General features: G+C 59.5%; 52 protein-coding genes and 2 riboswitches (2 of these 54 cut by a window edge). Of the genes, 19 read left to right on the top strand and 33 right to left on the bottom strand.

Features of this window, described 5'->3' with window-relative positions; translation table 11 throughout:
- Both ACESMK_RS13145 and ACESMK_RS13140 read right to left on the bottom strand, forming a co-directional pair.
- Nucleotides 1–526, bottom strand: partial view of a class II fumarate hydratase gene (locus tag ACESMK_RS13145; RefSeq protein ID WP_372999405.1) — the beginning only. It extends 851 nt beyond the left edge of the window; the window shows 526 of its 1377 coding nt (coding positions 1–526); its start codon is at nucleotides 524–526; its stop codon lies off the left edge, out of view.
- Nucleotides 527–590: 64 nt separating this feature from the next.
- Nucleotides 591–875 carry a hypothetical protein gene (locus ACESMK_RS13140; RefSeq protein WP_372999402.1) on the bottom strand — a complete coding sequence of 95 codons (285 nt, stop codon included), beginning with the start codon at nucleotides 873–875 and terminating at the stop codon, nucleotides 591–593.
- A 195-nt stretch (nucleotides 876–1070) separates the two neighbouring features.
- Between ACESMK_RS13140 and ACESMK_RS13135 the strand changes: the two genes are divergently transcribed.
- The 3 genes from ACESMK_RS13135 to ACESMK_RS13125 are packed head-to-tail and all read left to right on the top strand — an operon-like array spanning nucleotide 1071 to nucleotide 4572.
- The gene (locus tag ACESMK_RS13135; protein ID WP_372999398.1) at nucleotides 1071–2561 is read left to right on the top strand and encodes a response regulator; all 1491 of its coding nucleotides are present in this window, start codon (nucleotides 1071–1073) and stop codon (nucleotides 2559–2561) included.
- The gene (locus tag ACESMK_RS13130; protein ID WP_372999395.1) at nucleotides 2561–3202 is read left to right on the top strand and encodes a LuxR C-terminal-related transcriptional regulator; all 642 of its coding nucleotides are present in this window, start codon (nucleotides 2561–2563) and stop codon (nucleotides 3200–3202) included. Before ACESMK_RS13135 ends, ACESMK_RS13130 begins: the two co-directional genes overlap by 1 nt.
- Entirely contained in the window at nucleotides 3199–4572 is a 1374-nt protein-coding gene (locus ACESMK_RS13125) for a sensor histidine kinase (RefSeq protein WP_372999392.1), read from the top strand. The genes ACESMK_RS13130 and ACESMK_RS13125 overlap by 4 nt, the downstream gene beginning before the upstream one ends.
- Here the strand turns inward: ACESMK_RS13125 and ACESMK_RS13120 are convergent.
- The 13 genes from ACESMK_RS13120 to ACESMK_RS13060 form a co-directional block, all read right to left on the bottom strand.
- On the bottom strand, nucleotides 4544–5668 hold the full coding sequence (locus ACESMK_RS13120) for an OprO/OprP family phosphate-selective porin (RefSeq protein WP_372999389.1): 1125 nt from the start codon (nucleotides 5666–5668) through the stop codon (nucleotides 4544–4546). The genes ACESMK_RS13125 and ACESMK_RS13120 overlap by 29 nt on opposite strands.
- Nucleotides 5658–6242: a DUF4956 domain-containing protein gene (locus ACESMK_RS13115; RefSeq protein WP_372999386.1), complete on the bottom strand. Its 585-nt coding sequence runs from the start codon at nucleotides 6240–6242 to the stop codon at nucleotides 5658–5660. The genes ACESMK_RS13120 and ACESMK_RS13115 overlap by 11 nt, the downstream gene beginning before the upstream one ends.
- Complete coding sequence (locus ACESMK_RS13110; protein ID WP_372999383.1) at nucleotides 6226–6984, bottom strand: polyphosphate polymerase domain-containing protein; 759 nt, start codon at nucleotides 6982–6984, stop codon at nucleotides 6226–6228. The genes ACESMK_RS13115 and ACESMK_RS13110 overlap by 17 nt, the downstream gene beginning before the upstream one ends.
- A complete protein-coding gene (locus ACESMK_RS13105; RefSeq protein WP_372999380.1) occupies nucleotides 6981–8768 on the bottom strand; it encodes a CotH kinase family protein in 1788 nt (595 codons plus the stop codon). Before ACESMK_RS13105 ends, ACESMK_RS13110 begins: the two co-directional genes overlap by 4 nt.
- Nucleotides 8769–8881: 113 nt before the next feature.
- A complete protein-coding gene (locus ACESMK_RS13100) occupies nucleotides 8882–10648 on the bottom strand; it encodes a NahK/ErcS family hybrid sensor histidine kinase/response regulator (protein WP_372999377.1) in 1767 nt (588 codons plus the stop codon).
- Nucleotides 10632–11795 carry an alcohol dehydrogenase-like regulatory protein ErcA gene (ercA, locus tag ACESMK_RS13095; RefSeq protein WP_372999374.1) on the bottom strand — a complete coding sequence of 388 codons (1164 nt, stop codon included), beginning with the start codon at nucleotides 11793–11795 and terminating at the stop codon, nucleotides 10632–10634. Before ercA ends, ACESMK_RS13100 begins: the two co-directional genes overlap by 17 nt.
- Nucleotides 11796–11839: 44 nt before the next feature.
- Complete coding sequence (locus ACESMK_RS13090; protein WP_372999371.1) at nucleotides 11840–13780, bottom strand: prolyl oligopeptidase family serine peptidase; 1941 nt, start codon at nucleotides 13778–13780, stop codon at nucleotides 11840–11842.
- Nucleotides 13746–14882, bottom strand: coding sequence for a pyrroloquinoline quinone biosynthesis protein PqqE (gene pqqE, locus ACESMK_RS13085; RefSeq protein ID WP_372999368.1), 1137 nt, complete (start codon nucleotides 14880–14882; stop codon nucleotides 13746–13748). The genes ACESMK_RS13090 and pqqE overlap by 35 nt, the downstream gene beginning before the upstream one ends.
- The gene (pqqD, locus tag ACESMK_RS13080) at nucleotides 14879–15154 is read right to left on the bottom strand and encodes a pyrroloquinoline quinone biosynthesis peptide chaperone PqqD (protein ID WP_372999365.1); all 276 of its coding nucleotides are present in this window, start codon (nucleotides 15152–15154) and stop codon (nucleotides 14879–14881) included. Before pqqD ends, pqqE begins: the two co-directional genes overlap by 4 nt.
- Nucleotides 15154–15909: a pyrroloquinoline-quinone synthase PqqC gene (gene pqqC / locus ACESMK_RS13075; RefSeq protein WP_372999362.1), complete on the bottom strand. Its 756-nt coding sequence runs from the start codon at nucleotides 15907–15909 to the stop codon at nucleotides 15154–15156. Before pqqC ends, pqqD begins: the two co-directional genes overlap by 1 nt.
- A complete protein-coding gene (pqqB, locus tag ACESMK_RS13070) occupies nucleotides 15906–16835 on the bottom strand; it encodes a pyrroloquinoline quinone biosynthesis protein PqqB (protein ID WP_372999359.1) in 930 nt (309 codons plus the stop codon). The genes pqqC and pqqB overlap by 4 nt, the downstream gene beginning before the upstream one ends.
- 53 nt (nucleotides 16836–16888) lie before the next feature.
- A complete protein-coding gene (gene pqqA / locus ACESMK_RS13065; RefSeq protein ID WP_007153157.1) occupies nucleotides 16889–16960 on the bottom strand; it encodes a pyrroloquinoline quinone precursor peptide PqqA in 72 nt (23 codons plus the stop codon).
- A 335-nt stretch (nucleotides 16961–17295) separates the two neighbouring features.
- Complete coding sequence (locus ACESMK_RS13060) at nucleotides 17296–18816, bottom strand: aldehyde dehydrogenase family protein (RefSeq protein WP_372999357.1); 1521 nt, start codon at nucleotides 18814–18816, stop codon at nucleotides 17296–17298.
- Between the two features lie 375 nt (nucleotides 18817–19191).
- Nucleotides 19192–19298: riboswitch (guanidine-I (ykkC/yxkD leader) on the top strand.
- A 56-nt stretch (nucleotides 19299–19354) separates the two neighbouring features.
- Here ACESMK_RS13060 and ACESMK_RS13055 point away from each other — a divergent pair.
- The 5 genes from ACESMK_RS13055 (at nucleotide 19355) to ACESMK_RS13035 (ending at nucleotide 26338) form a co-directional block, all read left to right on the top strand.
- A complete protein-coding gene (locus ACESMK_RS13055; protein ID WP_372999354.1) occupies nucleotides 19355–20080 on the top strand; it encodes an urea amidolyase associated protein UAAP1 in 726 nt (241 codons plus the stop codon).
- Nucleotides 20081–20092: 12 nt separating this feature from the next.
- Entirely contained in the window at nucleotides 20093–20731 is a 639-nt protein-coding gene (locus ACESMK_RS13050) for an urea amidolyase associated protein UAAP2 (protein WP_372999351.1), read from the top strand.
- Complete coding sequence (gene uca, locus ACESMK_RS13045; RefSeq protein ID WP_372999348.1) at nucleotides 20722–24357, top strand: urea carboxylase; 3636 nt, start codon at nucleotides 20722–20724, stop codon at nucleotides 24355–24357. Before ACESMK_RS13050 ends, uca begins: the two co-directional genes overlap by 10 nt.
- A 78-nt stretch (nucleotides 24358–24435) precedes the next feature.
- Nucleotides 24436–25503 carry a putative urea ABC transporter substrate-binding protein gene (locus ACESMK_RS13040; RefSeq protein WP_372999345.1) on the top strand — a complete coding sequence of 356 codons (1068 nt, stop codon included), beginning with the start codon at nucleotides 24436–24438 and terminating at the stop codon, nucleotides 25501–25503.
- A 223-nt stretch (nucleotides 25504–25726) separates the two neighbouring features.
- On the top strand, nucleotides 25727–26338 hold the full coding sequence (locus ACESMK_RS13035) for a TetR family transcriptional regulator (RefSeq protein WP_372999342.1): 612 nt from the start codon (nucleotides 25727–25729) through the stop codon (nucleotides 26336–26338).
- Here the strand turns inward: ACESMK_RS13035 and ACESMK_RS13030 are convergent.
- Nucleotides 26321–26854: a methylated-DNA--[protein]-cysteine S-methyltransferase gene (locus tag ACESMK_RS13030; RefSeq protein WP_372999340.1), complete on the bottom strand. Its 534-nt coding sequence runs from the start codon at nucleotides 26852–26854 to the stop codon at nucleotides 26321–26323. The genes ACESMK_RS13035 and ACESMK_RS13030 overlap by 18 nt on opposite strands.
- A 138-nt stretch (nucleotides 26855–26992) precedes the next feature.
- Between ACESMK_RS13030 and ACESMK_RS13025 the strand changes: the two genes are divergently transcribed.
- Nucleotides 26993–27763, top strand: coding sequence for a class II aldolase/adducin family protein (locus tag ACESMK_RS13025; protein ID WP_372999337.1), 771 nt, complete (start codon nucleotides 26993–26995; stop codon nucleotides 27761–27763).
- A gap of 18 nt (nucleotides 27764–27781) precedes the next feature.
- Here ACESMK_RS13025 and glnT read toward each other — a convergent pair whose 3' ends face one another.
- Nucleotides 27782–29140: a type III glutamate--ammonia ligase gene (gene glnT, locus ACESMK_RS13020; RefSeq protein ID WP_372999334.1), complete on the bottom strand. Its 1359-nt coding sequence runs from the start codon at nucleotides 29138–29140 to the stop codon at nucleotides 27782–27784.
- A gap of 159 nt (nucleotides 29141–29299) precedes the next feature.
- Between glnT and ACESMK_RS13015 the strand changes: the two genes are divergently transcribed.
- The 3 genes from ACESMK_RS13015 (at nucleotide 29300) to ACESMK_RS13005 (ending at nucleotide 32299) form a co-directional block, all read left to right on the top strand.
- The gene (locus ACESMK_RS13015; protein WP_372999331.1) at nucleotides 29300–30331 is read left to right on the top strand and encodes an alpha/beta fold hydrolase; all 1032 of its coding nucleotides are present in this window, start codon (nucleotides 29300–29302) and stop codon (nucleotides 30329–30331) included.
- Nucleotides 30332–30524: 193 nt separating this feature from the next.
- A riboswitch (guanidine-I (ykkC/yxkD leader) is annotated at nucleotides 30525–30632 on the top strand.
- 66 nt (nucleotides 30633–30698) lie between these two features.
- Entirely contained in the window at nucleotides 30699–31514 is an 816-nt protein-coding gene (locus ACESMK_RS13010; protein ID WP_372999328.1) for an ABC transporter permease, read from the top strand.
- Nucleotides 31514–32299 (top strand): ABC transporter ATP-binding protein, encoded by a 786-nt coding sequence (locus ACESMK_RS13005; protein WP_372999325.1) that lies wholly within the window; start codon nucleotides 31514–31516, stop codon nucleotides 32297–32299. The genes ACESMK_RS13010 and ACESMK_RS13005 overlap by 1 nt, the downstream gene beginning before the upstream one ends.
- Before the next feature lie 66 nt (nucleotides 32300–32365).
- Here the strand turns inward: ACESMK_RS13005 and ACESMK_RS13000 are convergent, their stop codons facing one another.
- The 3 genes from ACESMK_RS13000 to pedF form a co-directional block, all read right to left on the bottom strand.
- Nucleotides 32366–34141: a PQQ-dependent methanol/ethanol family dehydrogenase gene (locus ACESMK_RS13000; protein ID WP_372999322.1), complete on the bottom strand. Its 1776-nt coding sequence runs from the start codon at nucleotides 34139–34141 to the stop codon at nucleotides 32366–32368.
- Nucleotides 34142–34320: 179 nt separating this feature from the next.
- Nucleotides 34321–35277, bottom strand: a complete 957-nt coding sequence (locus ACESMK_RS12995) for a transporter substrate-binding domain-containing protein (protein WP_372999319.1) — start codon at nucleotides 35275–35277, stop codon at nucleotides 34321–34323.
- A gap of 76 nt (nucleotides 35278–35353) precedes the next feature.
- On the bottom strand, nucleotides 35354–35782 hold the full coding sequence (gene pedF / locus ACESMK_RS12990) for a cytochrome c-550 PedF (protein ID WP_372999317.1): 429 nt from the start codon (nucleotides 35780–35782) through the stop codon (nucleotides 35354–35356).
- A gap of 367 nt (nucleotides 35783–36149) precedes the next feature.
- Between pedF and ACESMK_RS12985 the strand changes: the two genes are divergently transcribed.
- Together ACESMK_RS12985 and ACESMK_RS12980 are read left to right on the top strand one after the other, a co-directional pair.
- Nucleotides 36150–38003, top strand: coding sequence for a methanol/ethanol family PQQ-dependent dehydrogenase (locus ACESMK_RS12985; protein WP_372999314.1), 1854 nt, complete (start codon nucleotides 36150–36152; stop codon nucleotides 38001–38003).
- Between the two features lie 68 nt (nucleotides 38004–38071).
- Nucleotides 38072–38647: a pentapeptide repeat-containing protein gene (locus tag ACESMK_RS12980; RefSeq protein WP_372999312.1), complete on the top strand. Its 576-nt coding sequence runs from the start codon at nucleotides 38072–38074 to the stop codon at nucleotides 38645–38647.
- Nucleotides 38648–38736: 89 nt separating this feature from the next.
- Here the strand turns inward: ACESMK_RS12980 and ACESMK_RS12975 are convergent, their stop codons facing one another.
- A complete protein-coding gene (locus tag ACESMK_RS12975) occupies nucleotides 38737–39393 on the bottom strand; it encodes a response regulator (RefSeq protein WP_372999309.1) in 657 nt (218 codons plus the stop codon).
- Nucleotides 39390–40613 (bottom strand): ATP-binding protein, encoded by a 1224-nt coding sequence (locus ACESMK_RS12970; protein WP_372999307.1) that lies wholly within the window; start codon nucleotides 40611–40613, stop codon nucleotides 39390–39392. Before ACESMK_RS12970 ends, ACESMK_RS12975 begins: the two co-directional genes overlap by 4 nt.
- Nucleotides 40614–40776: 163 nt before the next feature.
- On the opposite strand from ACESMK_RS12970, the gene ACESMK_RS12965 reads away from it, so the two are divergent.
- From ACESMK_RS12965 to ACESMK_RS12950, 4 genes are read left to right on the top strand one after another with little or no spacing between them, the layout of a single operon-like run.
- Complete coding sequence (locus tag ACESMK_RS12965; protein ID WP_372999304.1) at nucleotides 40777–41949, top strand: ABC transporter substrate-binding protein; 1173 nt, start codon at nucleotides 40777–40779, stop codon at nucleotides 41947–41949.
- A gap of 42 nt (nucleotides 41950–41991) precedes the next feature.
- Entirely contained in the window at nucleotides 41992–42966 is a 975-nt protein-coding gene (locus ACESMK_RS12960; protein WP_372999301.1) for a YVTN family beta-propeller repeat protein, read from the top strand.
- On the top strand, nucleotides 42963–43685 hold the full coding sequence (locus ACESMK_RS12955) for an ABC transporter ATP-binding protein (protein WP_372999298.1): 723 nt from the start codon (nucleotides 42963–42965) through the stop codon (nucleotides 43683–43685). Before ACESMK_RS12960 ends, ACESMK_RS12955 begins: the two co-directional genes overlap by 4 nt.
- Before the next feature lies 1 nt (nucleotide 43686).
- On the top strand, nucleotides 43687–44490 hold the full coding sequence (locus tag ACESMK_RS12950; RefSeq protein WP_372999295.1) for an ABC transporter permease: 804 nt from the start codon (nucleotides 43687–43689) through the stop codon (nucleotides 44488–44490).
- On the opposite strand, the gene ACESMK_RS12945 is transcribed toward ACESMK_RS12950, so the two are convergent.
- The 8 genes from ACESMK_RS12945 to ACESMK_RS12910 all read right to left on the bottom strand — a co-directional run bounded on the left by ACESMK_RS12945 (nucleotide 44428) and on the right by ACESMK_RS12910 (nucleotide 51850).
- Nucleotides 44428–45216: an ABC transporter gene (locus ACESMK_RS12945; RefSeq protein WP_372999292.1), complete on the bottom strand. Its 789-nt coding sequence runs from the start codon at nucleotides 45214–45216 to the stop codon at nucleotides 44428–44430. The genes ACESMK_RS12950 and ACESMK_RS12945 overlap by 63 nt on opposite strands.
- The gene (locus ACESMK_RS12940; protein ID WP_372999289.1) at nucleotides 45203–46123 is read right to left on the bottom strand and encodes a metal ABC transporter solute-binding protein, Zn/Mn family; all 921 of its coding nucleotides are present in this window, start codon (nucleotides 46121–46123) and stop codon (nucleotides 45203–45205) included. Before ACESMK_RS12940 ends, ACESMK_RS12945 begins: the two co-directional genes overlap by 14 nt.
- Before the next feature lies 1 nt (nucleotide 46124).
- Nucleotides 46125–47246 (bottom strand): hypothetical protein, encoded by a 1122-nt coding sequence (locus tag ACESMK_RS12935; protein WP_372999286.1) that lies wholly within the window; start codon nucleotides 47244–47246, stop codon nucleotides 46125–46127.
- A gap of 70 nt (nucleotides 47247–47316) precedes the next feature.
- The gene (locus tag ACESMK_RS12930) at nucleotides 47317–48624 is read right to left on the bottom strand and encodes a hypothetical protein (protein WP_372999283.1); all 1308 of its coding nucleotides are present in this window, start codon (nucleotides 48622–48624) and stop codon (nucleotides 47317–47319) included.
- A gap of 42 nt (nucleotides 48625–48666) precedes the next feature.
- Nucleotides 48667–49302 carry a DUF1826 domain-containing protein gene (locus tag ACESMK_RS12925; protein WP_372999280.1) on the bottom strand — a complete coding sequence of 212 codons (636 nt, stop codon included), beginning with the start codon at nucleotides 49300–49302 and terminating at the stop codon, nucleotides 48667–48669.
- 157 nt (nucleotides 49303–49459) lie between these two features.
- A complete protein-coding gene (locus tag ACESMK_RS12920; protein ID WP_372999277.1) occupies nucleotides 49460–50131 on the bottom strand; it encodes an ABC transporter ATP-binding protein in 672 nt (223 codons plus the stop codon).
- Nucleotides 50124–50825: an ABC transporter permease gene (locus tag ACESMK_RS12915; RefSeq protein ID WP_372999441.1), complete on the bottom strand. Its 702-nt coding sequence runs from the start codon at nucleotides 50823–50825 to the stop codon at nucleotides 50124–50126. Before ACESMK_RS12915 ends, ACESMK_RS12920 begins: the two co-directional genes overlap by 8 nt.
- 71 nt (nucleotides 50826–50896) lie before the next feature.
- A complete protein-coding gene (locus ACESMK_RS12910; RefSeq protein WP_372999274.1) occupies nucleotides 50897–51850 on the bottom strand; it encodes an ABC transporter substrate-binding protein in 954 nt (317 codons plus the stop codon).
- Nucleotides 51851–52220: 370 nt separating this feature from the next.
- On the opposite strand from ACESMK_RS12910, the gene ACESMK_RS12905 reads away from it, so the two are divergent.
- Complete coding sequence (locus ACESMK_RS12905; RefSeq protein ID WP_372999438.1) at nucleotides 52221–52898, top strand: response regulator; 678 nt, start codon at nucleotides 52221–52223, stop codon at nucleotides 52896–52898.
- Between the two features lie 111 nt (nucleotides 52899–53009).
- Here the strand turns inward: ACESMK_RS12905 and ACESMK_RS12900 are convergent, their stop codons facing one another.
- From ACESMK_RS12900 to ACESMK_RS12890, 3 genes are all read right to left on the bottom strand, one after another.
- The gene (locus ACESMK_RS12900; protein WP_372999435.1) at nucleotides 53010–55271 is read right to left on the bottom strand and encodes a NahK/ErcS family hybrid sensor histidine kinase/response regulator; all 2262 of its coding nucleotides are present in this window, start codon (nucleotides 55269–55271) and stop codon (nucleotides 53010–53012) included.
- Nucleotides 55249–56418, bottom strand: coding sequence for a nitric oxide-sensing protein NosP (gene nosP / locus ACESMK_RS12895; protein WP_372999432.1), 1170 nt, complete (start codon nucleotides 56416–56418; stop codon nucleotides 55249–55251). Before nosP ends, ACESMK_RS12900 begins: the two co-directional genes overlap by 23 nt.
- Nucleotides 56419–56659: 241 nt before the next feature.
- Nucleotides 56660–56968: the end of a porin gene (locus ACESMK_RS12890; protein ID WP_372999271.1), read on the bottom strand. It continues 792 nt past the right edge of the window; 309 of the gene's 1101 nt are visible here — the last part of the coding sequence; its start codon lies off the right edge, out of view; its stop codon occupies nucleotides 56660–56662.

Here is a 56968-nt window from a genome sequence, read left to right as displayed (position 1 = left end):
TGACCTGGCTGGAAAACGCCGCTTCCTGCTCGTAAATCACACCACAAAGGTGTGACAGCGCCGGCAGAAGCTTTTCCTTGGCCGCAACCACAGCGCTGACATGGATAGCGGTAGGGATCACATCGTTGGAGCTCTGGCTCATGTTCACGTGATCATTCGGGTGTACTTCGAAACCGGCGTTGCGGGCGAGACTGGCTATCACCTCGTTCACATTCATGTTGGTGCTGGTACCGGAGCCGGTCTGGTAACGGTCCACCGGAAACTGATCGGCATACTCGCCTTTGACCAGGCTCTCGCAGGCCTCGGCAATGGCATCCCGGAGGTCGTTTTCCAGCAGCCCCAGGCTGGTATTGGCCTCGGCCGCAGCACGCTTGATCTGGGCAACGGCGGCAATGAAGGCCTGCGGCATCGGCTGGCCACTGACCGAAAAATTTTCCACTGCCCGTTGGGTTTGCGCGCCCCAGAGCGCATCAGCGGGTACCTGGACGTCTCCGAGGCTGTCGGTTTCCGTTCTGAATTCGCTCATGCTCCCTCCTGTCCGTTAGCACTTCGGGCCCAAAAGGCGTGTACGTCACACCCCCGACCATGGCTCAGCCGCTGCCCTGGGATCTCAGGCGGACATGGTCGCAGATGCCGGTAACCTGTTCAAAGTTCAGGATCAGGGTGTGGACAGTGTTGGTATAGGTATCGTGCAGATGGAACTTATACCGGCGCTGCTTTTCACCCTGCAGAAATCCGTCATACTCGCGCACCAGTTCCCTCACATCGCCCCCGGAGTCCTTGCTCCAGGTCGCATTGAACGGGCCCAGCACAGCACCGCCGGCCAGGCAGATCGTCACTTCGTGATTCGTCAGACCATTTTCCGGAATTGTCATGGTTGTCTCCCTTTCAACGAGCCTCGTGATAAGTGTAGTCGCTCCTGCATACGAAACAGTGCCAAATGCCAAGGCTGTCACAGAACCGCACACCCATGGCCTCTCAAACCCCGTTTGTAGGAAATTCCTACACGATCAGGCAGCCGCTGTTGCTAATCTCTCCGGAACGCCCATCCAGCAGGAACATGCGCAATCATGGCCATCAACGGAGCAGCGGAGGTCATTCTCCGTTATGACGACGAGCACGACCGGGAATATTTCGAAGCGCTCTTCGGCAACGACTTCACCATTCAGTCGTTCACATCCGATCAGCCAGCCCGGGATCACCTCTGCCTGTCGACCAAGCCGCCCGCTGCCATTGTCCTGATTCCCGACCGACCCGACGGCCATCTTCAATCGCCACTTCTTGCAGAAGCGCGGGACCACCACCCCGGGGTGCTGAAAATTCTGATGGGCGATGCAATTTCCCTGAACCTTCTGGTAACCCTGCTTGACGACCAGTTGATTGATCGCTGTTTCGAGCAGCCGGTGAACGCCGATATGGTTCGCTCCCACGTACTCACCGCCGCATTAACCCGGGGCGAGGCATCCCCCTCCCCGGTTCCGGAACAAGCCGGAGCTGGCGCCAGGCCGGCGATTCTGATCGTGGATGATGAACCAACAGCCACACGGTATCTGGCCAGACAACTGGAGCGCATGCAGAATCAGTTCCGGGTGCTTTGCGCCAGCAGCGCTGAAGAGGCGCTGGAGACCCTCAGGAATGCCAACGGTGATGTTGCCGTGGTGATGACCGACCAGAGAATGCCGGGCATGCACGGAAAAGAGCTGCTGGATGAACTCCGGCAGTCGTACCCCGCCATTGTCCGTATTCTCACGTCGGCCTGGGGTGAAGTGGATGTGGCACTGGACGCCGTCAACGAGGGCCGCATTTTCCGATACCAGAAAAAGCCCTGGAACGCTGGCGAGTTGCTGGCTCTGTTCCGCAAGGCGCTGGCCCGTCATCGTGCCCTGGTTTCCGCGCGGAACAGCTCCCTGTCACAGGCGGAACAGCAATTTGCAGAACTGCGCCAGCAGCGTCATGCCAGGCTGCTTGAGCATCTTTCAGAACCTGTGGACAGATTAGCCGGAGCGCAGGTGACCGCTGATTTCCTCGATTCCCTGGCCACCATCCGGACCTTACCGGCCCTCCCGTCCCATCTGCGGGCAAGCCGGGAGACCCCGCTCGAACACGAACTGGTACGAGATTTTGGCGACCTGGTGCGCAGGCAACTCGATGCCCTGGAACGGTCACCCGAAGCCGCGCCCCTGAACCGGTCAATGTTTGACCTGGCTATGGCGAACGCATCGGAGGCGTCCACCAGGTCAGCGGCGGACCAGACACCACTGTCGGCTCTGTGTCAGTCACTGACCATCCTCCTCACGGCCTCGGGGCTGAACCACAGCCATCTGAACATCGAACAGGACGACACCAGCCTTGGTGTCACCCCCGCCAGCGCCCTTCACATGTACAGCCACCTGCTGGCGCCGATTACCCGGCTTTCCCGACCCTTGCTGGAGCAACAGACCGCCCTGTTACTGCTTCACGTAACCGCCCGACTGTTGGGTGGCGGGATTGACGTGGCGGGCGGTGACCAGAGCCTCAGGCTGAGCCTCAGGCTGCCGGCCGCTCCGGAACCTGAGTTCTGATGTTGGCAGGACAGCGCAGGCTCAGGCTGTACGTCACCATCGGGCAACGCCTGCTGCGTGACAGCTTGCTGTTCCAGATCCTGTTGCACGACGACGTCGAACTGGTAGGCGAATCGGAAACCGGGGTAGACACCCTGAACCGCCTTCACACAACCCGCCCCGGCGTACTGCTGATCGAAGAAAACCTGCAGGACAACGACGGCCTTACCATTGCCGAGCACGCCCTGACCCTGAACCCGGCCTTGTCGGTATTGCTGATTTCCGACACGCCAGTCAGCACCGGGCGAATGGCGATATACCTGGAAGCGGGTATCAAGGCAGTGGTCTCCAAACACCAGCCGATCCAGGAACTGATCAAGACCCTGTTCTACATTCGCGGCGGGCAGGTTTATGTGGGCAACTGGCAGCACAAACCAGCGGCGGGGGCCCTGGGCGCCTTCGAGGCCCTGTCCGGACGGGAACGGGAAGTCGCGCAGCTGATGGCCCGCCGAACCCCGGTCCGGGATATCGCCGGCCAGCTTGGCGTATCCTGCAAGACCGTTCACTCCTACAAGGACCGGATTTTCGTGAAAATGGGCTTCGAACGCCTGCCTGAGCTGATCCTCTTCATGCAACGACACCAACACGGAGCGGCCGAGTGAAACTGCTTTCCGGCATGGACCAGATTCGTCAGCTGCCCCCTTACCGGCAGCGGCGTTTCGAACGCTTTTACCGCACCCAGTACCGGTACCGGGTGCTGCCACTGTTCGCGGATGTCTACCTGGTTATTGCCTTCATAGGCACACTGCTGTTTCTGGGTGGACTGGCCCTGAACCCGGAGGCCCCGGACGTTTTCGGCATCTATCTGATCTATACCACGATCCTGACCCTGCTGATGGCCGCCCATCGGTTCACCCGCCTGCGCCGCGCCGCGCCCATGATTGTCTACCTGGTATTTTTCAACATGGCGGCGTTCAGCTATCTGGGATACATGACGACCGGCGCATCGCTTGCCCCCATTGTGGGCTTGTTCTTTTTTATCAGTTCCGTGGGCATCATCACCCTGTCCCTGCTCCACACCAGTCTGATTATCCTGATCAACCTGGTGATGCTGGTGTTGTCGACGTTCGTGGCCGTGGACAGCCACCATGTGACCGAAACCCTGATCGGTATCCTGACCAACTGGCTGATTCTGATGTGCCTGGTGGTCGCGCCCCTGTCGGCCTGGTTTCTGTCACAGTTTCTTCGCAACCTGCTGGCCCTGCAGTTTTTGCTGCGAGACCGAAATCGCCAGTTGTCCCGGACACTGGAAACCCTGGCAATCACCGAGGACAGGCTGGCCCAGGAACAGAAACACCAGGCCCTCAGCCACATGGCCAAGGGGCTACTGCACGAAATCATGAACCCGTTGAACTGTGCCAGCCAGGCGGTGGATTTTGCCAGTGCCGTGAACCGGGATTCGGAGGTGGCAGAAGCCTTGACCGACGCCAGCACTCATCAAAAACGCATCGCCGATATTGTCTCCGACCTGATCGAATTCTCCCGACCGGTGCCGGAACACAACCTGGAAGTGGCAGACCTCGGAAAACTGATCAACACGGCAATCCGGTTCTGCCGGCACCAGCTCAGGGATGTTGAACTGCACCTGGATATTCCCGAAGGGACCCTCCTGCCCTGTTATCCATCTGCACTGACCCAGGTATTCGTCAATCTGTTACTCAACGGCGTTTCCGCCGTCAGTGGCAGCCAACGCCCCGGTCGAATCGACATCACCGCCAATACCACGGGCGGGTCCCACAGGGTCCGGATCCGGGATAACGGCCGGGGCATTGCCCCGGACGATATCAAGCGTCTCACCGACCCCTTCTATTCCACCAGCGACACACCGGACAACCTGGGACTCGGCCTGAGCATTTGCCAGACCATTATGCGCCATCACAAGGGCAGCATGTCCATTGCCAGCGAGCTGGGCCAATGGACACAGGTTACCCTGACACTGCCTTCTAGAAGCGAAGGACCGAACGCAGGGTAATCGCGTTTCCATCAGGGTTGTCCATCAGGGTATTGCCGGTTATGTCCGGCAGCAGGTAATTCAGGCGCACCTGAAACTGCGTGTTCAGGTACCAGGCCAGGCCAAGCAGCGTCACGCTCGCCTCGGCACCCACGCCCCGCTGCCGAAGGTCCACCGCACTGTGGCGGGCGACCAGTTCCAGAGCACCGGCCCGGTTCCGGGGTTCCACCCGGTCAAACTCACCCCGGTGGTAATGGCGCTGGTCACTGGTCAGGAACAGACTGGCCTGCAGATAGGCGCCACTGAACTGCCAGCGCACGCCGTTGGTTCGCCGTACCTCCTGAGCCATTGCTTCGGCCGTCAGGGTCAGGCGCCCGGAAAGCCAGGCGGCTTCAAGCCCCGCCAGCCAGGCATCCCGGGCATCGAACCTGGGGCTCCGGATCACATTGTCGGCGCTGAACACTTCCCCCTCATCCTTGATCTGAAAACGACTGTCGCCGAGGTCACGGAAGGAGGCCGCGGCGCCCAGATGGAGCGTCTGGCTCTCCGAACGAATAACGGCGCGGGTCAGCCTGGCGGTTATCGCACGGGTGGAGCCGCCATCGGGCTCGTCGGTAAACAGGCCCAGTGACCAGGTGCCGCGTTTGCGGTACCGCCCGGCCATAACACCGGTGGAACGACCCGGTGCGAACGCAGAGGTCACCAGAGAGCGCTCGCTGGTATTCAGACTGGCGTAGCTGGTCAGGCGTTCCAGGCCAAAAGGCTCTTTGAAGCGCCCCATCTGGGCCTCAAACCGGCTCGGGCCGTCGTACAAAAGGTAGGCATCGCCCAGATCCAGCTCCTTCTTGTCACCTTCGATCTTGTAGCTGCCATCCAGCTCCGCTTCCCAGCGCTTCCCCCAGGCCAGCTCCAGTTCAACTCTGGCGTTACGGAGCACACCTCTGGTTGTGCTCTGCTTGCCGTCTTCATCATGGAAGGCTCCGTAATGGTCGACACCGGCCGCGATGTAGCCACCCAGCTCTGCTTCCAGCGGGGAAGCCATGACGAGCAGAGGCTGCAGCATAAATGCCAGCGTCAGGCCGATGACCAGCAATGCCCATTTCAGCTCAGCGAGCATGACCAGCCTCCCGGCGAAAGTGCATTCGCAACATCGCGGTGTCACGCAGGTAACTGACTGACACCACATCCACCCGAAACACATCCAGACCGGTGCGCTCGCGCAGATCCGCTATAAGGAGGTCCCGGCGTTGATGATGGATGTTCTCGATCTTTTCGTACTCGACCTCCCTCTCGCTGTGCTGCGGCAACAGCACGCGGGTTTCCAGCACCAGGGCCAGAATAATCACCAGCAGGTTGAGCGATATCAGTTCCGCGTGATGCATGGTGCCCACCGCCGCCAGCAGCGCCATGGCAATGACCAGAAACAGGTAGGTCATTTCCTTGATACCCAGGGCCTCGGTGCGGTACCGAAGCATTGAGAATACCGCGAACAGCCCAAAGGCGAAGCCCATGGTCACGGTGACAGAGTGCAGCAGAGCCGTCACCAGGAATACGCCGACGCCGAACAGGATGAACGAGGCGGCATTCTCCCGATGGCGGGAAAAGGCGTAGTAGCAACGAATAAGCACAAACACCGAGACGGTGTTGATCAAAAGCCGGATCGCAAAATGGAAATCAACTGCAGATTCCATGGAGGCTCCTTAACAGCGGTTTGAAGCGATTGGTTTTGTATTCGTGGCCAAACAGCAGTCCGGTCCCGACACAGTACTTGCTGAACTGCACCGGCCGGCAGCCAAGCTGGCCAAGACGATCGAGAAAGGGTGAGAAAGGGACTTTGCGGTCGTATTTGACCTCGACTATGGCGATCTCAGGCAGATTTACGCCGCACCTGCGATCCGCGGAGTGAAAAGCCAGAGCGGTGTCCAGGGTGATGCGCTCGGTTCCAGGGGCGTTCATCAGGGTGACCCGGCGATAGCCAACAAAAAGAGCCGGTAGCATCCCTGCCGCCGGTTGGCCCAATTGCGCTTCCAGGAAAGGGAAGACCCGGTTTTCCGCGACGGTCTTTGATGTCAGGAGCAACCGGTTCTTGATGGTTCGTGCCCGGTTACTCTTTTTCTTCACCTCCAGAAAGCTGGCACCCGTCTCGCGGTAATGTCGGATGCGGAGTTTGTACCGGTTGAGCTTGCCGTTGTGGTGATCAAGGTAGAGCCGACGACCGGGCGTATCGAAATACAGGGTGTCGTAGGTGAACCGTCGGCTTCCCTCTATCTCCAGCATCGTATAGTCGTGCTCCAGCCCTCTGAGGCAGGTGCCGAGCAAGCGGGTCGGCACCATGAACTTGGTGTCGACCCGGTTCATCAGCCGGGCCTGCATCTGATCCGCCAGGGAGTGCCCGCCGAAAACATCCAGCGGGCCGGCTACAGCCATATTCATTGCAGGCCGGCCCCGTATTCCAGGGTCGCATCCAGTGTCAGTTCCACATCGCCTTCAGCGGAGCCGGTCCCTGCCCTGCTTATGGCCATGCTGCCCTCGGCGCCCAGGGCCAGAGTGCGGACATCACCAGGCATACTCTCATCCACTTCGAACAGCAGGGCGTTGGTAGCAAACCCGTGGAACCGGTGTGTGCCGGGCACATAGTCCGAAGCCTCGATAAACAGCTGCAAAACATAGGGCTTGAAGTTGTCGTTGATGTCCGCGCCGATCAGCAGCAGGCTGATGACCGCCGGCTTCGATTCCCGGTCGACTGAATACACCAGACTGTCCACTTCAAAGGCGGCAAAGGTCAGGCTCGCGTTGACCGCCTGGCCGCCGGGCAGCGTGAAACGAAATGCCCCGGTGTCGGCACCCGCCTCGGATTTGACCGAACCAGTCAGACGGGTGGTAACCGGGGCACCACAATCCGGTTGCGTATCCTCAAGCCGGTACACTTCACCAGACGGTATTTCTTCGGCAATGGCTTGCTCAATGACGGCTCTGCGAGCCGGCCGGAAATCGCTATCACCGGCCTCGCCCTGGCCGCTGACAAAGGCCTTCAAGCTGGCAACGGCCTTTGTGCCGGTGCCTGTTAACTGACGGATTCGTTCCACTTCCGCCAGCAGCTCAGCCTCGTTCCACTGGGTCGTCAACAGGTTCTCAAGCTCGGCCACATACCGCGCCCGATATTCGGGAATGGCGAACAGACGGTCTGCCAGCGAGAAATTGCGATAAAGCACACCGGTCAGCGGTTTCAGGGGATGCTCCCCACGAAACGCGGTGTCCGGCCCCCAGGGAATGAAATGGAACAGGCCGTCCCCGGGATCCCGGTAGATGTGGAAATTGTTGGCATTGCCAGTTGCAGAGTCCCAGGAGCCCAGCAGCGTTTCCACCGCCCAGAACCGGATAAACTCATCCACATCCACCAGCTGCGGTAGCACGTTCATCATCTGCTCGTCGGGGAGCGCGAGCGCATCGGTAACCGCCTGCAGGTCGGTCCGGTCGTTTTCTTTCTCGTTGGTCTTTTTCTCGAAACGCTGGCTCAACCAGGTTCCGAAATCCGCCGTCTGGGCTTCGTACTGGTTGCCGTCATCATCACCGAAAGCTCGGGCCAGAAAGGGCTTTTTGATCGGCTCGACGTTGGTGAACACGCCCAGATCCTCACCGTTCACGGTCACTCTGGCGTAGTTGCATTCCGGAGCCGCAAGGCCAGCCTGTCGGAACTGATCGTAGGCCAGACACTGACGGGCGTTGGATGGATCCTGGCGATTGTTGTTGAGGGTCATCCGGGTCATGTTCTGGTAGGTCCGGCCCGGCCAGAGATCGTCAAAGTCCAGCTTCAGGGAGGGAATGCTGGGGCTCAGGGAGCCCATGTAGCCTTTCTTGCGCACGATCACCCGGTCCATGCGATCACCGTCGATGGTGACGCTGGCGTTGAATTCCGAATACTCGAATTCCGGTACACATTCCCGGTCGGTGCTGGCCAGGGTTCGCGCCTCGGATCGCAGCTTCTGGAAGTCGTCGGCATTCATGCTGACCGCCACCTCGATCAGTCGGTCAGGATCATAGAGTTGAGCGTCTCCCCCGATGTTCACAGGCTCGGCCGGGGGCTCGAAATCGGAGGGGCTGGACGCCTCGGTATCGCCACCCCCACCACAGCCACCCAGCAGCACAGACACGATAATGGCCAGCCACCATGGACGGCACCCGCGACCGGTTGTCCGGCCAATCATTGTTGTTTTCATCTGTTACTCCCTCAGATGTTTGACACATGCCGGTATCGGAACCGGTTGAGGGAGTATTCCGCGAAGGGTCTGGAAGTGTATGTAAGAAGGTCTTACAGGGTTGCCGGGCAACCTCAGTTGGACGCCGACGCCAGCAGACTGGTCATCAGGGCTCTGAGCCGGTTGGGCTTGACCGGTTTGTTCAGGATCGGCAGATACTGGGCGCGCAGTAGTTTGCGGGTATCATCACTGCGGTCGGCAGTAATGATGGCAGCGGGAACATCCTTGCCGAGGTAGCGGCGCACGCCGTGCACGGCGTCATAGCCAGTCCGTTCGTTATTCAGGTGGTAGTCCGCCAGGATGATAGCCGGGCTCCGACCAGTCTGTTCCAACACGGCCACCGCTTCGGATTTGCTGGCGGCGGTTAGCACCTCACACCCCCATCGCTCGAGCAGTAATTGCATGCTCTCCAGCACCGCCGGTTCGTTGTCAATGACCAGTACCGGCACCCCGTCGAAGCCATCAGCAAAGGACTGTAGGGCGTCGGCGCGATGCAGTTCCGGACGCGCCTGCTCAGGCTCCAGTGGCAGGGTCAGGACGAAACGGGAGCCACGACCAGGCCGTGAGGCCACGTTGATGTCGTACCCCAAAACCCGGACCATCCGCTCGACAATGGCCAGTCCCAGGCCCACGCCCTGCCGGCCACCGGTACCCTGCGGCAGCAGTTGGTGGAATTCGGTAAAAATGTCCCGGAGTTTGTCTTCCTCAATGCCGACACCGGTGTCCCAGACTTCGATCCGGAGCCTGTCGCCTCTCGGCCTCAGGGCCATTACCACACCGCCCTCGCGGGTGTAGCGGAAGGCATTGCTGAGCAGATTTCGGAGAATTCGTGTCAGCATGCGCTGATCGGTCCGGACCATCGCCGGGACCACCCGGACCCGGAAGCCCAGCCCGGCATTGGCGGCAACGGCCTCAAACTCCTCACCCAGGGATCGGGCCAGGGCGGCCACATCGGTATACACCAGGTCCGGCTTCATCGCCTGCTGGTCAAGTTTGGAAATATCCAGCAGATCCGCCAGCAGGTCCTCGGCGCCCTCAAGGGCCCGGTGTACCTGATGCACCATGCGGGTTTCCTGTTCCGGCAGGGTGCTGTCCTGAAGCGCGGAAATCATCAGTCGGGCGGCGTTCAGGGGCTGGAGCAGGTCATGGCTGGCCGCCGCAAGATACTTGTCCTTGCTGCGGTTTGCTTCTTTGGCCGTCTCCATGGCCACCACCAGCTCCCGCTCAACCTTCTCGCGCTCCTCAATCTGGTAGCGCAGGCCAACATTGGCATTTTGCAGGGCTTCGGTGCGCTCCTCTACACGCCGCTCCAGCGTGGTATTCAGTTGCTCCAGTTTCTGCCTGGCGAGGACCCGCTCGGTAATGTCGGCCACGAAGGCTTCCACCACTTCCGGCCCCAGGTCGGGCCGCCGCAACAGGGTAATGGCAACGTGAACCGGGGTTCGGTCCGCCCTCTGGAAACGGGTCTCCCGGGCGCTGAGGCTGCCTTCGTCGAGGAGTTCCTGACGTATGGCATCGAATTCGCTGGCACTGCAAAACAGCTGTTCCCGGAGCCGGATGACCTTTTCAGTGAGTTCTTCGGGACTGACGTAACCACAGATTCTTGCCATCGCCGGATTGCAGGCCAGAAAGCCGCCCCGGAGGTTGGCCTGAAAGATACCGTGCAGGGCATTCTCGAACAGCCACTTATAGCGGTTGCGCTCCTGCTCGAGCTCATCAATACGTTCCTGCAGGGCCGGGTAATAATTCTTGCGCACAGACTGGCTGCCCAACCCGAGAAGATCGCCAATTCCATAGCCACTGTCGCGCTGGTCGTCCTGTAGTTCAGAGCGCTTCTTCATAGACAACCTGGACATCCCGCAATGACGACTTCCGGGGGTTCGTGAGAATGCACGGATCCTGCAGCGCAAATCCCGACAGGTAGGGAATATCGGATACGCTGACCCCCAACTGGGCCAGCCGTGCTTCCAGCCCGACCCGACGCTTGAGCTCCACAATTCGCTTCATCAGACGCTTCTTGATTTCCGGTTTGCCCATGCCACGGGTATCAATATCCATGGCTTCAGCGACCCGGCGGAAACGGTCTTCGGCAGACTGGAAGTTGTAGGCCACCACGTGTTCCAGCAGTAATGCATTACACAAGCCGTGCGGCAGGTCCAGAAACCCGCCCAGGCTGTGGGACATGGCATGCACCGCGCCCAGAATGGCATTGGAGAACGCCAGCCCCGCCTGCATGGAGGCCAGCATGATCTGTTCCCGAAGGTAGGGGTCTGCCGTGTTGTCTACCAGAGGTTCCAGATTCCGGTTGATCAGCCGGATAGCCTCCAGGGCATGGGTGTCCGTCAGGGGGCCGCTACCGGTGGACACATAGGCCTCAATGGCGTGTACCAGGGCATCGACGCCGGTGCAGGCGGTGAGGTAGGCATCCATGGTTTCAGTGACTTCCGGATCAATCAGGGACACGTCCGGCACCACTGCCTTGCTGATGATCGAGAACTTGAACCGGCGACTGGGGTCGGAAATGATCGCAAACTGGGAAACATCCGCCGACGTACCCGCGGTGGTCGGGATCAGTATCAGGGGCGGGGACGGATTGGTGATGGTGTCCACGCCCTCGAATTCCAGAATATTGCGCCCGTGGGTGGCCACAATACCGATGCCCTTGGCGCAGTCCATGGGGCTTCCGCCACCGATGGCCACAATGACATCACACTCACTCGATTTGTAGAGCTCGGCACCGGTCATCACCTCATCCACCTTGGGATTGGGTGAAACACCGGTGTACACGGTGGAGCGAATACCTGCATCCGTCAGCAGTGTCGCAATCTCGTTGACCCAGCCTGCAGCAGCCACACCCGGATCCGACACCAGGAACACATGCCGGGCACCGAAATTACTGGCGAAATTGGCCACAGACTTCCGGGAACCGGCACCAAACACGATTTCCGGTGACACAAACTTTCTAAGGGTAGAGATATCGTGACTCATCAGACTGCGCTCGACCGCTTGTTGTTATAGGAATAGCCGAGAGTTTAACTCAAGTTCTCCGCCCGTTCATTGGCCTTTTGGCTATGCTTTCTGTAGAAACTGAACATCCATTCGAGCATGCCGGCCTGATTGGCCTGATGACGAAAACCGTGCCCCTCCTGTTCGAACCAGTGCAATTCCGGAGCCCGACCTGCCGCTTTCATGGCATCAATCATGGCCCGGGTCTGTTCGGGCACCACCACGCGGTCCTGCCCGCCCTGGAAGAAGATCATGGGCGAGGTAATACGATCGGCATGATACAACGGGGTTCGCTCCCGCCAACGTTCGGGGAAGTCCTCGGGGGCGCCCAGCAGCCAGTCCAGGTACCCGGATTCGAAGCGATGGGTCATGGCCCGCAATCGCAGCGGGTCGGTGACCCCGAACATGCTGGCACCGGCGGCAAAACGCCCGCTACGGATCATCGCCATGAGCGCCGTGTACCCACCGGAACTGCGCCCCTGGATGAATACCCGGCGACCATCGGCCAGACCAAAGGAACCCAGATGATCCGCGGCCCGCTCCATGTCCTCCACATCCACCTCGCCCCATCGGCCTTTCAGCGCCAGTCGGAAAGCACGGCCAAAGCCACTGCTGCCACGGTAATTGATTTCGGCAACGGCAAAACCACGCTGGCACCAGTATTGAATCTGAGGATTGAACACCGGATAGGCTGCGGAGGTGGGCCCGCCATGGGCGATCAGAATCAGCGGCGGCAATTCTGCCGAGGCGAGCCTGGGTGTGTAGAAAAATCCATGGATGGCGGCTGCACCGGGATCCAGTGCCGGTACCTCGATATCCAGTGGGAGTGCTGCACGAACGCCTGGCATGGCCTCCTCGCCACCGGCAATGGTATCGGCCTGTCCGGTCTGCAGATCAATCCTGAGAATGGCGTCGAGGCGGGTTGCTGATCGGCCAATGCAGTACAGACTGCCGCCGACTGCCTGGAGGCACCGGAAATCGCCATAGTCCCGGGCAACCCGGGTTTCGTTCCCGGTCTTGCCGGACGTCAGCCAGAGTTCGCCGGTGCCGTTGCAGTAACGCACACGGGCCCAGCCACCGGCGCCTGTCGGGCAATGATGGGATTCGCCCAGCTGCCAGGGGGCATTGGCATGATCCCGCGCCGGTGACCCGCCCGGGTACCAGCCACCGTCGCCCAGGGTATGGACGCGCCAGGGCTGCCACCAGCCATCATGGTCAGACAACACCCAGAGTTCGTTGCCATCGAATACCGGCTGTTGGACCGACGCTTCAGAGGGAGTCGGCCAGTCCCGGCACTGATCCGGAAACCCGGTACTGCTCAGGTACGCCGTCCAGAGCCGGGTGCGCACCCAGGGCATATCCGGCAGTTGCCAGCTAGCCCAGGCCAGACGATGGCCATCGGCCGAGATTGCCGGCGCGCTGTAAAAGTCCTGGCCAGAGTGAAGCAGCGTCTGTCCGCCCTGCAGGGACACTGCCACCAGTTGCTGATGACCATCGGCCTCCCGGACCGCCAGCACACGTTGGCGCGTTTTATCCGCAACCAGCCCGCCAAAAGCTGCGTCCGGATCATCGGTTAACCGGGTGCATTCACCGTCGGCGAGGCTTATAAACCGTATCTGCTGGTCCTCGCCAACCACAAAGACGCCATTATCCGTGGCCGCCAGAGCACCGCCACCATAACCGTTCACCCGGCTTTGGATCCCCAGAGGCTGAGGACCAAGGCGGGCCGGCCCGCGATCAGAGAGATGCCAGAGCGTATTGCAGCCCTGAGCAGGATCGGTTTGCAGCCAGAACACACCCGCTGAAGACACGACCAGTTCGCCACGCTGGATATGCGCCGCGCACGCTTCATAGGCACTCAGCGCTGTCTTGTCGGAGGCAAACTCTGACAGAGCAGAAACGGTGAGGGAGCCATCAGAGCCTGAAGAGCCATCAGCTCCTGAAGAATAGCCGGGAGTTGTCCGCATTTCGATAAACCAGTCCAGTCAGGCCGGCCGTGGCGTGATCGGCAGCTCTCCTCGCTGCCAGGATTCGATCATGATACGACGATTTGCTGCATACTGGATCTGCGTTATCGGCATTACCGGTCAAAAGATAGGCCTGACAGCGGCAGCCACCGAAGTCTTTCTCCTTCTCATCGCAGGAACGGCAAGGCTCCGGCATCCAGCTGTCGCCCCGGTAATGATTGAACCCCGGGCTGTCATACCAGATGCTTTGAAGATCCATGTCTCGGACATTGGGGAAGTCGATGGGTAGCAAACGGGCGCTGTGGCACGGCAATGCGGTGCCGTCCGGCGCGACCGTCAGGAACAGGTTGCCCCAGCCGTTCATGCAGGCTTTCGGGCGCTCTTCGTAGTAATCGGGCGTGACAAAGATCAGCTTCATGGCCGAGCCGGCTTGCTGCAGCCGTTCCCGGTACTGGTTCACTTCCTGTTCTGCCTTGACCAGTTGCGCCTTTGAGGGCATCAACCCTTCCCGATTTTCAAAGGCCCAGCCGTAATACTGGCAGGTGGCCAGCTCGACATAGTCCGCGCCCAGGCGCTCGCACAGGGACATGATGTCGTTCATCTGGTGGATGTTGTGACGGTGGATCACGAAGTTAAGCACCATCGGGTAGCCGGCTTCCTTGACCGCCCGGGCCATGGCCAGCTTCTGGTCAAAGGCTTTTCGGGAACCGGCCACCGCGTTGTTCAACTCCGGGTCGGACGCCTGGAAGCTGACCTGGATATGATCCAGCCCGGCCTCGGCAAAAGCGTCCACTTTGGCTTCCGTCAGCCCCAGGCCGGAGGTGATGAGGTTGGTGTAGTACCCGAGGTGCCGGGCTTCGGCAATCAGCTCTGCCAGGTCCTGTCGCACCAGGGGCTCGCCCCCGGAGAAGCCCAGTTGGGCCGCGCCCATTTTCCGGCCCTGCCGGAGCACGCTCACCCACTCCTCGGTGGTCAGCTCCTGTTGGGTCTGGGCAAAATCCAGCGGGTTGGAGCAGTAGGGGCACTGTAGCGGGCAGCGGTAGGTCAACTCTGCCAGCAGCCACAGGGGCGGCCCGGCATTGTGGGGGTTGGTACAGCTCATGACAGTTCGATCCAGTGTTGCTGCCGGGCATCCTGCAGAAACTCACTCACGTCCTTCCCCAGTGCTCCGGCGTTCGGAAACTGCTGTTCCAGGCTGGTGACGATATCCGCCACACTGCGCTGGCCGTCCACTTCATTGAGAATGGCACCGGCACTGCCATTGAGCTTCACCATCCCTTCCGGATAAAGCAGCACATAACTTTCCTGGGCCGGCTCCCACTGGAACCGGAACCCCCGGCGAAAACGCGGTACCTCATGCATACCCACCTCCATTACAGCCCCCGGTGCCAGACCTGTTCGTCGGTCACGGTGTGGTATGGCGGAGTACGGTGGCCGTAGGCCATGGTCATGGCATCCAGCATGGTCCAGAGGATATCCAGCTTGAACTGCAGGATCTCCAGGGCCCTGGCCTGCTGGGCCTCGGTGGTGAAGTGGTCCAGGGTAATGGTCAGACCGTGTTCCACGTCCCGGCGGGCTTCCGACAGGCGCTTGCGGAAGTAGCTGTAGCCACCCTCTTCAATCCAGGGATAGTGGGCGGGCCAGCTGTCCAGGCGGGACTGGTGGATTTCCGGGGCAAACAGTTCGGTCAGCGAGGAGCAGGCCGCCTCCTGCCAGGTCGCCCGGCGGGCAAAGTTCAGGTAGGCGTCCACCGCAAAGCGGACCCCCGGCAACACGTGGCGCTGGTCAATCACCTCGTCCCGGCTTAGTCCCACCGCCTCGGCCAGGGACAGCCAGGCTTCGATACCGCCGACATCGCCGTCGTGGCCATCGTGATCCAGAATCCGCTGCAGCCAGAGCCGGCGCACACTCGCATCCGGGCAGTTGGCCATGATCGCGGAGTCTTTCTGGGGAATCCTGATCTGGTAGTAGTACCGGTTGGCCACCCAGCCGCGGATCTGTTCGGGCGTGCACTGCCCGCCGTACATGGCTTTATGGTACGGGTGGTGGATGTGGTAATACTGGCCCTTGGCCCGCAGGGCCTGCTCGAAATCCGTCCGGTTCATGGCGGTGTTGGCTTTGGCGTTCATGGCTGCCCCGACAGGTCGATGTGCATTCCGTCCCAGGACACCTCGATGCCGTGGCGGGTCAGTTCCGCCCGCTCCGGCGAGTCCTCGTTCAGGATCGGATTGGTGTTGTTGATGTGGATAAGAATCTTGCGCTGGGCCGGCATGGCATCGAGCACCTCGATCATGCCGCCCGGGCCGCTCTGGGCCAGATGGCCCATAGCCTGTCCGGTCTTGGTGCCCACTTCCTGGCGGATCATCTCGTCGTCGTGCCAGACAGTGCCATCCACCAGCAATACATCTGCTTTTGCCATCCAGTCCAGAATACGCTGATCTGGTGCGCCCAGGCCCGGAGCGTACAGCACGGTCTGACCGGTGCGGGTGTCCTTCAGGAACAGGCCAATGTTATCGCCCGGGTGCGGGTTGTCCCGGCGCGGTGAATAGGGAGGCGCGTTGCTCAGCAGGGGGATCGCGGTCAGCTCAATGGACGGTGCGCAGGGAATGGTAAAGGGCGTCTGCTCGGATGCCTCAATCGGGCGCCAGTTCAGCCCACTGTTCCAGTGCTGGAGCATGGTGAACAGCGGAAAGCCTCCGCTGAGATCCTCATGCACCTGCTCGGTACACCAGACGTCCATTGGCAGCCCCTCGCGCAGGGACAACAAACCGGTGGTGTGGTCCACCTGGCTGTCCATCAGCACGATGGCATCGATACCGGTATCCCGCAGAGCCCGGGCCGGCTGCATCGCTTCAAACGAAGCCAGCTGGGCGCGAATGTCAGGGGAGGCGTTGAACAGAATCCAGTGCTCGCCGTCTTCACTGATGGCAATGGAAGACTGGGTACGGGCCCGGGCGTTCAGGGTGCCCTTACGGAAGCCGTCGCAGTTGGCGCAGTTACAGTTCCACTGGGGAAAGCCACCGCCTGCAGCGGAGCCCAGAACGTGAATCAACATGGTGGGTCACTCCACAAGCAAAACGGCCAGCTCGAGGCTGGCCGCTTCAGCACTCAGCGGTTGGCGAAGTACATGGTGACTTCGAAACCGATGCGGAGATCTTCGTAGGCTGGTTTGGTCCACATAATGCTCACCTCTATTGTCATGATTGTTAGCGCATTGCGGGTGAATCAACGACATTGCCGATAACCCAGTTCCCATCCTATCGGCCGGGGCAAGGGGCCAATATGGTACTTTGGAACTGTTTTGGTGCCTCCCTAGGTCGCACACGGGTGGCGGCAGAAACCGGCTCTGGCCTGAAACGAAAAAAGGCCCTGGGAAGGGCCAAAGAGAGTGACAGAAAAACCCGAACTCTCATCAGAGAGTCGCCCCCGGCCAGACACCGGGGGATGAAGGTGCACATCCGCTGTGCTGACTCACAGGCGGGCCCGTGTGGGAGGCCCGCTTACCGCTCACAGATTCAGAAGAAACCCAGCGGGTTGGTGTCGTAGCTGGTCAGCATGCACTTGGTCTGCTGGTAGTGCTCGAGCGCCATCTTGTGGGTCTCACGGCCGACGCCAGACTTCTTGTAACCACCGAAGGCAGCATGAGCCGGGTAGGCGTGGTAGCAGTTCATCCACACCCGACCGGCCTGGATGTTGCGGCCCATCCGGTAGGCGAGATTGGTGTCACGGGTCCATACACCGGCACCCAGACCAAACTCGGTGTCGTTGGCGATGGCCAGGGCTTCTTCCTCGGTCTTGAAGGTGGTAACACCCACAACCGGGCCGAAGATTTCCTCCTGGAACACACGCATCTTGTTGTCGCCCTTGAACAGGGTGGGCTGGATGTAGAAGCCGTTATTGAACTCTTCATCCAGATGCTCGCGGTCACCGCCGGTCAGCACCACAGCGCCCTCTTCCTTACCGATGGCAAGGTAGGACATGATCTTGTCGAACTGTTCCTTGGACGCCTGGGCACCCACCTGAACGTCGGTATCCAGCGGGTTGCCACGCTTGATCGCCTTGGTCCGCTGAACCACCTTCTGCATGAACTCTTCGAACATGTCTTCCTGGACCAGTGCCCGTGACGGACAGGTGCAGACTTCGCCCTGATTGAAGAACGCCAGCACCAGACCTTCCACGCACTTGTCGATGAATTCCGGCTCGGCCTTCATAACGTCGGAGAAGTAGATGTTCGGGGACTTACCACCCAACTCAACCGTCGACGGGATGATGTTTTCAGCCGCGCACTTGAGGATGTGGGAGCCAACCGGGGTAGAGCCGGTGAAGGCGATTTTGGCAATGCGCTTGCTGGTGGCCAGGGCCTGGCCGGCCTCGATGCCGTAGCCGTTCACGATGTTCAGTACGCCCGGCGGCAACAGGTCGCCAATGATTTCCATCAGAACCAGGATGCTGGCAGGCGTCTGCTCGGCAGGCTTCAGCACAGTGCAGTTACCCGCAGCCAGACAGGGACCCAGTTTCCAGGCCGCCATCAGAATCGGGAAGTTCCACGGAATGATCTGACCAACGACACCCAGGGGCTCATGGAAATGGTACGCCACGGTATTGTGGTCGATCTCGCCCATGTGGCCTTCCTGGGCACGCAGGCAACCCGCGAAATAGCGGAAGTGATCAGCAGCGAGGGGAATGTCGGCGTTCAGGGTTTCGCGCACGGCCTTGCCGTTGTCCCAGGTTTCGGCAACCGCGAGCTTCTCGAGGTTGGCTTCAATCCGATCAGCGATTTTCAGCAGAATGTTGGAGCGCTCGGTGGGTGAGGTCCTGCCCCACGCTGGCGCCGCCTTATGTGCTGCGTCCAGGGCCAGATCAATATCTTCGGCACTGGAACGCGGAATTTCACAGATCACATTGCCAGTCACCGGTGTGATGTTCTCGAAATACTGGCCTTTTACCGGGGCAACCCACTCGCCACCGATGTAGTTCTCGTAACGGGATTTGAAAGAAACGACGGAGCCATCCTTTCCTGGTTGTGCGTAGATCATGATCTCGACCTCTTGTTGTGTTTGTCGCAGGGCAACGCGGCCTTTCGCGTTTACCCATTCAATGTAGACCCCAATCCCCGAGGTTTGAATGATGCGATGGAGGCGAAAAACTCCTCCCTTGGTAGTAGATGGCTCGAAGGCCATGCCATCAGTGGCCCGGCTTCAAAATCACCCGCCGAAAATAAATGCACAGGAAAGGCCCTGATGGATGCACGAAAACAGTGCGCTCGCCCAGGCAAGATGCAAACCTGCCCGGCACCCCAAACCTCATCACAATAAAAACAGCAACTTAGCGATTGGCATGGACTCTGCAAAGGATCCAACACGCAGCGAGACGTCGGTTACTGAAACCACAATCAAAGCGCCACAATCTGACCAATGGTCAACTAGGGTTCCGGTCTGCCACCCATCAATGCAGACGACTGGTCCGAGAGTTGACGACCTTTTCCAAGGTTACACGGCGGGACAAAAGCCCGGGAGGATCGTTCAGCTACTGACGCCTCTCGCTTTTTAAATGCCTAACCAGGAGGAAAAGGCCATGTTGCAAACCGCAGCCCCCCTCTACGACGATCTGATTCCCGGCGGATCCCACTGGTCCTTTATCATGCGCCGTGGCCACGTGCTGCGCCTGATCGACGAAACCGGCGGTGCCAACGTTGGCATGTTGATGTACAACCCCGAGAACCCGCTCGAGCGTTACAACATGCCGGATACCCTGAAAAACCAGCACACCTTCCTGCTTACCAAAGGCCATGTGCTGCTTTCCGATATGGGCCGGGTATTTGCCTCCATCATCCGTGACGACCTGGGCTGGCACGACACCGTCGCCGGCACCTGCAATGCCGATCTGGTGGAAAAGCGCTGGGGCAAAAAAACCTATCAGCAAGCCCACAACCACTATCACCGCAACGGCTTTACCAGCTTCCTCAACGAGCTGGCCAAATACGGCCTGGGCAAGAAAGACCTGACCGCCAACCTGAACTGGTTCAGCAAGGTGAAGACCGATGACGACGGCAACATGGCGTTTGTCAGCGATCACTCACACGCTGGTGCAACGGTAGACCTGCGTTTCGAAATGGACACCATCGTGGTGCTGCACACCTGCCCGCATCCGATGAACCCGGCCAGCCATTATCCGAGTCATCCCCTGCGCTACCAGTTGTTCAAGGCGGCCCCGGTGACCGATGCCGATCCCTGCAAGACGTCGTTGCCTGAGGCCACCCGGGCCTTCGCCAACACTGCCCTTTACCACCTGTTCCAGTAACGGAGGCCGGACATGATCAAGCAAAGCGAATTGAAGCCCGATAACGCCGCCTTCCGTGAAACCGTCCCGGCAGGTGAGTACTTTCTTAAAGTGGTAAAAGCCGGCGAGACCTTCCGGATTCTGGATCTTGAAGGCAACCAGGCCGCCGACACCCTGTTCTACAACGCCCATAACCCCACCGAGCGTTACAGCGCCGTGGATACCATCCGTGAGCAGGGCAACGTGTACCTGACGGCCGGCTCGAAGCTGATGTCCTCGGAAAACAACGTGATGCTGGAAATCACCGCCGATACTTGTGGCCGTCACGACACCCTCGGTGGCGCCTGTGCAGCGGAGAGCAACACCACCCGTTATGCCCTTGAGAAAAAGTGCATGCACGCCTGCCGTGACAGCTGGCTGGTGGCGGTGACAGAGCATGAAGAGCTGGGCATGACCAAGCGGGACATCACCCACAACATCAACTTCTTCATGAACGTGCCGGTCACCGCTGATGGCGGCCTGACCTTCGAAGACGGTATTTCCGATGCCGGAAAGTATGTGGAGCTGACGGCTGCCATGGATGTGCTGGTGATGATCTCCAACTGTCCGCAGCTGAACAACCCCTGCAACGGCTGGAACCCAACACCGATCGAGGTGCTGGTATGGAGCTGAGCGGCACCCTCAATAACCCCGACAAAGTCCTGATTGCCAATCGCGGGGCCATCGCCTGCCGGATCATCCGTACCCTGCGCGAGATGGGCATCACGTCCGTGGCGGTCTACGCCGAAGCAGACGCTGACTCGTTGCATGTGCGGCAGGCCGACGAAGCTTACTCCCTGGGTGAGGGCTCAGCCCCAGCCACCTACCTGGATCAGGACAAGCTGTTTGAGGTGATTCGCAAGAGCGGTGCCGGCGCCATCCACCCCGGTTACGGATTTCTCAGCGAAAACGCCGGTTTTGCCCGGCGTTGCGATGCCGAGGGCGTGGTATTTCTCGGCCCGACGCCGGAACAGATGGAGCAGTTTGGCCTCAAGCACACCGCCCGGGCCCTTGCCCAGGAAGCGGGTGTGCCATTGTTGCCCGGCACGGTGTTACTGAGAGACCTGGATGAAGCCCTGGAGGCGGCCGAAACCATCGGCTACCCGGTGATGCTGAAAAGCACCGCCGGCGGTGGCGGCATTGGCATGTCCCGCTGCTATGGGCCGGACGATCTGAGCAAGAGCTTTGAGTCGGTCCAGCGCCTGAGCCAGAACAACTTCAGCAACAACGGCGTGTTCCTGGAAAAATTCGTGGAACACGCGCGCCATATTGAAGTGCAACTGTTTGGTGACGGCAAGGGCCAGGTCGCGGCCCTCGGGGAACGGGACTGCTCCGCCCAACGCCGCAACCAGAAGGTCATCGAGGAAGCGCCCGCGCCGGGCCTCAGCGACGACGTCCGATCCCGCATGCACACCACCGCCCGCCAGCTGGGGGAAAGCATTGCTTACCGCAGTGCCGGAACGGTGGAGTTCATCTACGACCCGGATACCACCGAGTTCTACTTTCTGGAGGTGAACACCCGCTTACAGGTGGAGCACGGTGTGACGGAGCAGGTTTACGGCGTCGACCTGGTGCGCTGGATGGTGGAACTAGGTGCCGGCACCCTGCCCGATCTGGACGGACTGAGGAGCAAGCTTTCCGCCTGCGGTCACGCCATACAGGCACGAATTTATGCCGAAGATCCCAACAAGGACTTCCAGCCCGGGGCCGGCCTGCTGACCAACGTGGCCTGGCCGGACGAAGACGGCCTTCGCATCGATACCTGGATACAGCCGGGCACGGAAGTGTCGCCCCTGTACGACCCCATGCTCGCAAAGATCATTGTGCATGAGCCCGATCGGGAGACGGCCCGGCAGCGGCTGATGCAGGCCCTTGAAGACAGCCTGCTCTACGGCATCGAGACCAACCTCAAGTACGTGCGCCAGGTGTTGGATGACCCGCGTTTCGTGGAAGGCCGCCTGTTCACTCGCACTCTTAATGAATTCGACTACCAGCCAGCCACCGTGGACGTACTCAGTGGCGGCACAATGACGACTGTCCAGGATTACCCCGGACGGATCGGCTACTGGGAAATCGGTGTACCACCCTCCGGCCCGTTCGACAGCTATTCGTTCCGGCTTGGCAATCGACTGCTGGGCAATCCCGAGGGCGCTCCGGGCCTGGAAATCACCCTGAAGGGGCCGGTGCTCACTTTCAACCGCGCCACGCAGATTGCGCTGACTGGCGCCCACCTGGACGCCACGCTGGATGATGAGCCCGTGGCGTTCTGGCAGGTGATCAACGTGCCCGCCGGCGCTACCCTGAAGCTGGGCGCCACCACGGCGGACGGCGCCAGGGCCTATGTGTTGTTCCGCGGTGGGCTGGACTGCCCCGAGTACCTGACATCCTGCAGCACCTTTACGCTCGGGCAATTTGGCGGCCACTGCGGCCGCGCCTTGCGGGCCGGCGATGTGCTGGCGTTGGCGGATGCCGAACCAACCGGCCTGACAACCCTTCCTGGCGAACTGAAACCGACCATCGGCAAAACCTGGAACCTGCACGTCACCTATGGCCCCCACGGCGCCCCGGATTACTTCACTGAAGAAGATATAGACACCTTCTTCGCCAGCGACTGGGAGATCCACTACAACTCCAGCCGCACTGGCGTACGCCTGATTGGCCCGAAACCGGAATGGGCGCGCAGTGATGGCGGCGAGGCCGGCATGCATCCATCCAACATTCACGACAACGCCTACGCAGTTGGCACCGTGGATTTCACGGGCGATATGCCGGTCATTCTAGGCCCCGATGGCCCCAGCCTGGGCGGTTTTGTCTGCCCGGTGACCGTCATCAGCGCTGACCTCTGGAAACTGGGCCAGCTGAAAGCCGGTGACAAGGTGAAGTTTGTACCGGTAAGCCAGGACCAGGCCGTGGCCCTGAGGGAAGCACAGGACGAGTCCGTGGCAACACTGACCGCCGCTACCGCCCACATCAAACCCATCAAACCGACAACCCCGATTCTGGACTCGCTGAGCGTCAGCGAGCATGAAACCGGCGTGGTGTACAGGGCCGCCGGCGACAACTACGTGCTGGTGGAATACGGCCCCATGGAACTGGATATCCGCCTGCGCTTCCGCGCCCACGCGCTGATGCTGTGGCTGCGGGACAAGAACCACGACGCCATTCTGGAACTCACACCGGGCATCCGCTCCCTGCAGGTTCATTACGACAGCCAGAAACTGAACCAGCGCACCCTGCTGGACCTGCTGATCAGCGCCGAGAAGCAACTGGAAAAGCAACCGGAATGGGACGTACCGGCGCGCATCGTGCACCTGCCCCTGTCCTGGAACGACGAAGCCTGCCAGACCGCCATCGCCAAATACATGCAGTCGGTGCGCAAGGACGCCCCCTGGTGCCCGAGCAACCTGGAATTCATCCGCCGCATCAACGGGCTGGACAGCATCGACGACGTGAAAAAGACACTCTTCGAGGCGACCTACCTGGTGATGGGCCTGGGTGACGTGTATTTAGGTGCTCCGGTGGCCACACCCCTGGACCCTCGTCATCGACTGGTGACCACCAAATACAACCCGGCCCGCACCTGGACCGCGGAGAACTCCGTTGGTATCGGCGGCGCCTACCTGTGCATCTACGGCATGGAAGGGCCCGGTGGCTACCAGTTTGTCGGCCGCACCCTGCAGATGTGGAACCGCTATCGCACCACCGACGTTTTCGAGCCCGGCAAGCCCTGGCTGCTGCGGTTCTTCGACCAGGTGCGTTTCTACGAGGTGAGCGCCGAAGAGCTGCAACAGATCCGCCGGGACTTCCCCAACGGCGATTACCCGATCCGCGTTGAGGAAACCCGCTTCAACCTGAAGGACTACGAACAGTTCCTGGCCGACAACAACGACGAAATAACGACCTTCACCGACAAGCGCAAACGGGCCTTCGATGAGGAACTTCAGCGCTGGATTGATTCCGGCCAGATCAACTTCAGTTCCGAAGCGCCCATCGAGGACACCGGCGAGGACGACATCGCCAACCTGCCGGCGGGCCAGCACGCGGTGGAAAGCCATGTGGCCGGCAACCTCTGGGAATGCCTGGTGAAGCCAGGCGACACCATCGAGGCCCAGCGCCCGGTGGCGGTCGTCGAATCCATGAAAATGGAGATTGAATTACTGAGCCCGGTTGCCGGTCGCGTGGTGGATGTGCGACGGGAAGCGGGCCAGGCGGTCTCGCCGGGCACACCGGTGGTGATCGTGGAAGAGATCAGCCAATGAATGCCAACAATCCCAAAGCAAGACTGACATCAAAAAAACCAGACTTACCAACACGGGCATGGCCCGAGGAGAGACACCATGAAAACATCTGACCTGAACAAACGTCTGGCGGCCGGCCTGCTGACCGCCTCCCTGTCCATGGGCGCCCTCGCCGAGGAAAAAGATTCCTTCAGCATCGCCTGGACCATCTACGCCGGTTGGGTGCCCTGGCAGTATGCGGAAGACTACGGAATCATGAAAAAGTGGGCAGACAAGTACGATATCGAAGTGGATATCGTGCAGGTCAACGACTACATCGAGTCCATCAACCAGTACACCGCCGGCCAGTTTGATGGCGTAGTGGCTACCAGCATGGACGGCCTGTCGATTCCGGCCGCCTCGGGCCTGGATACCACCGCACTGATCGTCGGCGACTACTCAAACGCCAATGACGGCCTGGTGTCCAAGGATGCAACCTCCATCGAAGAGCTGGAGGGTGAGACGGTTCACCTGGTAGAGCTGTCGGTATCCCATTACCTGCTGGTGCGCGCGCTGGACACCGTTGGCCTGGAAGAGCGGGATATCAGTGTGGTGAACATCTCTGACGCGGACCTTGTTTCTGCCTTCCAGACTGACGATGTTCGCCACGTGGCTACCTGGAACCCCTTGCTTACAGAAGTGGCCAACTACCCCGGGGCGACGCCGCTGTTCGATTCCAGCCAGATTCCAGGCCACATCAAGGACCTGACCCTGGTGAATTCCGAGACTCTGGAAGATAACCCGAAACTGGGCAAGGCGCTTGTAGGTGCCTGGTACGAGACCATGAGTATTCTCGCCTCCGACAGTAAAGAAGGCCAGGAAGCCCGTGCTTTCCTGGGTGAGCTGTCCGGCACCGACCGGGCCGGTTATGAGGCTCAGTTGGCGGGTATGAAGATGTTCTGGAAGCCGGAAAACTCCGTGGAGTTTATCCGCAGCGATGAAGCCCGTGAGGCCATGGACAGCGTTCGCCAGTTCTCCTTTGACAAGGGTCTGCTTGGCCAGGGCGCCATGAGCCCGGACTTCGTTGGCATCGAGTTTCCGGATGGTTCGATCATGGGCGACTCAGGGAACGTGAAGCTTCGGTTTAACGACAGCTATATGCAGATGTCGGCAGACGGGGAGATCTGACGGTCTCTTTGCTTGCCTGATTAGTTACCGAAGGGCACGATACTCGTGCCCTTTTTGTTGGCCTGGGAGTATGTTGGTGTGGGAACGCCTTGCCAAAACACGCTCCTTGCGGCACATCCCTGTGACGCTTGGGCTCCGCCATCCCTGGCTCCGCACAGTTTTGGCAAGGCGTTCCCACACCAACCTTTCAACTGCACAGTAAGTCGTCGAGAAAAAACTCTTTATGCGCCGTACCAAGGAAGAAGCTGAGAAAACACGCCAGACCGTTCTTGAAGCGGCCTTAAGATTGTTTAGTCGGGACGGTTATTCCCTGACGACTCTCAGCCGGATTGCCAAAGAAGCCGGCTGCAGCCGTGGGCCGATCTACTGGCATTTCGAGAACAAGGATGATCTTTACGAGGCCGTTCTTGGCTACTCCCAGGAACCGCTGGAAGCCCTGGTCGCGGAATGTTCCGGCATGCGGGAAACGCCCATTGAGGCCATGGATCATTTCATAGAGCGCTGGCTGGGCCTGCTGGCCAATGATCGGAAGTATCGTCAGTCATTCGAGATTCTGTTGAACAAAACCGAGCTGACCGATGCCATGAGCCGGACGCTGAAGCGGGAACGGGCGCTGACAACGTCGATTATTGCAATGTTTCGGGATCTGGTGGGCGAGGCCGCTGAGCGGGGTTTGATTTCTACGCAGGAAGATCCCGAGGATCTGGGGCTGCTGAGTTACACCTATCTGATGGGCATTACCCAGACCTGGCTGTTTGCGCCGAAGCTGTTTTCGTTGAAACAGGAAACGGCGTTTTTCCAGCGGCAGTTCTGGGTGTTACTGGGTCGAGGCTGAACGCTCTTTTTCAAGCAGTTTCTGCTTTCGGTCCAGGCCCCAGCGGTAACCGCCGAGGGAGCCGTCGCTTCGCAAGACACGGTGGCAGGGAATCAGCACGGCGATGCGGTTTCGCCCGCAGGCGGAGGCAACAGCTCGAACGGCTTTGGGTTCACCCAGTCGCCTTGCCAACTCCGTGTAAGTTACCACCTCACCTTCACGGACGCTTAACAGGAGTTTCCAGACGCGAGTCTGGAAAGCGGTGCCACGGATATCCAGAGGGACATCCGGTCTAGGCATGTTCTGGCTCAAATGTTCATCCAGAGCCAACATCCACGCATCCAGCTCCGGCGATGCCTTCGCCTGAGACGGAGCCAGTCGAGCCTTCGGGAACTCCTTCTGTAACTGATCTCGCAGTGCCGTCTCGTCATCCCCGAATTCGGCAAAACACACGCCCTGATCGGTGGCAGCCATCATCAACAGGCCGAGTGAGGTTTGCCGGCAGGTATAGGCAATGGTTTCTCGATCGTCAGGCATGTCGTGGCTCCTTCATGTGCGCATAACCGACTACCCATATGATGCGCCTTTGCTGCGCCCCCTTCCATCCGATTCTTGCGGGCGCTACATTGACCGTCAATCAACAATAAAACCAACCGATTCCGAGGGGTCAGCACTATGTCCGAGCAATTGGCAATTCCATCCAAAAAGGGTGAAGTCAGTGAGGATGAGTGGCAGCTTCGCATTGACCTTGCCGCTGCCTACCGCCTGATTGCTCTCTACGGCTGGGACGACCTTATCTTCACCCACCTCTCCGTGCGGATTCCCGGTGACGAGCATCATTTCCTGATCAACCCCTACGGCATGATGTTCGAGGAAATTACGGCTTCCAGCCTGGTACGCATTGATCAGGAAGGCAACAAGATCAATCCGGAGGATTTCGACATCAACCCGGCCGGGTTCACCATCCACAGTGCCATCCATTCGATTCGTGAGGATGCCGCCTGTGTGATGCATACCCACACCACGGCAGGTGTGGCCGTTTCGGCACAGAAGGAGGGCCTTCTGCCGTTATCCCAGCAAAGCCTGTTTCCGCTGTCGGGACTCGCTTATCACGATTACGAAGGCGTGGCGCTGCGCGAAGACGAGAAGGCGCGCCTGCAGGCAGATCTGGGCCATGCCCGGTTCATGATCCTGCGCAACCATGGTCTGCTTACCACAGGGCCCAGCGTGGCCGAAGCCTTCCTGAATATGTATATCCTGCAGCGCGCCTGCGAAGTGCAGATTCAGGCCATGTCCGGGGGACAGCCCCTGGTGCGAATACCCGACAGCATCCTCAGCTCCATCCGGGAACAGGCGAAGAAGGTCACCAAGGGTATGGGCGGCAACCTTGCCTGGCCCGGCCTGCTTCGAAAGCTGGACCGGATTGATCCCGGCTTCCGAAACTGACATTGCATCAACGAGCTATCAGAACATTTTCAGGTAACGGTCCACCTCCCAGGACGACACGTGGTTCTGGTAGCTTTCCCACTCCGCTTTCTTGTATTCGATGAAGCTGCTGAACATGGCGTCGCCAAAGACCTCTCTGGCCAGTGGATCTGCCTCGAACGCCTCTACCGCTTCGCCCAGGTTCCGGGGCAGATACTCAATGCCCTGCTCAGCGATTTCGGCATCGCTGTAGTTGTACATGTTCTCGTGGTGAGGCGCGCCCGCGTCCAGTCCTTCCCGAATGCCTTCCAGGCCTGCGGCCAGTATCAAGGCGCTGCCCAGATAGGGATTGCAGGCGATGTCTGCAGCACGGCATTCAATCCGGCCGCCCATGCCGGGGATCCGGATCATGTTGGTGCGGTTGTTGGAGCCGTAGCACATGAATACCGGCGCCCAGGTGGAACCAGACATGCTGCCCTGGCGCACCAGCCGCTTGTAACTGTTTACCGTGGGCGCAATCACGGCACTGATGGCAGCGCCGTGTTTCAGCACACCGGCTGTGAAGTGATAGGCGATCTTGCTGATGCCACAGTTGTGCAAATCGTCGCCCTTCGGTTCGAACAGGTTTTCGCCGGTCTTCAGGTCCGCCAGCGACATATTGTAGTGGGCGCCACTGCCGGTGCGGTCGGCAAAGGGCTTGGGCATGAAGCTGGCGAAAGCACCATGTTTGCGGGCAATCTCGTTGGCCATCATCCGGAAAAACACCAGACGGTCGGCCATGGTCAGGGCGTCGGCGTATTTAAAATCCGTCTCGAACTGACCGTTGGCGTCTTCGTGATCAAACGAGTACACGTCCCAGCCGAGCTCGTTCATGGCGTCCACCAGCTCATCCATGATCGGCAGGTTGTCCATGAGGGTGCGGGGGTCATAACAGGGCTTGCCCAGAGTGTCCCGGTCACTCAGAGGCGCAAAGCTCCCATCCTCGGTGTCACGGAACAGGAAAAACTCGGTCTCAATACCAAGATTGAAGCGATAACCCATATCAGCGGCAGTACTCAGCTGGCGGCGGAGGATGTTTCTGGAACAGGCCTCAAACGGTTCACCGTTCAGGAACAGATTGCCCGGAAACCACGCCAGCTGACGATTCCAGGGACAAATGGCCAGCCCGCCCGGGTCCGGCATGGAAGCGACTTCATCGTCGGAGATATCCTGGGGCACGCCATCCAGGGCGGCCCCTGTGTACAGCTCGGAGCCTTCCATCATCTGCCCCAGATGAGCTACGGGCACAAACTTGCCCTTGGTGATGCCATGGATATCTACGTAACTGGCAACGGCGTATTTGACGCCCGCATCCGCGAGCTTCTTCTTGAGAGCCTGGGTATTGGTCAGGTCAGTCATGGTGTTTCCTCTCTGCAACCCGGCTAGACGGGTGGTCGGTTTATGTTCTGGCACGTTTCTTTCTAGCTTTCTGTCATTCAACTTACATGCCAGCGTGCATGTAAAATGCCAAAAACAGGATTTGTCAGTTCAGCTCAGGGCAGGAAAGCGAGGATAAAAATGTCGATACACCATTGGGTTAGAGAAGATTTTGAAGCAGGAGACCTCCCTCTTTCCGGGGGCAAAACCCTGAACGCCGCCCGCCTGCACTATCACCAGATCGGGCAACTCAATGCACCAAAAGACAACCTGATCCTGTTGCCCACGTACTACGGCGGTGCAGCCGCAGGCAATCATCCCTGGGTTGGACCTGACAGCCCTCTGAATCCGGGCAAGTACTGCATTGTTGTTCCCTGTCTGCTTGGCGCCGGTGAATCGTCGTCCCCATCAAACATATCCGGAACCCAGGCAGGCCCGGATTTTCCGGTGGTCAGTCTCTACGACAACGTGATACTGCAGAAACGATTGGTGGAGGAGGTGTTTGGAGGTGCGAGCATTGCCCTCGTGATGGGCTGGTCCATGGGCGGCATGCAGGCGCTTCAGTGGGCCTGCCTGTTCCCCGAACAGGTGCGTTCGGTGCTGGCCACCTGCTGCACCGCACGGTGCTATCCCCACAACCAGGTGTTTCTGGAAGGTGTAAAAGCTGCTCTGACCTGCGATCAAAACTTCGAGGGTGGCCGCTACCGGAAGCCACCTGAGCGCGGACTCCAGGCCTTTGGCCGCGTGTACGCCGGCTGGGCCTATTCCCAGGCGTTTTTCCGACAGGGGTTATGGAGGGACCTGGGCTTTGATTCCGTAGAGTCCCTTCTCAGGTTCTGGGAACAGGACCACCTGGCCCAGGACGCCAACAATCTGCTAACGGTCCTGCAAACCTGGCAGCAGGGTGATATCAGCGATAATCCGGTGTTCGGCAAGGATTACGAATCCGCGCTCGCCGCTATCACCATGCCGACACGGATGATGCCCAGCAGGACCGATCTCTACTTCACGCAGGAAGACGCAACAGAAGACGGACGCCGGATGCCAGGCGCCATCGTCGACACCCTGCGCTCAGACTGGGGCCATATTGCCGGTGGCGCCGGCCGGGAGAGGACCAGCCACGCGCGGATTCTGGCGGCGGCCAGTTGCCTGCTAACCGGAGAGGCATCATGATCGAGCACCCCAACCTCTACCGCACCAATCCGGTGCACATCTTTAACTTCACCTACGCCGGGATGACCCGTTTTCTCCCGTTTGCCGGATCTGGCACGCCATCTGCACAGGTCGATACAGCAGTTTTTCAAAACCCTGATCCGTTTACGGCACTGTTCACAACACCGAAGACAGAGCGGCGAACACAACGGACGCAATGGGTAACTAGGGTTCCGGTCCGGGCACACAATCATCCCGGACGGCTGGTCCGAGAGTTACCGACCTCTGGGAGGTTACACGGCGGGACAAAAGCCCGGGAGACTGAATCGCAAGGGATGCTGCTACCCGCGATGACCTTGCCGTGTTGTGTGACCAGAGGAGACGATCTATGAGAATGATCAACCGCCATCCCGGGCGGGTTTCAGCCACCCTGCTGGGCCTGCTGCCCTTTCTGTTGATCATGCTTGTCTACAGCCTGGCCTCTCAGGAACGCCTGGCGGAAAACCCCAACGACAAACTCCTTCCCGGCCTGGAACAGATGAGCGCCGCCGTCGACCGGATGGCCTTTCAGGAAGATCGCCGCAGTGGCGACTATCTGATGTGGCAGGACACCACCGCCAGCCTGGAAAGACTTGGTCTGGGCGTTGGCATTGCCGCTTTGCTGGCTTTGGTGGTAGGCATTCTAAATGGCGTGTTGCCCCTGGTGAGAGCCAACCTTGCCCCACTGGTGTCCGCACTCTCCATGGTACCGCCCCTTGCCATCCTGCCTATCCTGTTCATCGTGTTCGGGCTGGGCGAGCTTTCCAAAGTCATGCTGATAGTCATCGGCACCGCCCCCATCATGATGCGGGATGTCGCGCAACGGGTCCGGGAGCTGCCGGGCGAACAACTGATCAAGATCCAGACCCTGGGCGCGAACTCCTGGCAGGTGATCACCCGCATGGCCTTGCCCCAGGTGTTGCCGCGGCTGATCGACGCCGTGCGCCTGAGCCTGGGGCCGGCCTGGCTGTTCCTGATCGCAGCAGAGGCGATTGCATCTACCGAGGGTCTCGGCTACCGGATTTTCCTGGTGCGGCGCTACCTGGCCATGGATGTGATCCTGCCGTATGTCATCTGGATCACCATCCTCGCCATCGTGATCGACCAGTGTCTGCGTTTTGCCAATCGCAGGCTGTTCCCCTGGTACAACGCAGGAGGCCACTGATGAGTTTTATTACCGTCAACAATCTCTGGAAAGAGTATGGGGATCAGGTCGTCCTGGAAAACCTGAACCTGAACGTGAAACAGGGAGAGTTCTGCACCCTGGTGGGCGCTTCCGGTTGCGGCAAATCCACCTTCCTGAAGATGCTGCTAGGCCAGGAAACCCAGACCCGCGGCGAGCTGTTGCTGGAAGGTGAAGCCTTCCCGGGGGAGCCGGACCGCAACCGGGGCATTGTTTTCCAGCGCTACTCGGTGTTCCCGCACCTGACCGTGCGCCAGAACGTGCTGATGGGTCTGGAACTGGAACAGAAACCCTGGCTGGGTAAGCTGTTCGGCAGCGCCCGTCGGGAAGCGCTTGAGAAGGTGGATGCCATGCTGGAATCGGTAGGGCTGGGTCCGTCGGCCAACAAGTGGCCCCACGAACTCTCCGGCGGCATGCAACAGCGCCTCGCCATCGCCCAATCGCTGATCATGAGGCCACGGGTGCTCCTTCTGGACGAGCCCTTCGGCGCCCTGGATCCAGGCATTCGGGGCGATATGCATGATCTGTTACTGAAGCTCTGGCAGGAGACCGGCACCACCATTTTCATGGTGACCCACGATCTGAAGGAAGGGTTTTACCTGGGCACCCGACTGCTGGTATTCGACAAGGTACGCAACGATCCCCACGATCCGCAGGCGTTCGGCGCCACCATCACCTACGACTTGCCAATCGGGCAGACCGACCGAAAGCTGTTCGAGGATATCAACCAGTCGGTCAGCGAGACCGCCCGGAATCAGGCGGCCTGAACGTGAAAGGGGCCGCCCGAAGGCAGCCCCCTTTTCACTCCGGCTCCAGGCCGGTATTGGACAGGATCAGTTGCTGGCGACGCGATCGCTCGGCAACTTGAAGGTCCAGACGGTGCCGCCCTGGTTGAAGTTTTTGACCACCTTGGCCACTTCACCACCCCAGAGTGGAACCGCACCGCCCCAGCCGGATGAAACGGAGACGTACTGCTCACCGTCCATGGTCCAGGTCACGGGTGTGCCGACAACGCCGGAACCGGTATTGAATCGGTAGAGCTCTTCCCCGGTCTTGGCATCGAACGCCTTGAGGTAACCTTCCGGAGTACCAGTGAATACAAGGTTACCAGCGGTGGCCATCACGCCACCCCATAGTGGAGCAGCGTTTTCATAGCGCCAGACTTCCTCGCCGGTTTTCGGATCCATGGCCCTCAGTACGCCGATGTATTCGTCATTGGCCGGCTTGATGGTGAAACCTGCACCCAGGAACGCCGCACCTTTCTTGTAGGAAACGGGCTCGTTCCAGATATCCATGGACCACTCATTGGACGGCACATAGAACAATCCGGTGTCCTGGCTGAAGGCCATCGGCATCCAGTTCTTGCCACCCAGGAACGCGGGCTGGGCCACTACCGTTTCGCCCTTATCGCCGTCGAGATCGGCGGGGTTACCGGGACGACCACCATCGGTAAAGATCGGACGACCCGTCTCCGGATCCAGGCCTTCCGCCCAGGTAATCTTGTCCACGAACGGGAAGCCACGGATAAAGTCTCCGTTCTCACGGTTCAGAACATAAAAGAAGCCGTTACGGTCGGCCGTGGCAGCGGCTTTTACCGTCTTGCCGTTCTCTTCGTAGTCGAAGGAGATCAGCTCGTTGACACCGTCATAGTCCCAGCCATCGTTGGGGGTGGTCTGGAAGTGCCACTTGATACTGCCGTCGTCCGGGTCAATAGCGAGACGGGATGACGAGAACAGGTTGTCGCCAGGACGCAGATGCGAGTTCCAGGGCGCCGGGTTACCGGTGCCGAAGAACAGGGAGTCGGTGTCCGCATCGTAAGTGCCGCCCAGCCAGGTTGCAGCGCCACCGTTCTTCCACATTTCGCCAGGCCAGGTAACCCCTGCCTTGCCGCCGGAAATGCCGTTCTCAACCTTTTTGCCATCTTTGTAGACATAGCCCATGTGGCCTTCGACGGTCGGGCGGGTCCAGACCAGGTCACCGGTGTTGGCGTCGTAGGCTTCTACCTTTCCGACAATACCGAATTCACCACCGGAAACACCGGTAATGACCTTACCCTTCACCACGATTGGAGCGGCAGTAATCGCGTAGCCGGCCTGGTAGTCCGCCACTTTCTTGATCCACATTGGCTTGCCGGTATCTTTATTGAGGGCAACCAGCTTGGCGTCGAGTGTGCCGAAAATGACCTTGTCACCGTAGATCGCAGCTCCACGGTTAACCACATCACAGCAGGGCATGATGCCGTCCGGAAGACGGGCATCGTACTGCCAGATCTCCTCACCGGTTCTTGCGTCGATGGCGTAGATTCGGGAGTAGGAGGCGGTGACATACATGACACCGTCCTTGATCAGCGGCTGGGATTCCTGGCCACGCTGCTTCTCGCCTCCGAAGGAGAACGCCCAGGCCGGCTGCAGATACTGAACGTTACTGGTGTTCAGGTCTTCCAGAATGCTATAGCGCTGGCCCTGGGTACCCATGCCGTAGCTGACAATATCGTCGGGCGTCTTGTGATCGTTGAGAATGTCTTCGTCGGTTACCGCATGGGCTCCGCAGGAAACTGCCAGGGCCAGGGCACTGGCCGCAATGCGAATCCCGAACTTGTTGGTTATCATGGTTGCGCTCTCCAAGTCTCTTGTTTTCGATTTCTCGGTGAACCGGGAACTTTTCCCGCCTCTGGTACGATTCTTCGCATTGGGGGCAAAACCGACAATTGCCCCCCGGAACAGGTTTTCTCATCACTTGGTAGTACTACTTCACAAAGCTCTCTGAACACCGAACAGTGACCGAAACGTCAGAGGTCCCCCTCCGCCCGGGCAATAGCCTGCTCATCCAGAAAATTCCGGTAGTAACCGGGCACGCTGTAACGGAGATTCTGACTGGCCATGAGCTCGTTTACCTCTCCGGTTTTGACCAGCTTGTCGACGATGGCCTCAAGGGCATAACCCAACTGGCGATGGGTGTGTTTGATAGCCATGCCCACATCCCAGACCTGCTTGCCAATACCGGGGAAGCCGTTACCTGCCGCCTTGAATGCCGAGTTCGCCGGCTTTGCAAGCTCATGATCAATTTCGGAGCGCATACCCATCACCGCGCTGACCTCGCCTTTGCGCAGCGCCTCGAACGCGTCCGCTACGCTGGCATAGTGGTTAACCTGTTCACGCATGCGTCCGCCGAATGCCGAGGTCAGGTAAAAATCAGGCAGGGTGTCAATTTCAACGCCAATAGGGTTGTACTGGAATACTGCCACGGTCTCGACGGAATCAAGCTTCCCGGGATCATAGGCAATCTGCCAGGTTTCCTGCTGATAGGGTCCGAACAGAACAACCTGTTCGTTGATGTACTCACCGGTGGAATCCTGCATGTAGGCGTAAGTCTTGTCGTAAGGCACCCGCAGCATGACATCGGCAAGCCGCTGCTTGGCCAGGTAATGTCCCTTCCAGACATTGTTCCGCAAATCATCTCCCAGGTTTTCATCCGGGATAATCCAGTGCACCTTGAACTCCACGCCCATTTCCTTGGCAATCCGGCGTCCAAGCTCAATGTCGATCCCTCTGGGTTCACCATCGACCTCGTAGGAATAAGGCGGAAAATTCCGGTACACGCCGACCTTCAGATAGCCGGAGTCCAGAATGATGTCGTAGGTCCGTTCCGCCGGTCGGTTGAGGAGTTTGTCTCCGTCGTCAACCTCCTGGGCAAGGACTACCTGGGTGAACAACAGCATCACAAGAATTCGAGCCAGTGTTTTCATTGTTTTCTCCCAACGACGAAGGGCCGGCAAAAGGCCGACCCGAATTCAGGCATGGGCAGTGAAGGGGTTGGCCCCATCACTCCGGCTTGGGCAGGGATTCCACATAGGTGCGAATGGCCCACATGGCGTTCTGGTCCATGCTCTCCTTCCAGGAAGGCATGCCGCGATCTGTGCCGTTCATGACCCGGCCGATGTAGTACTCGTCGTCCCATTCAGTCAACTCGCGAAGATCAGGCGTCAGGCCGCCGGACATCGCCCGGATGCCATGACAGGCGGCACAGTTGCCAGCGTAGGCACTCTCACCAACCTTTACTGCCTGAGCGTTGTAGTCACCCAGTTCATTGCCTTCGCGGAAGGGGTTCTCGCTGCGAACGTCATCGCCCAGTTCCGGCAGGTTGCCCGTATCCACTTCCTGTGGTGTGACATTGCCGTGCGCAATTGCGAAGCCAGCCAGGCCAAGCAGGGCCGCAGCCACGATCGTTTTGAGTGAAAAGGACATTGCCATTGGTGTTACCTCTGTTTTTTTGGATTCCCCGTGGTTGGCTATTGGATTTGTCTGTTGCCAACTTGCTGAACTCCAGTCTAGGAATCCCCCCGCCCAATCCGAATGCCACTTTGGGGTTTTTGACTTAGTTCCTTGGTAGTAGACGCTCTGAGCGAAGGCCAAAGCACGAGATTCAAGCCCAGCACCCCAAAAACGGCCATTTTTCATGAAGAAGCCGGCGTTTCGGGAAGTTTTCCCGGCCTTTATTGCCCCTTTCCCGACTTTGCTGTGGGTTTTTCCGTCGCTACTACCCACGCTCCAGCCAATACTCGAAGCGTCGATGCCATGAGCAAGACGATGGTTACAACAAAAACCAAGGGGAAAGACTATGAACATCAAAACACGCAAACGCCCGCTGCTTCGCGGGATTGGCCTGGCGCTGGCGCTGGGTTCCGCAGCCGGTCTCGCAAGCCAGGTGAGCGCCAGGGACGTCACCTGGGAAGACATCGCCAACGATGCCCAAACAACCGAAAACGTGCTGGGCTACGGCATTGGCCCCAAGGCACAGCGATACAGCCCCATGACCACCATCAACCGGGACAACGTCGAACGCCTGGTTCCGGCCTGGTCATTTTCGTTTGGCGATGAGAAGCAGCGGGGGCAGGAATCCCAGGCTCTGGTGCACGACGGCGTTATCTACGTCACCGGCTCCTACTCTCGCCTATGGGCCCTGGATGCAAAAACCGGGGAGCGACTGTGGGAATACAACCACCGACTTCCGGAAGGCATCCGTCCCTGCTGTGATGTGGTAAACCGTGGCGCAGCCATTTTTGGCGACAAGGTATTCTTCGGGACTCTGGATGCAGGCATCGTCGCCCTGAACAAGGACACCGGCAAAGTGGTCTGGCGGGAAAAGTTCGCCGATCACGAAGCAGGCTACACAATGACCGGTGCTCCGACACTCGTCAAAGACCAGGAAACCGGCAAGGTTCTGCTGATCCACGGCTCCTCCGGGGATGAGTTCGGGGTCGTAGGCAAGCTGTTTGCCCGGGATCCGGATACCGGTGAAGAAGTCTGGATGCGACCGTTCGTTGAAGGCCACTATGGCCGCCTGAACGGCGAAAAAAGCACGCCCACCGGCGACCCCCGCGCGCCCAGCTGGCCGGATGATCCCAACACCGAAACCGGCAAAGTGGAAGCCTGGAGTCATGGCGGCGGTGCCCCCTGGCAAAGCGCCAGCTTCGACGCGGAAACCAATACCATCATCATTGGTGCCGGTAACCCCGCGCCCTGGAACACCTGGAAACGCACATCACCCGGCGGTGACCCTGCCGACTACGACAACCTGTACACCTCCGGCCAGGTGGGTGTAGACCCGACCACCGGCGAGGTGAAATGGTTCTACCAGCACACGCCGAACGATGCCTGGGATTTCTCCGGTAACAACGAGCTGGTGCTGTTTGAATACGATGAAAACGGGGAAACCGTGAAGGCAACGGCCCATGCCGACCGCAACGGATTCTTTTATGTGGTCGACCGTGAGAACGGCGAGTTCAAGAAAGGCTTCCCCTTCGTGGACAACATTACCTGGGCCGAGCGCATTGGCGACGATGGCCGTCCGGTGGAACGAAAGGGACAACGGCCACCACCCGTTCCCGAGGGTGAGACCCGTGGCGAAGCCATTGAGGTATCTCCACCTTTCCTCGGCGGCAAAAACTGGAACCCCATGGCGTACAGCCAGGATACGGGGCTGTTCTACGTGCCCGCCAACCACTGGAAAGAGGATTATTGGACGGAAGAGGTCACCTACAAGAAAGGTGCCGCCTACCTGGGCCAGGGCTTCCGTATCAAGCGCATGTACGACGACCACGTGGGCATCCTTCGCGCCATGAACCCGCTCACGGGCGAGATCGAATGGGAGCACAAGGAACGGTTACCACTGTGGGCCGGCGTACTGGCCACCAGGGGCGGACTGGTGTTCACCGGCACAGGCGACGGCTTCCTGAAGGCGTTCGATGCTGAAACCGGGGAGGAGCTCTGGAGGTTCCAGACCGGCTCGGGAATCATCTCCTCTCCGATCACCTGGGAAATGGACGGCGAGCAGTACATTGGCGTTGCCTCCGGCTACGGCGGCGCGGTTCCGCTCTGGGGCGGCGACATGGCCGAGCTGACCAAGCCCGTGTCACAGGGTGGGTCATTCTGGGTCTTCAAGATGCCATCCTGGGCACAGGCTTCCCGCTGACTGTCCTCCGGCCTGGGCCTGGCAATTCGCCAGGCCCCTTTTTCCGCCTAATATTCGGGAGTGAAATCATGAGAGCACTTATTACCGCCTCGTTTTTACTGGTCGTCACACCGGCGCTGGCCGGCGACTACATGGCAGACCGGGATCAGGCACCAGTGATCAACGGCTGCAAACTCGAACGCGAGACCAGTTGCGCAGGTGCCAACCTGCAGGGAGCGGATCTGTCGAATATGGATCTGCGTTCCGCCAACTTCCGCGGTGCCGACCTGTCTGGCGCCAACCTGAGCCACACCAGCCTCAGAGGTGCCAACCTTGATGGCGCGAACCTCGATAACATCACCGGCTACCGGCTTCAGATCTACCGGGGCAGCGTGCGGGGAGCGACGCTCAGAAACGCCAGCCTGCAGGGAATGCAGGGCGAATACCTGTTCGCCCAGGGCGCGGACTTTACAGGGGCAGATCTGACCGGCGCCAACTTCGACTTTTCCCGTTTTTCCGGCGCCACCCTGGTAAACGCCATCATGCCCTTCAGCAGCTTCGAGATTTCCTGGCTGCCAAAGGCAAATCTGGAGGGGGCCAACATGCGGGGGGCAAATCTTCAGGAAGCCAAACTGGGCTGGCCAACCTGGCTGACGCGGACCTGACCGGAACCCGCATCCACTACGCCACCTTTGAGGGCACCCATATGGAGGGCTGCACGGCCTGCCCCTTTGACTGGTAACCCGGGGCGGGTTCAGACCCGCCTCGCTTCCTCCAACTGACCATAGCGAATAAGGCCTGCGTCCACCGCCAGATGAATCAGTTCTACCGACGACCCAACCTGCAGCTTGCTCTTCAGGCCCGCCAGGTGATTGGAAACGGTCTTGCTGCTAACACATAGCCGCTGCGCGATACCCGAAACACTTTCACCCCGGGCATACATCAGAAGTACCTCCATCTCCCTCTGGGTCATGTCCCTGAGCCGGTGATCCACAGGCCGTTCCTGATTCATCGCCAACCGGGTGGCAATCGGATGTTCAATGTAGGGCTGGCCGTCGGCGACCCGCTTCACTGCGTCTGCCAACTCCTCCGGCGCGCAGCTCTTCGACACAAATCCCAGGCCACCGACATCAAGAGCCTGCCTGACCATCGGCAGCTCATCGTGCATGGTAAAAAACAGGATCGCCGCGCCACGCCAGCGCTGACGCAACCGGCGCCCGACTTCCAGACCAGAGATGTCAGGAAGCCCCATATCGAGCAGCACCACATCCGGTCGCAACTCGCCATATCGGGCAACCGCATCCTGACCATTGTCGACTTCCGTAATCGCCACCGCCGGCAGCATCGAGCGCAGCAGATTCGCGATCCCCTGGCGGACCACCTGGTGGTCATCCACAATCATCAGCTTCACAGCACACCTCCGGTATTTGGGCTGAGCGGTACGGCAAGGCGAATACGCGTTCCCTCACCCATCCTGCTCAAAAACCTGACCTCACCCCCCAGGCAGCGGGCCCGTTCACGCATGGAACGCACCCCGAGACCCGCATTGCCGGGCAACTGATCATTGCCGACACCGTCGTCGCGTACCTCAATACTCAGCTCGTTGTCTTTGCGGGCAACGGCCAGGGTGGCGCAAGACGCGTTGGCATGGCGGGACACATTGTTCAGGGCTTCCTGAAGAAACCGGTACAGGTGAGTCTGCTGTTCGCCGGTGAATTCCGGCAGGCACTCATCCATGGCCAGGCGACACTCCAGCCCGCTGAGCTGTTGCCATTGCTCGGTCAGATGACGGATGGCACTGCCAAGGCCAAGCTGCTCCATCACCAGCGGATGCAAATCCTGCAACAGGTGCCGGAAATGTTTCTGGATAGTCTCGCAGTGCTCCGCCAGATCCCTGGCCTGCTGCTTTTGCCGGTCGCCCAGATCCGGATCGTAGAGCAGACTGCGTGCCTGGGCGCGAATTCCGGTCAGGTACTGGCCGAGGTCGTCGTGCAGCACCCGGGCAATGTGTTCCCGCTCGCGGTCCTGCAACTGCAGCAATTCATTAAGCAGGCGACTGACGGTCTGCTGTTCCGACTCAAGCGCGCCAGCCATGGAATTGAACCGACAAACCAGGGAGTCCAGTTCCTGTTCACCCTGTCGCGGCAGCCGGGACGTCAAATGACCCGATGATATCGCGCCCATGGCCTCAGAAAGACTGGCAAGCGTGCGCATGCCTCGCCTCACTATCACGAACAGCGCCAGAAAACACAAAGCCATACCGATCGCATAAGCCCCTGATATGGTCAGGAAACCCTCCCAGATTTCTTCAACTTCGTCTGCCGGATCCATCTTCCAGCCATTAACCACCGGTCGAGAGTCTTCCCCGGCAATCAGTGCTGAAAACCAGGAGGGCACCTCGTCACCGGGAGTCGACCCGGCTCTACTGGCCGGACTCAGATGGCGCATGCCGCTTACCACGGATTCCGGAAGACTCGCCGGAGCGCCCAGGCTCTCGGCGAGCCCGGTAACACTCTCCAGTTCCCGCTCAACATCGTGCCTGGCCTGCTGGACGTAAAAGAGCGCCCCAAGCAGGTATATGACGATGAAAACCGCCAGCATCAGGAGGGCAATCTTTCGGTATACGGTCATTATTTTTATCCGTTACGGGTAAACAACCTTTCCATACCCATGCTAAAGCCAGCAATTTTCACAGGAATAGTTCTTTAGTACCGCCACTTTCCTACTTTCTGAATATTTCCGGGACTTTTGCCCTTCTCTAAGCTGGAAGCACAACAACAAACCGGAGAACCCCATGTCTTTCCTTTCCCGGACAGCGGCCACTTCACTGATCACACTGGCGGCGGCAAGCCCGCTCCAGGCTGAGACCCTCGACGTGCGGATTGGCTATCTGCAATGGGTGCCAGACCAGGGCCCGGTGCTTTCCAATGTGATTCCGGAGCCGGAGGACGCTGGCCTTCGCGGCGCCGAGCTGGCCATCAACGACAACAGCACCACCGGCAAGTTTCTGGGCCAGACCTACTCACTTCAGAGTGAGGTTGCCGATTCAGAAGAAGCGGCCCTCGCGGCCTTTGATGCCATGCGTGAGAGCGGTATTGAGCTTTTCGTGGTGAACGCTCCGGCCGAGACCTTGAAGACCATCACAGGCAGGACCGGCGACAACACCCTGATCTTCAACGCCGGCGCCAAGGACGATGCCCTGCGCACCGGCCAATGCCACCTAAACCTCATGCACACCATGCCCAGCTATTCGATGCTCACCGATGCCCTCGGCCAGTGGCTGAACCAGCGGCGCTGGGATGAGCTTTTCCTGATTACCGGGCCCACCGAGGCCGACAAAGGCTGGGCCAATGCCTTCCGCCGCTCGGCCAAGCGTTTCGGGCTCGATATCGTCGAAGACAAACCCTGGACCTTTGACGCTGACCTGCGTCGCACGGCTTCCAAGGAGCTGCCGGTGTTTACCCAGGCCAGAGCCTACGACGCGGTTGTGGTCGCGGATGTGCGGGGGGATTTTGGCGAGTACGTGCCCTTCAACACCTGGCTGCCCCGGCCAGTGGTCGGCACCCAGGGCATGTCGCCCGTCACCTGGCACCGGGTGGTGGAGAGTTGGGGTGCCGCCCAATTGCAGAATCGTTTCCGCGAATTAGCCAGTCGGGATATGAACAGCGAAGACTACGCCGCATGGGCGGCCATTCGATCTATTGGCACCGCGGTGACCGCACTGAGCGACGCCAACCCCGACGAGATTCGCGGCTTCCTGTTCAGCGACCAGTTCCAGCTCGCCGCCTTCAAGGGTCGCAAACTCACCTTCCGTGAATGGAACGGCCAACTGAGACAGCCGATTCCACTGGTTCATCCGCGGGGACTGGTAGCACGAGCTCCATTTGAAGGCTTCCTGCACCCGAATACAGAGATGGACACCCTCGGCTTCGACAGACCTGAGAGCGAGTGTCGGATTAACGGCTGAGCCTGATGGCCGCCAACGTTCAAAACAAGAAGGAGTCACACCATGAAAACCCTGTTCAAACAGACCGCACTGGCCACCATGATCGGCCTGTCGACACCGGCACTGGCCAGCGTGGCCTATGTGTCCAACGAGAAAGACAACACCCTGTCGGTGATTGATACCGAAACCCAGGAGGTTATTGAAACCATCGATGTCGGCCAGCGGCCCCGGGGCATCCTGCTGTCCAAGGACTTCACCAAGCTCTATATCTGCGCCAGTGACGACGACACCGTTCAGGTGCTGGATCTGGCCACCCGCAAGATTGTGGACACCCTCCCGTCCGGCGAAGATCCGGAGCAATTCGCGCTGCACCCGAACAACAAACACCTGTACATCGCCAACGAGGACGACGCCATCGTGACCGTGGTGGATGTGGACACCAAGGATGTTCTGGCCCAGATCGATGTGGGCATCGAGCCCGAAGGGATGGCTGTGAGCCCCGACGGCAAGTGGGCGGTCAACACCTCCGAAACCACCAGCATGCTGCACTGGATCAACACCGAGACCTTCGAGATCGAGAAGAACATTGTGGTGGGCCAGCGCCCGCGCCACGTGGAGTTCACAAAGGACAGCAAGGTTGCCTGGGCGTCTGCGGAAATTGGCGGCACCGTGCACATCATCGATGTGGACAGCCTGGAGCAGATTCACGAGATGTCTTTCAAGGTGCCTGGCGTGAACCAGGATCGGGTCCAGCCGGTGGGTATTGAACTGACATCCGATGGCAAATACGCCTTCGTGGCGCTCGGCCCCTCCAATCATGTGGCCGTAGTAGATGCACAGACCTATGAAGTTCTGGATTACCTGCTGGTCGGCGCCCGGGTGTGGCAGCTGGATCTCGACAAGGACGAGAAGCACCTCTACACCACCAACGGTGTCTCCGGAGACGTGTCGGTGATCGATGTGGAGGAACTGAAGGTCATCAAATCCATAAAGGTAGGCCGCTACCCCTGGGGTGTGGTCATCGATCCGACGTCATGACCATCGAAGCGAGCAACCTCAGCTTTCGCTACGGCGACAAGCCGGTGCTCCGGGAGGTCAGCTTTACGCTGACCTCTGGCCGTTTTCACGCCCTGCTCGGGCCCAATGGCGCCGGCAAATCGACTCTGTTTGGTTTGCTCACCCGCCTGCTGGCCCTGCAGCAGGGCGAACTCCTGCTGGCTGGGCAATCCCTGAAAAACCAGCCGGCCGAGGCCATGCGCCGGATCGGCGTGGTGTTCCAGCAGAACGCCCTGGATCTGGATCTGACCGTTCGCCAGAACCTGCAATATCATGCCGCTCTGCACGGGCTTTCCCGCAAAGAAGCCCGGGTTCGAGGTGACCGGGAACTGGAACGTTTCAGCCTGCAGGACCGAGCCAACGATGCCGTCCGCCAGCTCAACGGCGGCCATCGCCGGCGAGTGGAAATAGCACGGGCCCTGCTCCATGAACCCTCGCTGCTGTTGCTCGATGAACCCACGGTGGGCCTGGACGTGGCCAGTCGCAAAGCGCTCAACGAGCATGTCCGAGCCCTGTGCGACGAAGACGGCCTGACCGTGCTCTGGGCCACCCACCTGATCGAGGAAGTCCGTCAAGACGACCGGGTCCTGATCCTGCACCAGGGCCAGCTACTGGCCGACGGCAATGGCCAGGCCATCTGCGAAGCCGAAGGCACCCGGGACCTGGCCGAAACCTTTCATTCCCTGACCGGAGCCGGCTGACATGAAGGCAGCTCACTACTGGCACTGTTTCGTAGGCATCCAGACCCGTGAATGGCTGAGGTTTTGGCAGCAGCGCACCCGCTTTGCCAGCGCCCTGGTGCGGCCACTGCTCTGGCTGGTGGTGTTCGCCGCCGGGTTCCGGGCGGTACTGGGCATTTCCATCATCCCGCCCTATGAAACCTACATCACCTACGAGACCTACATTGCCCCCGGTCTGTGCGGCATGATCATCCTGTTCAACAGCATGCAGGGCGCCCTGTCCATGGTGTACGACCGGGAATTGGGCAGCATGCGGGTGTTGCTGATGAGCCCCCTGCCCCGTCCCTTCCTGCTGGTCACCAAACTGCTGGCCATGGGCGTGGTGTCCATCGGCCAGGTGTATGTGTTCCTGCTGTTGGCATTGCTGGTGGATGTGGAACCACCGCTGTGGGGCTACCTGGCGGTGTTGCCAGCGTTGATTCTCACCAGCCTGATGCTCGGAGCATTGGGGCTGCTGATCGCCACCTGGATCAAACAGTTGGAGAACTTCGCCGGGGTGATGAACTTTGTCATCTTCCCGATGTTCTTCATGTCCTCGGCGCTCTACCCGCTCTGGCGCATGAATGAGGCCAGCCCCTGGCTGTACTGGATCTGCCAGTTCAATCCGTTCACCCATGCGGTGGAGGCAATCCGGTTTTCGCTGTATCTGGAGTGGAATCCGATGGCTTTCGGAATCACCGCCGGCGTGACGGTGGTGCTGGCGCTACTGGCCACGGCCGGCTTCCGGCCTCAGCGCACCCGGATTCTGGACAGCAAACCCGCGTAGGACCAGCAACCAGAGCAGTGACATGGCCAGGGTCGCCACCACGATGGCCGGCCCGACCGGTACATCGAACATTACGGAAACAACCACCGCAGACAGGTGTCCGGCAATGCCACAGCAGGCGGCCAGGAAAGGCCCTTTACCGGCAAGGGAGCCGAGGATCAGCGGTGTCATAATCAAGGTCGCAAACACCACGTAGATGCCGGCCAGGGAGACCGAATAGGTCACCGCCACAGCGAACACCGGCATGAAAGCCGCACCGGCCATCCAGGCGGGGCGCCACCGGCTCAGCAACCAGACCAGAGCGGCGAGCGTGGCAATGGCAAGCACCAGAGGCCCACTAGCCCACAGCAGGTCACCCGAGGCGGCTCTCTGGAGCGCCTGGGCGCCGTGGGGATCACCACTGACCAGCAGCACCGCAAGACTCGCCCCAATCACGTAGAGAATGCCGATCCAGGCTTCCTTTGCATCCGCCAGCTGCCCGAAGATCAGGTGAACCGCCACGGCGGCCAGCAGTGCAAAGATCAGACTGCTGACCGGTGCCCCGGCCAGCGTGTGGTTGGGCAGAAAATAGAGCCCGGCCAGGGTGCCCAGTGCGGCCCACTGGGCAATGGCCAGATCCGCGAAGATCACGCCTCGGGCAATTACCTGGTACCCCAGCGGAACCAGCAGCAGGCAGAGCATGGCACTGCCAGCTGCTGGCAGGAGCAGCCATTCATACTCCCCCATCGGAGGCTCCGGCTGCGGCCGACTCAATCTGGCGGATAATCTCGCTGATCAGCCCGCCCAGGGTCGCTGTAGGTGCTTCACCCGTGACGGTGCCGGGTACCACCACAACCGGCAGCCCGGTTTGCTCCGCCAGCCATTCTGCCGGCTGCGGGTCCTGGTAGCTGGCAATCAGGATGGCGCTGGCATCTTCCACTCCCGGGTTGGCCAGCAGCTGGCTCAGATGGCTGGCACTGGGGGGCAACCCCGGCTTGGGTTCCAGATCCGCTGCCGTTTCGACGCCCAGCCATCGCAGCAGGTAGCCGAAGTTGGAGTGCTGAACCACTACAGACTGGCCTTCAAGCGCCTCGGCCATGGCCCGCCACTCGGCGCGCAGACTGTTCCAATCTCCCCGCCAGCGGATATACCGGCCCTGAATTGCCGCCGCTTGCTCCGGCTCAATCTCGCCAATGCGCTGGGCCAGGGCACGGGCAATCTCCGGCAACTGATCCGGCGACAGGTGCACATGGGGATTACCCTCTGGGTGCACATCGCCCATGCTGCGATCCACGTGATCGTGGGGCGCGTGCAACTGAGCATGATCGGCGGCAAAGAACAGCCCGGCGCGTCCGGCCTGAATGTCCGGGTTCGAGGCCCGTTGAAGCAGCATGGGTAACCAGCCGGCTTCCAGCGAGGCACCGGTGCAGACAGCAATATCCGCGCGCCGCACCGCCGCAATCAGGCTTGGCCGTGCCTCGATGTAATGAGGGTCCTGAAGGTGACTGGTCGCGTTGGTGAGCTCGGCATCGGGCACCAGCGTCCGGACCAGGGCCGCCCATTCCGGTTCACAGGCGAACACCCGAAGCTGACCCTGGGCCGGCACTGCTGCAACCAGTAGCAACAGCGCCGCAACGGCGTTACGAAGCGTCATATCAGTACCCATGGGCGCCGTGGGCACCAAGGGACATAACGTATTGCACCATCACGGTATTATCAGCGTTGCTGAACCCGGTTGCTTCCTGATGGGTGTACTGCAGCCGTACCGTGGAGAAATGAGAATGGGACCAGGACAGCATCACGTCGGTTTCTTCCAGGGTCTGGTTGTGGAAGTGATCGCCGTGGGCTTCCTGAAGATCCACCTCACCGTAACGAACCCCGGCTGACCACTGGGGCGCGAACTGGTAAACGCCGGAAACGTACCAACCTTCATTGGTATCGTCAGACGCCGCAAACTGGTTCAGCTCGTCCGCATAGAGGTATTCGCCGCTGAGCGTCAGCTGTTGTTCACGGTTGTTGCCGTTGGGAGACCACTTCCAGACCAGATCGGCGATATAGAGGTTTTCACCGGTGTAACCCGCGCCATGGCTATGGCCGTGGTCGTGCCCTTCTTCGTGACCATGATCGTGACTACCGTCGCCGGTATCCGCCGATTTCGCGTGGCGGTTCCGGAGCCAGGAGAGCCCCAGCTGCCAGCTCTGGGACAGACTGATATCGCCACCGAGACGAGTATTGACGGTGTAAACGCCAATGTCTTCCTCGCCCTCGGTCAACTGGTCACCGGCAAAGGCTTCTGCCCCCACCTGCCAGAAAAAGGGCGTGGGCAACAACACGTTCAGGCGTGCCCCGGTGTCATAGTAATGGCTGCCAAGCATCGCGCGATAGGCGGCCGGGCGCTCGACAAAGTCGTCTTCATGCATGTGACGACCGTTCAGGTATCCAACCTGCGACAGGAAACGACCGGCCCGCACGTTCAGTGCGTAAGGCAAGCCGTTCGTCTGAAGATACGCCTCCTCGATTAGCACTTCACTCTCACCGTCATGCTCTTCGAACACGGCGGTGAGTCGGCCGGAGAACAGGTCATCAATCGGGGAAGAAAGGGACAGTTCTGTGTGGCCGAGGCCAAAGCCCTGCTCGCGATGGGACAGAGCGGTCTCGTTCTGTTTGTAGTATCCGTCCAGCGTCACACTGACGTCGGGATTCAGTTCGTTGGCGGTTGCCCCGCCTGCCGTCATGGCCAATGGAAGAATGGTAAAAGGTGCAAAACGTTTAAACATAGAAACTCCGGGGACAAAACAGCAGGGCACGCCATCGGGTGTCGACGTGCCCTGCCGGATTCAAAGCAGATTAGTGTGAGTGCTCTTCTTCGTGACCATGGTCGTGGCCCGCTTCCGCCAGACCCAACCAGGCAATGGCCGAAGCGCTGAAGCCAAGGTCGATGGTCCGGACCACATCACCATCGGTGGCATCCACCTCATGAACAGACTGGTTGTGCAGCACGAACAGGCGTTCCCGAGCCGCAGATACGGCGACAGCGAGGGTGTCACCTTCCCCCGGCGCGTCCATCAGCTCAGCCGTGGTGATCAGTTCCCAGTCGTGGGCCGGATCAAACAGTCGCAGGCCGCTGTCATCGCCCAGTACGTAGAACACCTCACCGTGCGTCGTGAAGCCCTGTGCCAGGCGGCCCACGTCCTCACCAATTTCCAGTTCGTGGTAAACCTCGGTGGTTGATTCAGGATGGATCACGAAAAAACGGTCACCGGCAATGCCAACAAGTTCCTCAACATCATGATTGGCAACGAGGGTACCGATGCGAGAGCCATCCGCCAGACCTTCGGGGTTGCCCAGTTTGGTAGCTGGGTAACCAGCTTCGTGCAGATCAATTACCAGAACGCCATCACTGCAGCCAAAACCAAGACTGTGGGCGTTCGCTGCAGCACCGTGAAGTCGGGGGCAGGCCTGGCTGTAGCGTTCTTCAAATTCGAAATCGGAACCGTCCAGGTGGTAACGCTCAACCGCCGCTGGCAGCGTGGTATCCGTGATTGAGCTGTCCCGATAGGTTACGAACAGGTGGCCATCGATCATCTTGGCAACGCCGTGCATGTTGTTATCCAGCGGCAGGCTGGCCACGGTGGCGCCGCTTCCCAGAGTTGTATCTGAAAACACGGTCACTTTTGAGCTCGCCGCCTCACCACCGTCGAAGAAAACGACACCTTCCGATTCACCGGAAGAATAGTGCGTCGGTTTATGATCGTTCAGGGTCAGGGTCAGCATGCTCGGCATCTCTGCGTAATCATGCATGTGATCGCCGTGGTCCTCGGTATAAAGCCCACCGTCAACAAACGACACCAGATCGTCGCCCCGCTGAATGGCGACGGCATATCGGTTGCCGGGTGAGGCATAGAGGCGCGGCGCCTCCCCATCCATGGCCATGGACGCAAGCACTTCAGTGTTGTCGAGGTCCAGAACCTTGAGCTGCGAAGCGTCGGTATCGAACAGGGCCAGACGACCAGCGGTGTCGATATCGGTATGCTCGTGCTCATCCTCAGAGCTGCTGCTACCGCCACAGGCCGCCAGCATTGCTGCCGAGACCAACAGCACAGAGGTAGCGATCGGTCGCAGACTGAAGGGAAATTGGCGGGATTGATCAGACATCAAGAACTCCTTATTGAATGTTATAACATTGCCTTTGTTGTGTCAGGAAAGCCAGTCCAGTCCCAGAACCAGCCTTGGTGTATTACCCGGAGCGGGCGAGCGGTGAACCAGACCGCGACCTTCGTTGCCAATCCAGGCTTCTCCCTTGAGGATCGCAACCGAGCCGGTTGGCATGACCTGGATGCGGTTCTCCGCTACCGGCTGCTCCGGCAATGGCCCGGGGCTTTCCGGGCGCAAAACATCCGGTTCTGCAAGCCACTCAGTTCCCCGTCCCGAATAGGTCACCAGCAATCGCGCCGGAACACTGTCCGTGTGAAACCGGGGACACATGGTGTCGGCCAACACATGGACCCGAATCCCCACGGCGGCAGGTTCGAACAGGCATCGATACATGGCGATCAGTTGCCTGACATCTGCCAGCCACGTTCGGGCGCCAGGCAATTCCAGCGCCCACTTTGGAAGAATTTCGTCGATGGGCTCGTCCTGCTCCTGCGCCACAAAGCGTTCGAAGCTGGAGATTTCTGACGCGAAATGGCGTGCAAACTCAAGACATTCAGTGCTTGGCTCCCGTCGCCAGACCGCGAGATTGACCTCATCCCGGAATATTTCTGTCAGGCATTCGGGTTTGCCACCGTGAACAGCCACAGGGCCGGCAACCGAATTGGACTCTACTGTCATGGACAACCTCCCGCGCCTGCCACATGCAGGGATGGACTTGGAAAAGGAATATTTCGAGGCGGTAAATGTTATGTTATAACATTACCTAAGTAAAGGGTGATGGCTGTAGCGGATAGCGTAAAAACCAGGGGCTGTTTTTTATCGACCGGGGATTTGATCAGGACATAGTCGGATCGAGCCTGCGTAGTTTGCCGAGCAGCCCTTCGACGATGCCAGCCTCCCCAATCTGATCATCCCACTGCAGTCGCGCAGGCTTTCCGTCGAGGTACCAGAGCCGATTGGCCAATATCTCTGCATCACCACCATCGTGGGTCACACAGATCATCGCCATATCAGGTTGCGAGTCCAGGATTCCGGCGATCAACGCTTTCAGTTCACCGGCCATGATCGGGTCCAACGAGGCAAACGGCTCGTCCAGCAAGAGCAAGTCGGGCTTCACCGCCAGGCAGCGGGCCAGGGCCGCCCTCCTGGCCATCCCGAGTGACAGTTGGTCCGGCAGATAATGTCCATAGCCGGACAATCCCACTTGTTCCAACAGGCTCCTGGCCTCCTGATCACTGGCACCCACCAGTTTCAGATTCGCATTCAGGCTCCGCCAGGGCAGCAGCCGATGCTCCTGGAACAGATAACCGACCCGGAGTGTGTCACGACCGATAACGGCCTCTTCCGGAACCGATTTGTCGAGACCGGCAATGGCATTCAGTAGCGTGGTCTTGCCGATACCCGATGGGCCCAGAAGACAAATGCGATCGCCCCGTTCTATGGTTGCGAACACTTCGCCAAGCACCGGCTGGCCAAAATTGCGGCCCGCGATTCTGAGTTCAAGCATGGGCGGCCTCCGGTTGTCGCCAGCGACTGGATCGGCGCTCAAGGGGCTGAAGGATGGCCAGTTCAATCAGTTGGACGACGGCGATGAACGCCAGGCTGTAGGCCAGAATGGCGGCCACGTCGAAAACCTGAAACGCCATATGCAACTGGAAGCCAACGCCGCTGGAGCGGCCCAGCAGCTCCACCACCAGGACAATCTTCCAGATCAGGGCCAGGCCGCCCCGGGTGGCTGCCATGAGATAGGGAAACAGCTGGGGTACCCAGACTTCCCGCAACCGTTGCCACCGGGTGAACCCGTAGATTGTGGCCATCTCCTCGAGCCTGTAGTCAAGGCTGCGGGCGCCCTCCCGGACGGTAACCGCCACGTTGGGCACTTTGTTGATCACGACCGCCATCACGGCCGCTACTTCCACCAGGCCGAACCAGACATACATAAGGATGATGGTGACCAGGGCCGGCAGGTTCAGTAAAAGCACGAGCAAGGGATCAAACAGGGCATTGGTGGTTGGCGAGCGACCCATGACGATGCCGATGGCCGTTCCTAGAGCCATCGCCAGAACGAAAGCAACAACCACGCGCCCAAGCGTAGCCCCAAGGTGATGCCAGAGCTCGCCGGAGACGGATTCCCGTATCAGGGTATCAAGAACACCCAGAGGCGTTGGCAACAGGGGCGATTTCAGCAACCAGGCAATCATTGCCCAGAGCAGAAGGAACGCAGGCAAAACTATCCAGTAGCTCCAGAGCGGCGGACGGCCGGCACGGCCTTTCACGGCTGCCTCCGGTAAAACAGGTCAGCTGGCATCAGGTTGTCCGCATCAGCACCGGTGAGGGCCATCAGTCGCTGCAGATCGGCAATGCGCTGGTCCGTTTGTGGTGACGGAGTACCGCTGACAAAACCCTCTCGTAATGCCGAGAAAACAGCGTCGTCCGGATCACCCATCAGGGGGCGCAAGCGCTGCCAGGGGGAGTCGCCTTCCGCCAGCTCGGCTTTGGCCTGATTCAGGGATGCGGCAAAGCGATCGATGACCGGACGGTTGTTTGCTGCCCAGCTGACAGGGAAGACGTAACCAAGTACCGGGAGGTTTGAATCCAGATCCAGTTCAGTGAGCAGGTCAGCCATACCAAACGCCGATCGCCAACCTCCCTCGCCTCTCAGACGGGCCGCAAAATGCCAGTAAGTGACGATGACATCGACTTGCCCACGCTTTAACGCCTGACTCAACAGGGGCGGGGCGGCGAACTGCACTTCAGCGGATTCCATCAGGTTGATTCCCTGCCGTTGCGCGACGTTTTTGAGCAGTATCCAGCCCTTGCTGTCCGGCCCGCCCGCAACGCCAATGCGTTTGCCCGACAGATCCGCCACCGAACGGATCGTTGAGTTGTCAGCAACGACGATATCGCCAATCTGGGAGGAGAAAGGAACATAAAGGTAGGGCGTGCCAGCCTGGAATCGCGACTGGGCCCACAACAGGTCGGCCACCGCGCCATGCACCGATCCGCTGGTGACTGCCAGCCTGGAGGCTGGCAGGTTGGCAACTAATTTCAGTTCCAGCTGGTAGCCGTTATCACGGTCCAGCCCCTCGTGCAGGATATGGTCAAGCTCCCAGTGGGCGGTGCCAAACTGCAACACGCTGACCGAAAGCACGGGTAAGCCAGACGCTCCTTCCCGGGCATGGACACTGCCTGCGAGACTCAGGAAAAAACATAGCACGGCGGCCATTCCCTTTTTGATCCAGGGATCGGCAACAGAGGATTGGAAGACGATCATTATTGTTGGTTGTAGGCTCATTGCTCCACGATACGAAGCCCATAGCCCGGCAAGAATAGTACTTTGGTGCCTGTTTTTTGGTGCGATGGTCGCATTCAACCTGAGGCCAAGATGGCGTGTAATGAAACCATCACAATAATAAACAGAGGATCAAAACCGACTCCGGCGATTCTCTGCACAGGAGGCCGCCATGCTGAACGAGCTCGATGCCGCACTCTCTACCGAGAACCACCCTTCCGAAAACTGCCATCATGCTTCCGAAAACCGCTATCATGATTCGGAAAAGATACCCGACACTGAAAACAAACAGGTAGACCCATCCATGGAGCCGGCTTACAAGATCCTGATTGCCGACGACCACCCACTGTTCCGCGAAGCCATCAGCAGCGTTATCGCCTCTGGCTTTCAGGGCAGCCAAATTATCGAAACCGACGATCTGGACAGCGCACTCGAAATTACCCGCGAGAACGACGACCTGGACCTGATCCTGCTGGACCTGAATATGCCCGGCATGCATGGCCTGAACGGTCTGATCACGCTGCGCAATGAGGCCCCGACCATTCCGGTGGTGATTGTCTCGGCCGAGGAAGACAAGCAGGTCGTGTTGCAGGCTATTACCTACGGTGCCTGCGGGTTTATCACCAAGTCCTCACCCCGGGCCCAGATGACCGAAGCCATCCAGCAAATCCTGAACGGCAATGTGTATCTGCCCTCAGACATCATCCGCACCGGCAAGGAAAGCAACACCCGCCGCAGCCGCCATGAAGACAATCCGATCTCTCCGGAGCTGCTGAATTCCCTCACCCGCCGCCAGCTACTGGTGCTCGAGCGCATGTCCAAAGGCGAATCCAACAAGCAGATTGCCTACAACCTGAACATTGCCGAAACCACGGTGAAGGCCCATGTGTCTGCGATCCTTCGCAAGCTCGGGGTGCACAACCGGGTGCAGGCGATTCTGTCTGCCAGTGATGTGGATTTCAGTCAGTATCTGAAGCGGTAAGGTAGCGTGTTTGTCGGATTACGCCGTTGGCTAATCCGACCTACCTTTTGAGCACTCATCCCCGCGTAGGTCGGATTAGGCGAAGCCGTAATCCGACGCCTATCAGCAATGTCAGTTTCGCAGCAGATGACTCAGTGCGCTTCTCAGCTTCAGGGGCTTCACCGGCTTGTTCATAAGCAGATGCCCAAGCTCGCGGATATGCTGCTTCAGCTCGTTGGTGTAATTGGCGGTAATCATCACTACCGGCGCCGGGCATCTTCGGCGGCCATTGATCTCCGCCACTACATCCACGCCGTTTTCGTCGTTATCCAGATGATAGTCCGCCAGGATCAGGTCCACCGCACTGGTAGCCGGATCCAGCTGGCGCTCCAGATCCTCCAGGGACACGGCAGTCACCACGTGGCAATCCCAACCTTCGAGCAGGGTTTTCATGCCCTGGCAGATCGACTGGTCATTGTCGATCACCCAGATCCGGGCACCGCCAAGACCGCTATCGAAAGACACGGCTCGATTCTGGTCGGCCACTGGTTGCCGGGGCTTCAGTTTGCCGACCGGGACCCGGACGCTGAAGACTGACCCCTTGCCCTCGATGGAATTCACCGTCACCTCGTGCCCGAGCATCCGGGAAATCTTGTCCACGATGGCCAGGCCAAGCCCCAGGCCTTTATCGGGTTGTGAGCCGGCCGGGCGGATACGCTTGAACTCCTGGAAAATCTCGGTCAGCTTGTCTTCGGGAATGCCGGGGCCGGTATCCCACACCTGCAACAGAACATGGTCCTTCTGTCGACGACAGCCAAGCAGAATCCGGCCTTGCCCTGTATAGCGAATGGCGTTGGTCAGAAAATTCCGGAGTATACGGGCCAACAACTGGGAATCCGATTCCACGATCGCGGAGCTGGCAACAAAATCCAGCCGAAGCCCTTCAGACATAGCCATCTGACGGAATTCCCGGGCAATGTTATTGAGCAGGTCGCGCAGGTCAAAGGCGGTAACATCCGGCTTGATCACGCCGGCATCGAGCTTGGAAATATCCACCAGGGTGCCCAGCAGGTTTTCCACATCGTCCAGGGAGGTGCTCACCGAGCGGACCAGTCCTTCGGCCTTGGGCCCGAACGACTGCTCCAACAGCGCGCTGGTAAACAGACGAGCCGCATTCAGAGGCTGCAGCAAATCATGGCTGACGGCAGCCAGGAATTTGGTTTTCGAGAGATTTGCGCGTTCCGCCTCCAGTTTGGCGTCCCGGAGGCGGGCTTCCACTGCGGCCCGCTCGGTGATTTCCTGACGCAGCTGGTTGTTCAGGCCCGTCAGGGCAGCGGTGCGTTCCTTGACCCGCCGCTCCAGGTTGTCATAGGCCTGCTCCAGCGCCAGGGCGGTCTTGCGGCGATCGGTAATGTCGCGGATCAGCACGAAGAAACCGATGATGTCGCCCTGTTCATCAAAGTTCGGAACATAAGAGCGAAGCATGTACCGCACTTCGCCCTGCTCCCCAACCTCTTCAAACTCAAACGTCACGTTGTGGCCATCCATGACATCGAGAATCTGCGGCAGGAGGCGCTGGTAAAACTCGGGCGAATGCACCTCATTGAGACGCTTGCCAAGCGGGGACTCGCCTTTGCGTCCGTACCAGGACTCATAGACCTTGTTGCAGAACTGAATGGTCATGTCAGCCCCGATATAGGCAATCAGTGCCGGGACATGATCAGTCACCACCCGGATCCAGCGTTCGCTTTCCTCCAGCGCCTTGATCCGCCGTGCCATTTCGCTGTTCTTCACATCCGTGATGTCGGAGTACAGCACCACCAAACCACCTTCCCGGGTCGGCCGTTCGGTCATCTGGACCCAGCGATCGTTGGAGAGAAGAAACACCACACCCTCGGAATCCGGATGACTGTGTTCCTCAACGATCAAACCCGAGGAGACCGCTTGCGATTTCACCTCAGCGATTGGAGTGCCTGCTTCGGGCACGTCCAGGCCGGCGTGGCGCCAGTAACTCCGGAATCGACTGTTGCTCTGGATCAGACAATGCTGGTTGTCGAATAGCACGAAGCCGTCCGCAATACTCTCGATGGCATCGCTCAGTCTCTGGCGCGTCGTCTCTGCTTCTTCCCGGGCCCGACTCAGGGCCTTGTTGCTGCCCTTCAGTTCCTCCATGGCCTGGTTCAGGGCTTCGGTGCGCTCCCGTACCTGCTCCGCAAGCACCACCGAATGCTCGAAGGCCGCGTAGGGCTCCGGCTTATGGGCGGAACCTGACTCAACCCGGACAATCAGAGCGTCCCGAATCCGTCTGAGCCGCTCGTTTTCAGCCTCGAGCTCGGCAATTCGCCGGTCCCGTTCATCTTCAGCGGGTAATTCAGTCTTGTCCGGAACGGACATCAGGCTGGCCAATGACCACCCCCGTAAACGTCTGGTTGATGTGCATACCGTCGAACTGCTCGCCGTAGGTATTGAAGCCGATCACCTTGTGATGGCGCAGGAATTCCGAGACCGCTTCCACTTCCCCGGTCAGTTCAGCCTCAAGGCGCCTCAGAAAACAGTCGCAGCCGATGGTGATCAGGGGCGGGCCTACGACCCGCTCTGCCGCTTCAATCTGGGTGCGCACGCTGTCCAGTAGGGATGCCGGCTCCATGGCCGTCATCACGATCCCGGTTTCCACAGCGCAATAGAAAGTCAGACTCTTGTCCGGATTCACACGCTGCACAGACCGGACAAAATAGTGGCCGCCGATTTTCACCCCCATGGGCCTGAGCGCGAAGATCTTGCGATCCAGAGCATTTACATCCACTCCCACAGCCCGGGCATAAGCGTCGGCGGCGGGTTCCGCATTGAGCTCGTATACGGTCCGGCTTTCCGCACAGGCGTCGGTGACCACCAGTTTTTCACTGCGTTCAACCATGTGGTGTGTGGAAAACACCCGGAAATCCAGGGGCGTGTTCACCAGCAACACCGTGGCGGCCCCGGTATGGAACTGGCCGTCATAGAACACATGAGTGTTGGCCAGACGTTCGTCGTCACCGGCGGAACCGCCAAACTGGGGAATCGTTCCGAGCGCTGAATTGAGCGTTGCCAGAACCAGTTCTTCGCGGCTTGAGAGGCCATCCAGAAGGGTAATGGCAAAGGTGTTGCCCTTGACCGGAGCCAGCCTGGCATCCCGGCAGGTGGAAAGCAGGCCGTCGATCACGCCCTGGGCATCCTGCAGGGTGAACCGGTCCAGTTCCCGGATCAGGGCGCAGTCGATGGCGAAATAGCGGTCATCAAACCCGATGGCCGTGATGCATCCGCGGCCGTAACCGTCAGGTGTGATTTCGCCCGCGGAGGTACAGCCGCATACGCGCACACCCTGGAATACGTGTTCAAGGGCAATGCCCAGGCGTTCCAGGTCGTATTCCGCAGAACAGAAAAACAGGACACAACCAAGGTGTTCATGGCTGAGTTGGCTGGCGAGATTGGTAGCGGCCAGCATTGGATCGCGAACACTGGAGCTCGCTACCCGGACCGCGGGCAGGGTCGTCGCTGGCTTCATAAACGCGGATCCCGGAAACGGATGACTTTTTACCGATTCTACGGCATCCGTAAACGCAGCCAATGCGACTTCAGTGCTTTTAATAGGCGCGCCAAAATGATCGTAAGCCATTGATTAAACTACCTCCTGAATCAATGTCTGGCGGCGCTGCCGGTTTCCATGGAGGCAAACCGGCACTTTAGTCTTAGACAGACCGGCGTTGGGAGGAGCCTCCTGCCCCTTCCGCAACCCCAGGTAGTGCTTAGAACATCACGATGGCGCCAAGAGCGATGGTGTCTGCCTCAGTGGTGGTTGCACCGGTGGTGCGGTTGTTGTCTTCGTACATGTTGTACTCGGCAACCAGCTTGAAGTTGCTGTTTACGTCATGGAAGAACCCGAGGGTTGTACTCTCTGTTTCCAGATCCAGAATCTCGGCATCGGTTTCCCCGTATGACAGAACCACCTTGTTGGCACCAAAAGCGTAAGAGCCCTGAACCAGGAAGCCGTCTGCGTCGTCTTCGGCCACCGGACCGTTACCAATCAGCACCGGGTTATCACCCTTGGAGGTAAA

This window comes from Marinobacter sp. (genome assembly GCF_041687235.1).
Classification (GTDB): Bacteria; Pseudomonadota; Gammaproteobacteria; order Pseudomonadales; family Oleiphilaceae; genus Marinobacter.
Note: the sequence above shows the minus strand (reverse complement) of the source record. Positions and strands in the feature narration are given on the sequence as shown.

Bases quoted from the DNA above. Each gene is read 5' to 3' on its own strand.
- ACESMK_RS13140 (WP_372999402.1), bottom strand. From the start codon at position 875: ATGACAATTCCGGAAAATGGTCTGACGAATCACGAAGTGACGATCTGC.
- ACESMK_RS13135 (WP_372999398.1), top strand. From the start codon at position 1,071: ATGGCCATCAACGGAGCAGCGGAGGTCATTCTCCGTTATGACGACGAG.
- ACESMK_RS13130 (WP_372999395.1), top strand. From the start codon at position 2,561: ATGTTGGCAGGACAGCGCAGGCTCAGGCTGTACGTCACCATCGGGCAA.
- ACESMK_RS13120 (WP_372999389.1), bottom strand. From the start codon at position 5,668: ATGCTCGCTGAGCTGAAATGGGCATTGCTGGTCATCGGCCTGACGCTG.
- ACESMK_RS13115 (WP_372999386.1), bottom strand. From the start codon at position 6,242: ATGGAATCTGCAGTTGATTTCCATTTTGCGATCCGGCTTTTGATCAAC.
- ACESMK_RS13110 (WP_372999383.1), bottom strand. From the start codon at position 6,984: ATGAATATGGCTGTAGCCGGCCCGCTGGATGTTTTCGGCGGGCACTCC.
- ACESMK_RS13105 (WP_372999380.1), bottom strand. From the start codon at position 8,768: ATGAAAACAACAATGATTGGCCGGACAACCGGTCGCGGGTGCCGTCCA.
- ACESMK_RS13100 (WP_372999377.1), bottom strand. From the start codon at position 10,648: ATGAAGAAGCGCTCTGAACTACAGGACGACCAGCGCGACAGTGGCTAT.
- ercA (WP_372999374.1), bottom strand. From the start codon at position 11,795: ATGAGTCACGATATCTCTACCCTTAGAAAGTTTGTGTCACCGGAAATC.
- ACESMK_RS13090 (WP_372999371.1), bottom strand. From the start codon at position 13,780: ATGCGGACAACTCCCGGCTATTCTTCAGGAGCTGATGGCTCTTCAGGC.
- pqqE (WP_372999368.1), bottom strand. From the start codon at position 14,882: ATGAGCTGTACCAACCCCCACAATGCCGGGCCGCCCCTGTGGCTGCTG.
- pqqD (WP_372999365.1), bottom strand. From the start codon at position 15,154: ATGGAGGTGGGTATGCATGAGGTACCGCGTTTTCGCCGGGGGTTCCGG.
- pqqC (WP_372999362.1), bottom strand. From the start codon at position 15,909: ATGAACGCCAAAGCCAACACCGCCATGAACCGGACGGATTTCGAGCAG.
- pqqB (WP_372999359.1), bottom strand. From the start codon at position 16,835: ATGTTGATTCACGTTCTGGGCTCCGCTGCAGGCGGTGGCTTTCCCCAG.
- ACESMK_RS13060 (WP_372999357.1), bottom strand. From the start codon at position 18,816: ATGATCTACGCACAACCAGGAAAGGATGGCTCCGTCGTTTCTTTCAAA.
- ACESMK_RS13055 (WP_372999354.1), top strand. From the start codon at position 19,355: ATGTTGCAAACCGCAGCCCCCCTCTACGACGATCTGATTCCCGGCGGA.
- ACESMK_RS13050 (WP_372999351.1), top strand. From the start codon at position 20,093: ATGATCAAGCAAAGCGAATTGAAGCCCGATAACGCCGCCTTCCGTGAA.
- uca (WP_372999348.1), top strand. From the start codon at position 20,722: ATGGAGCTGAGCGGCACCCTCAATAACCCCGACAAAGTCCTGATTGCC.
- ACESMK_RS13040 (WP_372999345.1), top strand. From the start codon at position 24,436: ATGAAAACATCTGACCTGAACAAACGTCTGGCGGCCGGCCTGCTGACC.
- ACESMK_RS13035 (WP_372999342.1), top strand. From the start codon at position 25,727: ATGCGCCGTACCAAGGAAGAAGCTGAGAAAACACGCCAGACCGTTCTT.
- ACESMK_RS13030 (WP_372999340.1), bottom strand. From the start codon at position 26,854: ATGCCTGACGATCGAGAAACCATTGCCTATACCTGCCGGCAAACCTCA.
- ACESMK_RS13025 (WP_372999337.1), top strand. From the start codon at position 26,993: ATGTCCGAGCAATTGGCAATTCCATCCAAAAAGGGTGAAGTCAGTGAG.
- glnT (WP_372999334.1), bottom strand. From the start codon at position 29,140: ATGACTGACCTGACCAATACCCAGGCTCTCAAGAAGAAGCTCGCGGAT.
- ACESMK_RS13015 (WP_372999331.1), top strand. From the start codon at position 29,300: ATGTCGATACACCATTGGGTTAGAGAAGATTTTGAAGCAGGAGACCTC.
- ACESMK_RS13010 (WP_372999328.1), top strand. From the start codon at position 30,699: ATGAGAATGATCAACCGCCATCCCGGGCGGGTTTCAGCCACCCTGCTG.
- ACESMK_RS13005 (WP_372999325.1), top strand. From the start codon at position 31,514: ATGAGTTTTATTACCGTCAACAATCTCTGGAAAGAGTATGGGGATCAG.
- ACESMK_RS13000 (WP_372999322.1), bottom strand. From the start codon at position 34,141: ATGATAACCAACAAGTTCGGGATTCGCATTGCGGCCAGTGCCCTGGCC.
- ACESMK_RS12995 (WP_372999319.1), bottom strand. From the start codon at position 35,277: ATGAAAACACTGGCTCGAATTCTTGTGATGCTGTTGTTCACCCAGGTA.
- pedF (WP_372999317.1), bottom strand. From the start codon at position 35,782: ATGGCAATGTCCTTTTCACTCAAAACGATCGTGGCTGCGGCCCTGCTT.
- ACESMK_RS12985 (WP_372999314.1), top strand. From the start codon at position 36,150: ATGAACATCAAAACACGCAAACGCCCGCTGCTTCGCGGGATTGGCCTG.
- ACESMK_RS12980 (WP_372999312.1), top strand. From the start codon at position 38,072: ATGAGAGCACTTATTACCGCCTCGTTTTTACTGGTCGTCACACCGGCG.
- ACESMK_RS12970 (WP_372999307.1), bottom strand. From the start codon at position 40,613: ATGACCGTATACCGAAAGATTGCCCTCCTGATGCTGGCGGTTTTCATC.
- ACESMK_RS12965 (WP_372999304.1), top strand. From the start codon at position 40,777: ATGTCTTTCCTTTCCCGGACAGCGGCCACTTCACTGATCACACTGGCG.
- ACESMK_RS12960 (WP_372999301.1), top strand. From the start codon at position 41,992: ATGAAAACCCTGTTCAAACAGACCGCACTGGCCACCATGATCGGCCTG.
- ACESMK_RS12955 (WP_372999298.1), top strand. From the start codon at position 42,963: ATGACCATCGAAGCGAGCAACCTCAGCTTTCGCTACGGCGACAAGCCG.
- ACESMK_RS12950 (WP_372999295.1), top strand. From the start codon at position 43,687: ATGAAGGCAGCTCACTACTGGCACTGTTTCGTAGGCATCCAGACCCGT.
- ACESMK_RS12945 (WP_372999292.1), bottom strand. From the start codon at position 45,216: ATGGGGGAGTATGAATGGCTGCTCCTGCCAGCAGCTGGCAGTGCCATG.
- ACESMK_RS12940 (WP_372999289.1), bottom strand. From the start codon at position 46,123: ATGACGCTTCGTAACGCCGTTGCGGCGCTGTTGCTACTGGTTGCAGCA.
- ACESMK_RS12935 (WP_372999286.1), bottom strand. From the start codon at position 47,246: ATGTTTAAACGTTTTGCACCTTTTACCATTCTTCCATTGGCCATGACG.
- ACESMK_RS12930 (WP_372999283.1), bottom strand. From the start codon at position 48,624: ATGTCTGATCAATCCCGCCAATTTCCCTTCAGTCTGCGACCGATCGCT.
- ACESMK_RS12925 (WP_372999280.1), bottom strand. From the start codon at position 49,302: ATGACAGTAGAGTCCAATTCGGTTGCCGGCCCTGTGGCTGTTCACGGT.
- ACESMK_RS12920 (WP_372999277.1), bottom strand. From the start codon at position 50,131: ATGCTTGAACTCAGAATCGCGGGCCGCAATTTTGGCCAGCCGGTGCTT.
- ACESMK_RS12915 (WP_372999441.1), bottom strand. From the start codon at position 50,825: ATGATTGCCTGGTTGCTGAAATCGCCCCTGTTGCCAACGCCTCTGGGT.
- ACESMK_RS12910 (WP_372999274.1), bottom strand. From the start codon at position 51,850: ATGGCCGCCGTGCTATGTTTTTTCCTGAGTCTCGCAGGCAGTGTCCAT.
- ACESMK_RS12905 (WP_372999438.1), top strand. From the start codon at position 52,221: ATGGAGCCGGCTTACAAGATCCTGATTGCCGACGACCACCCACTGTTC.
- ACESMK_RS12900 (WP_372999435.1), bottom strand. From the start codon at position 55,271: ATGTCCGTTCCGGACAAGACTGAATTACCCGCTGAAGATGAACGGGAC.
- nosP (WP_372999432.1), bottom strand. From the start codon at position 56,418: ATGAAGCCAGCGACGACCCTGCCCGCGGTCCGGGTAGCGAGCTCCAGT.